The organism is Amycolatopsis sp. NPDC031561 (assembly GCF_055580625.1).
Genome location: NZ_JBVILA010000014.1, coordinates 171,221 through 226,094, shown reverse-complemented (window position 1 = coordinate 226,094; position 54,874 = coordinate 171,221). Strand labels below are relative to the sequence as shown.

The following is a 54,874-nucleotide window of genomic DNA, read 5'->3' as shown; positions in this document are numbered from 1 at the left end:
GTTGTCGCGCACAAGACGGTCGCCGTCGCCGCCGGGCTCGGCGCGATGGGGCTGCACCGCAACGTGATCCACCCGAAGTTCGGGAACTTCGTGCTGCTGGCGACGTTGCTGGTCGACGCCGAGGTGTCCACCTACGGCGAATCCCTCGACTACAACCCTTGCCTGGAGTGCAAGTTGTGCGTCGCGGCTTGCCCGATCGGGGCGATCTCGAAGACCGGCGAGTTCGACTTCCTCGCCTGCTCGACGCACAACTATCGCGAGTTCATGAGCGGCTTCACCGACTGGGCGCAGACCGTGGCCGACAGCGAAGACGCCGCCGACTTCCGGTCGAGGGTGACCGATTCCGAGAACGTGTCGATGTGGCAGAGCCTCGCGTTCAAGCCGAACTACAAGGCCGCCTACTGCATGGCCGTCTGCCCGGCGGGCGAAGACGTGCTCGGGCCTTACCTCGACGATCGCCGCGGCTTCCTCGGGACCGTGGTGAAACCGTTGCAGGACAAGGTGGAAACCCTGTACGTGCGCCAGGGTTCCGCGGCCAAGGCCTACGCCGAACGGCGGTTCCCGCACAAGCCGGTGAAGGAGGTCGACGGCGGCTACCCGGCACGGTAAGACCGGACCACGAGGCTGAATCCCCCGCTGTCACATCCGCGCTCCGCCATCCGTCAGGGTTACGACCGACCGTGGAGAAGGATGGGGACAGTGGACGAACACGACTGGCTGGCACGGCGTTTCGAGGGGCACCGGACGCACCTGAGGGCGGTGGCGTACCGGATGCTCGGTTCGCTGAGCGAGGCGGACGACGCGGTGCAGGAGTCCTGGCTACGGCTCAGCCGGGCGGGCAGCGAGGACGTGGACAACCTCGGCGGCTGGCTGACCACCGTCGTCGGCCGGATCTGCCTCGACATGCTGCGCTCGCGCAAGTCGCGGCACGAGGATCCGGTCGGCGCGCAGCTTCCCGACCCGATCATCGGCCGCGCGGGCGGGATCGATCCGGAACACCAGGTCCTGCTGGCGGATTCGGTCGGGCTGGCGCTCCTGGTCGTGCTCGACACACTGGACCCCGCCGAGCGGCTCGCGTTCGTCCTGCACGACATGTTCGCCCTGCCCTTCGACGAGATCGCGCCGATCGTGGGCCGGACTCCGGGCGCGACCAGGCAGCTCGCCAGCCGGGCCCGCCGCCGTCTGCAGGGCTCGCCGACGGTGCCGGACGCGGATCTGAACCGTCAGCGGGAAGTCGTCGACGCGTTCTTCGCCGCCGCCCGGGACGGCGACTTCGACGCGCTGGTGTCGGTGCTCGACCCGGACGTGGTGCTCCGCGCCGAGGGCGGCGCGGTACCGGCGGGAACCTCACGCTCCGTGCGAGGGGCGGCCCAGGTCGCGGGACAGGCGCTCATGTTCCGGAAGTTCGGCGCGGGCGGGGTGTCGCGGCCCGTGCTGGTCAACGGCGCGGCCGGGATGGTCGTCACCAAGGACGGCATGCCGCAGACGCTCTTCGCCTTCACCGTCGTGGACGGGAGGATCGCGGCGATCGAGATCCTCTCCGACCCGGACCGCCTCGCCACGCTCGACTTCGAGCCCCTCGGCTGAGGTGTCAGGAAAGGGGCTTTCAAGACGTTTTTCGTCCTGAAAGCCCCTTTCCTGACGTGCGCTCCCCGGGATCAGGAGGTCGGGAAGTTGTCCGCGGTGCGGATGCGGTCCCGGATCCAGACACCGGCGGGCTTCAGCGGAGCCGTGCCGGTGAACGAACTGCCAGAGCAGGTGCCCGGCTTGAACACCGCACCCGAACGGCTGTCGTCGGAGAAGTTCCAGTTGGTCCAGCTGATCTTCTTCGACGCCAGGAAGTCCAGGTACTTCTGGGAGTTGGTGAAGTCGTTCCCGCCGTCACCGCTGGCGGTCTGGGTGCCGAACTCGGTCACGAACAGCGGGATCTTGCTCGCGGCCCGGCTCAGCGCGTTGAAGTACTCGGTTTTGTGCGACGCCGCGTAGAAGTGGAACGTGTACATGAAGTTGCTAGCGCGCACCGGGTTGTTGATGATGTCGGTCTCGTCGCGGCCGTCGGAGATGCCGAGCGAGCCCCACCCGTGGGTGCCCACGAGCACGACGCCGTCGGAGTCCTGGGCGCGGATGACCGGGATCATCTGCTCCGCGTAGCTGCGGACGCGGTCCCAGCTGACGTTGTTGGGCTCGTTGGCGATGTCGTAGATGATGTTGGTCTTGTCCTTGTGCCGCTGGGCGATCTCGGTGAAGAACGTCTTCGCGCGGCTGAGGTTCGCGTTCGGGTCACCAGGGGTGAGCTGATGCCAGTCGACCAGGGCGTACAGACCCCGTTTGGTGGCTTCTTCGATGTACCCGTGCACCATGTCGGTGAACTTGCGCGGGTTGGTCTCGTAACCGCCTTCCTGGATGTACATCGAGATCCGGAGGACGTCGGCCTTCCAGTCGTTCGCCAGCGCGTCGAGCGAAGCGGTCTTCACGCATTGGCTGTACCACTGGATCCCGTGCGTGCTCATGCCACGGAGCTGGATCGGCTTGCCCGCGGAGTTGCACAGCTGGAGGCCGCAGACCTTCAGCTGTCCGTTGATCGCCGCCGGGCTTCCCGGCGGCAGCGCGGCGGCTGCCTGCGTTGCGGGTTCTGTCGCGGTCTCGTTCGCCATCGACGTGCTCGCGGTGGCGATCGGGGCCAGCAGTCCGGCGGCCAGTGCGGCCGTCACCCGGAGACGGATCTTGTCCCAACGCATTCGGCTTCTCCTCTCGCGTCGGCGGCACCGGCGTTGGTGCGCCGACGGTCAGGGCGGCGGGATTAAATAGGAAACTTTCCTTACTATTGGAAAGTAAAGGAGAGATTACCCACGGGCTCGACGGACGGTCAAGACTTGACCACCGACTGTTTCAACGACCTCGGGCATGCTCGGAGCGTGACGACCATCGTGGCCTTCCACGCGCACCCCGACGACGAAGCGCTCCTCACCGGCGGCACCCTCGCCCACGCGGCGGCGGACGGGCACCGCGTCGTCCTGGTGGTCGCCACCATCGGGATGAAGGGCGTCGACGAGTCGCGCCGGGCCGAACTCGACGCGAGCGCGAAGGTTCTCGGCGTCGCGCGGGTCGTGCACCTCGGCTACGCCGGAAGCGGCCACGGCGCGATCCTCTATCCGGACCCGCCGGGATGGGTCCGCTTCGTCCGCGCGAGCACCGACGAGGCGGCCGCGCGGCTCGTGGCGATCCTCCGGAAGGAGAAGGCGTCCGTGCTGCTGAGCTACGACCGCAATGGTGGCTACGGCCACCGCGACCACGTCAAGGTGCACGAGGTCGGCAAGCGGGCGGCCGAACTCGACGACGGTGTCCGGCTACTGGAAGCGACCATCCCGCGCGACGCCGTCGCACGCCTGGTGCGGATCGTGCGGCTGTCGCGGATCCCGTTCCGCTACGACGTCGACGCACTGCTCCGCGCCTACAGCGCCCGGTCCGAGATCACCCACACCTTCGACGTCCGGCGCTTCGCACGCCAGAAACAGGCGGCGATCGCCGCCCACTCTTCGCAGGTGAGGGGAAACGGCAGGCTGGCGCCCCTGATGCGCGTCGTGACCCGGCTTCCCGCGCCGCTCTTCGGTCTCGTGTTCAGCCGCGAGTGGTACATCGACGCGACGCCGCCCCGCTCACGACCCTGACCGGCGCACGCGGGCTCGATACGCGGCGGCCTTCACCCGGTTCTGGCAGGCCAGCCCACAGAACCGCTTGATCTGCGCCTGGCTCGCGTCGATGTACACCTGATCGCACCTCGGCGCCGAGCACAGCCCGACCCGATGCGGGATGTGCTCGCCGAACGCGGCGGCCACCGACACCGCCAGCCCGGCCGCCCATTGCTGGACGAGGTCGGCCTCGGGGCTGTGGAAATGCAGGTGCCACGACTTTTCGCCGTGGCGATGCAGGTACGGGAGGGCCTTGCTGTCGGCGAGCATTTGGTTGAGCAACCCGGCCGCTTGGTCGGGTTCGCCGCGCGAGAGCGACTCGATGATCTCCCGCAACCGCGACGCGAGATTTCGCAGCCGTTCCGCCGCCAGAAGGTCGACCCGGCCGTTCCCGGATCGCGCGTCGCCGAGCGCCTCGGTGGCGGCGCGAACGAGGTCGTGACCGCCGAGCGCGGGCTTCGGCCTGCCGTGTACATGTCCCCCGGTCAAGGCGTTGATCAGCGCGACCCCGGTTTCCAGGTGCATCGCGTGGTGCCCGTCCAGCCTCGTCCCGTCCGGCTCGTCAGCCATCGTGCCCCTCCCCCGGGCATCACTGGTTCGCAGGATGCCTTCGGTGACGCTACCAAAGGTGAGCTTCACCCCAAGGGCGTTGAAGTCTTTTGGAGCAACGGAATCCGACGAGGAGTGGAGCGTGAGTCCACTGTGGAGGGAGGCGGCGAGGCGTCGGTCACCACCGCGGCGGGCCCGCGTCCACGATCTTCTGCGAAAGCTCCAACGGATCGTGGTGCATCAGCGACTCCATCCACCACGTCATCCCGGCCTGTCCCAGCGCGGGCAGGTCGACCTTGATCGGCTCCTCCCACGCGGGGCTCGCGTTCCCCGCGACAGCGACGTCGAAGGGGCGGCCCGGTTCCAGCCCGGCCAGGCTGAGGGCGCGGTGGGTCTCGGCGATCTCCTCGGCGGTCGGCGTGTGGTCCTCCGGGTTCGGGAAGATCCCGTCGCACAACGCCGCTCGCCGGACGACGCGCGGATTGTCGGTCGAGCTCGCCACCCAGATCGGGATCGGGAACGGCTCGGGCGGGGACTCGGCCAGCGCGACCTGATAGTGCGCGCCGTCGTGGTCGAATCGCCTGCCGGACCAGATCGCGCGGATGACGTCGAGGCCTTCGTCGAACATCGCCGATCGGGTCAGCAGGTCGGTCTGCTCACCGAACCGGCTGAAGTCACCGGATTCGTCCGAACCGAGACCGGTGCCGAGGATGAGCCGCCCGCCGGAGAGCCGGCTGACCGTCGACGCGTGCCGCGCGACCACCCACGGGCGGCGCCGGGCGGGCGGCGTGATCATCGGCCCGAACAGCAGTCCGCTGGTCGCGTGCGCGATCGCGCCGAGCGTGGTCCACGGATCCGCGATGGGCATGGTGTCCGCGACCACGTGATCCCACAGGAAAAAGCCGTCCCAGCCCGCCGCCTCGGCGCGTACGGCGAGGTCGACGAGCACCGCCGGCTCACCGAACGGGCCGAAAGGCGGCAGATAGACGGCATGGCGGACCGTGCTGCCGGTCAAGTCGATCATCTCCCCAACGTCATCGTCGAAGTCCCCGGGACGGCCGCTTGTTTACGCCGTTCACTCACGTTAACGTCCGGAAGATGGCGGACACCGGTGAACGTTCGACGAAGTGGCCGGAGCATCGGAGAAGATTACGCCGGGTACTGGCCTCGGCGGTCGCCGTCTCACTATGCGCGACACTTTCGGCTGTGAACGCGTCCGCATCGCAGGATGACGACTGGTCCCGTGACTTCTACTGGGGCGTCGCGTCGTCGGGTTACCAGTCCGAAGGCAGTGCCTCGGACAGCAATTGGAAGCGGTTCGTGGACCGCTCCGCAGGCAAGGACGGCGTCGACGAGTACCGGGACTCGGTGGACTTCCGGCACCGCTACGCCGACGACATCCGCCTGGCGGCCGGGCTCGGCGTCAACACCTACCGCTTCGGCGTCGAGTGGGCTCGCGTCGAGCCCTCGCCCGGCCGGTGGGAGGAGAGCGAACTGGCCTTCTACGACGACGTGCTCCGGCAGGTCCGCGCCGCGGGCATGACGCCGATGATCACGCTCAACCATTGGGTCTACCCGGGCTGGGCACTGGACCAGGGCGGCTGGGCCGACACCCGGACAGCGGACGCGTGGCTGGAGTTCAGCCGGAAGATCGTCGAGCGCTACGCCGGGCAGGACGTCCTCTGGGTGACGTTCAACGAACCGCTGATCTTCCTCAAGAACGAGCAGAAGGTCGGCGCGCTGAGCCCGACGCGGTACTTCGCGGCGCAGTCCAACGTCGTCCAGGCGCACCGGCGGGCCTACGACCTGATCCACGAGATCGATCCTGCCTCGAAGGTCACCAGCAACCAGGCCTACATCACCGGGGTCAACGGGATGGCCGACTGGTTCTTCCTCGACCAGGTCAAGGACAAGCTCGACTTCATCGGCATCGACTATTACTACGGCCTCAGCATCGACAACTGGACGGTGTTCGCCGCCGCGAGCGACAAGTTCTGGGACGTGAAGCTCCAGCCGGAAGGCATCTATTACGCGCTGCGCAGCTATCACAACCGGTTCCCGCGCTTGCCGCTCTACATCGTCGAGAACGGCATGGCGACCGACAACGGCCGGCTCCGCGACGCGGACTACACCCGCGGCGACCACGTGCGCGACACCGTGTACTGGCTCCAGCGGGCGAAGGCCGACGGGATGAACCTCATCGGCTACAACTACTGGAGCCTCACCGACAACTACGAATGGGGCAGCTACCGTGCCCGGTTCGGACTGTACACAGTGGACGCGCTCACCGATCCCGCGCTGACCCGGCGCCCCACGGACGCCGTTCCCGCGTACCAGGCTCTGGTGACGGCGGGTGGCGTTCCGCGGAGCTACCGGCTCGAACGTGGACCCGGGACTTGTTCTCTCGTAGACGGGCTGAGCAGTTGCCTCAACCCGGCGAAGGTCGACGGGCCGCTCGCGCCCCTGAAGTGACCGTCCACATCAGACGGCCACCGGTTCGGGCGCGAGTTCGAGGCGCCTGCCCTCGAACGTCCGCCGCAGCCGCCGGTCGTGGGTGACGACCACGAGCGCGCCGGAGTAGTCCGCGAGCGCCTGTTCCATCTCTTCCACCAGATCGGGGGCGAGATGGTTGGTCGGCTCGTCGAGCAGCAGGAGGTCGGTTCTGGCCGTCACCAGTTTGGCCAGTTCCAGCCTGCGGCGCTGCCCGACGGACAGCTCCCTGACCGGTTTGCGCAGGTCCGGCGCCCGGAACAGGCCCAGTGACAGCAACCTCTCGGCCGCCTCCTCCTCGTCGTCGTCGCCGTCCCCGGCGAAGGCCGCGAGGGCGGTCCGGGCGTCGTCGCCGAGCCCGCCGTTCTGGTGCAGGAAACCGACTCGGCCCGCCCGCTCCGCCGACCCCGCCGACGGCGCCAGTTCACCAGCGAGCACCCGCATGAGGGTGGTCTTGCCCGCCCCGTTGGGACCGGTCACGAGCACCCGCTCCCCCGGCAGCACGCAGAGCGACGTCCGCGGCAGTCGGCCGTCCACCGACACACCGTCCGCCCTGACCACGTACCGATCGGCCTCCACCTCCCCCGCGTCGATCCGCCCGGTGAACCGGAGTGGCCGCGGCGGAGGCGGAACCGGGTCGGCCTCGAGCCGCTGGATCCGCTCCCGGGCCGACCGGATCCGGCTCATCGCGCCGTGCGCCCGGGAACGGGCCCGGAACGCACCGGCCCCGCTGAAGGCCGAGGGCGCCTTGCGCGGGATCGCCGAGAACCGGTCGATGTTGACGTCCGCCAGCCGTTCTTGACGGGCCATCTCCAGCTGCCAGACCTCGTACTCCCGGACCCACCGGGCCCGCGCCGCCGCCTTCGCCGCGAGGTAACCCGGGTAGCCGTCGCCGTGCCGGTGCACGGTCCGGCGATCGGCGTCGACCTCGAGGATCGTGGTGGTGACCCGGCTGAGGAACATCCGGTCGTGGGTGATCGCGACGAGCCTGCCGCGATGCCCGCGGAGGTGGTTCTCCAGCCAGGCGACGGCTTCGTCGTCGAGATCGTTGGTCGGCTCGTCCAGCAACAGCAGTTCGGGGGACGCGGCCAACGTCGCGGCGAGCGCCAGCCGGGACCGCTGCCCGCCGGACAGGCTGCCCAGCGCGCGACCACGGTCGAGACCAGGCTGCCCGAGCCCGTGCAAGGCGACCTCCACCCTGGCATCGGCCTCGTAGCCGCCACGGGCTTCGTACGCCGCGGTCAGGTCGCCGTAAACGTCCAGGTCTTCGGCGGTCTCGAGCGACTTCTCCGCCGCTCGCAACCGGGACTCCAGCTCCCGGATGTCGGCCAGCGCGAGGTCGATCGCGTCCCCGACCGTGGCGGTGCCGGGCAGCTCCAACGTCTGCGGGAGGTAGCCGACGCCTCCGGGCGCGGTGACGGTCACCGTGCCGTTGTCCGCCCGGTCGTGGCCGGCGATCAGCCTGAGCAAGGTGGATTTGCCCGAACCGTTGTCACCGATGACCCCGGCCTTTTCGCCCGGTTTGACGGTGAAGCCGACCTGGTCGAGCACGACGTGGTCGTCGAAACGTTTGGTGACACCGGAGAGCACGAGTTGTGTTCCGGAATTTCGATGCGGGGTACGCATAGGGGCGTCCTCCTGGATTCTCGGAAGTAAGAAGAGCACGCGGAAGGACGCGGCCCGGCGGAGCGAAGGCTCTACGCCAGGGCCGCGTCGAAGGCGAGAATCACAGGTAGAAGAAGAACCCCATGGTGTAGACGGTAGCCGGGGAATGCGGGCGGGCAAAACGAATTAAAAGTTGTGTACGGGTTCACAGAGTGGTCTGTGTCCCCATACCGCGACAAGGACGCCCCGGTGACCGAGAATCGACACCGGAGGTTTTCGCGGTCTGAGGGAATGGGGTTCCTCGTGCACGGGTCCAGCGGTCCGATCGCCCGGTTCCGGCGACGGCTCTTCCCCGGTCACAACTCGCTCGCCCGCGGCTCGGACCGCTTCGAAGCCCTCATCCTCAAACTCGTCATCCTCGCCGCGCTCCTCGCCATCCCCGTCGCGGCCGCCGTCGGCTCCGCCAACCACGGCAGGCAGGTGACCGCGGCCGCCGCCGAAGCGGCCGGACGACAGGCCACCACCGCGTACCTGCTGAAGGCCGCACCCGTCCGCGTCGTCGACAGCGAGAGCGTCGGAACCGAAGATTCCACCACCGAGGCGACCTGGACCGACTCGCGCGGCGCCCGCCACACCGGCGGGGTCCTCGCGACGCCGGGCACCCCCGCCGGATCACCCGTGCCGATCTGGACCGACGCCCGCGGCGAACTCACCGCCGCCCCGAGAAGCGCGTCCACGGCCGTGTTCGATTCGGTGCTCGTCGGCCTCTGGCTCTGGTTCGCGGTGATCGCCGCGCTCGTCCTGCTCCACCGGGTCGTCCGGCTGGTGCTGGACCGGCACCGCGCCGCGGCCTGGGAACGCGCCTGGGCGGTCTACCCGCGTTCCGGCTCCTGGCCCTGATTCCGGCGGCGAAGGCAAAGAGCCTCGGTTAGGGTGCCCTCCATGCTCATCATGATCTCGGCGGACATGGAGGGCGCCACCGGCGTCACCTGGACCGAGGACGTCATCCCCGGCACGGAACAGTGGCAGCGATTCCGGCGCTTGTTCACCGGCGACGTCAACGCCACCATCGCCGGCCTGTTCGACGCCGGTGCCACCGACGTGCTGGTCAACGAAGCGCACTCGTCCCAGCGGAACCTCCTACTCGAAGACCTCGACGGCCGGGCGCGAATGCTCACCGGCAGGCACAAGCCGCTCTCGATGATGCAGGGCATCGACACCGGCGTGGACGGTGTGGTGTTCCTCGGCTACCACGCCGGTGCCGGTTTCGACGGCGTCCTGTCCCATACGTACCTGGAGAATCAGATCACCGGCGTATGGCTCGACGACGTCCCCGCCAGCGAGGGCAGGCTCAACGCGGCGATGGCCGCCGAGTACGGCGTCCCGGTGCTGGTCGTCTCCGGCGACGACAAGGCCTGCGACGACGCCCAGGACTACGCGCCCGAAGCCGAGCTGGTCACGGTGAAGGAGTGCATCAGCCGCTACGCCGCGATCTGCCTCCCGCCCGCGAGGACCGCCGAGCTGCTGTCCTCGGCCGCGGCGGACGCGATGAACCGGGCGGGCCGGGTCGAACGGTTCACCACTCCCCACCGGATCGAGGTGGAGTTCGACGCGAGCCACCTCGCGCAGGCGGCGGCGGTGATCCCGACGGTGGAACAGATCGGCGTGCGACGGGTCGGTTTCGACGCGCCGGACATGACCGAAGCGATGAAGGCGTTCAAGATCGTCACAGCGATCGCGGCCGGGGCGGTGCAGGGTATCTATGGCTGAGATGGAAACGCAGGGCGAGCTTCCCGGCCAAGTTGCCGACACGGAACCCGCCCGGCCGCAGGCCCCGCTATCGCGGCGGCAGGGCGCCCTCGGCGATGACGCGGCCGGCGGCGAAAAGGTGCGCCCTGGCGACGTGATCGCGGATGCGGGTTCCCCAAACAACACTGAGATGGATGTCGTCGAAGTTTGTTCGCGATTGATCCGGTTCGACACCACGAACCGGGGCAACGGGGATTCCGAGGGCGAGCGCGAGGCGGCCGAGTACGTCGCGTCGCTGCTGTCCGGGCTCGGGATCGGCGCGAAGATCATCGAGTCGGCGCACCGGCGCGCGAATGTGATCGCACGCGTCCCGGGCACCGACCCGAGCTTGCCCGCGCTGCTGGTGCAGGGGCATCTCGACGTCGTCCCCGCCGACGCCGCCGACTGGTCGGTCGACCCGTTCTCCGGTGAGGTCCGCGACGGGTTCCTCTGGGGTCGCGGCGCGGTCGACATGAAGGACTTCATCGCGATGGTCCTCGCCGCCCTCGCCACCGGTTTCCGGCCTCGACGGGACATCGTCCTGGCGTTCGTGGCCGACGAGGAGGACAAGGGCGAGTACGGCGCGCACTGGCTCGCCGCGGAGCACCGGCACCTGTTCGACGACTGCGCGGCCGCGATCAGCGAGTCGGGGGCCTACAGCTACCACGTCCCCGCGGCCGACGGCCGGACCGTGCGGCTCTATCCGGTGGCGACGGCCGAACGCGGCACCGCGCATCTGCGGCTGACCGCCAAGGGCCGCGCTGGGCACGGATCGCGCCCCAACGACGAAAACGCGGTCACCCGGCTGATCACCGCGCTCGGCAAGATCGCCGCGCACCGCTGGCCGGTCCAGCTGACCCCGACGGTCCAAGCCTTCCTGGAACGTACCGGCGAAGCGCTCGGTGTCGCGGTCGATCTGTCCGATGTGGACGGGACGATCGCGCGGCTCGGACCCGCCGGGGCGCTGGTGGTGCCGACCGTCCGCAACAGCACGACACCGACCATGCTCGACGCCGGCTACAAGGTGAACGTGATCCCGAGTTCGGCCGAGGCCCAGGTGGACGTCCGCGTCCTTCCCGGTGCCGAGACGGAGCTGTTCGCCGAGATCGACGCGATGCTCGGCGAAGGCGTCACCCGCGAGTTCGTCGCGCACCAGCCGCCGGTCCAGGCTCCGGTGGAGTCGCCGTGGTTCGACGCGATGGCGGATGCGCTGCGCTCGGAGGATCCCGAAGCCGTGGTGGTCCCCTACTGCATGGGCGGCGGGACGGACGCGAAAGCGTTCAGCCCGCTCGGGATCGACTGCTACGGTTTCGCGCCGCTGTGGCTGCCGGAGGGCTTCCCCTATCGCGCGATGGCGCACGGCGTCGACGAACGCGTCCCGGTCGAGGGGCTGCGGTTCGGCACGCGGGTGCTGCGGCATTTCCTGGAGAACTGCTGACCGCCTCGTGAGTGGTAAGGACGGTTATTGAGGACCGTCCTTACCACTCACGAGGCAGTATCACTGGGCCCGGCGCCGGCACCCGAATCGTCTTCATCCGAATTTCATGAAGGCCGCTTAGCGTCGGCGGTGTGAGACCTCTGACTTCGCGCGCTCGGGCGGGCGTGCTCCTGATCGGCCTCGGCACGGTCCTTTCGGCGTGCCGAGGCGGGCTCTCGGTACCGCGTTCCGATTCCGCGCCCGAGGCGTCCACGTCGTACTCGGCTCCCTCGGTCGAGACCCGGACCCTGACCGTGACGCCCCCGGCGCCGGCTTCGTCTTCCGCACCCGGCCTCGAACCCGCCGCGATCGACCGGGTGTTCCAGGTCTACATGAACGGGCTGGCCAATCACGACATGACCGCGTTGCGCAGCGGCACCTGCCCGCGCCTGCGCGAGACGCTGCTCGGGTTCGAACTCCACGGGCACTACGTCGAGCGCTGGGAACTGCTGCCTTACTCCGTCCCAGCCGGACAAGAGTTCGTGACCGTGCAGGCCAAGGTCGCCCAACGAAGCGCACGGTCGGGCAGGCTGGCGGGCGACGTGGTCTACTCCTGGAACGTCGAGCGGAACGAGGACACGAACTACTACGTGTGCGGCTGGCTCGACTACCGCTGACCTGGGGAGACGGCCGGTGAACACAGTCGCGCGACTCGCACGGGACGAACGGGCGGATTTCGTGGCGTTCCTGCGAACGCTGACGCCCGCGCAGTGGGACGCGCCGACGTTGTGTTCGGAGTGGACGGTCCGGGAAGTGGTCGCCCATGTCGTCGACTACGACGCCCTGCGCCTCCGGGACCTGCTCGGCCAGGCCCTTCGAGCCGGTTTGCGGCTGAACCGGATGAACGCGCTCGGGGTCGCGCGCGAGCCCGGCCGGACACCGGACGAGCTGATCGCGAGGTTCGAGGAGCACCTCGAGCCGCGTGGCCTGACCTCCGCGTTCGGCGGACGGGTGGCGCTGCTCGACGGGCTCATCCACCATCAGGACATCCGGCGCCCGCTGGGTTTCCCTCGCGAGGTGCCGCCGGATCGGCTGCGTCACGCCTTGGCCTTCGCCCGCCACGCCCCGCCGGTCAAGGCAGGCCGTCGAGCACGCGGGCTCCGGCTCGTCGCCACGGACCTCGGCTGGTCGGCCGGGTCCGGGCCGGAAGTCCACGGCCGTGGTGAGGCACTCCTGCTGGCGATCGCGGGCCGGGCCGCCGCCCTCGGCGAGGTTTCCGGACCCGGCGCGGCGATCCTCGCGTCCAGGATGGACGGTCGCCACACTGCAGGATGAAGCCGGATCAGACCGCCACGGGAACGGCCACGGTGGCCATCCGGCGGCGGACGGCGTTGCCGAGCAGCAGCTGGCCGACGGCCGCGGCCAGGCACAAGGCCAGGCAGAACGTCCACAGCACCGGCGCGCCCAGCACCAGCAGCTGGGTTCCGCCGAGTGGGGCGACGAACGCCGCGAGGCCAGCCGCCGTGCCGTAAGCGCCGTTGTAGCGGCCTCGCAGATGAGGTGGGGCCAGTTCGGCCACGATCGCGACGCCCACCGACTGGATCACGATCTCTCCGAGCGTCCAGAACACCGCGCACGCCGCGTACACCAGTGTCGTCGACGCGAAGGCCGTGGCACCGAAACCCAGGCCCGTCAACAGGATCCCGCACGCGAGCACGCGCGAAGGGTCCCAACGGCCCAGCCGGTGACCCACCAGCGGCTGCACGACCACGATGACGACCCCGTTGACCGCCATCACCAGGCCGTACCCCGCCGGCGAAAGGCCGTCCTCTCTCATCGCCAGCGGCAGGGTGGCCAAGCTCTGCAGGAACACGAACGCGACCGCCAGCGAGATCAGCATCAACCCGACCATGACCCGGTCGCGCAGGACGACGGTGAAGCCACCCCGCTCCCGGGTCGGGCCGTCACCGCGCGTCTCCGGTACCGCCTTCCACACCAACAGGGCGAACAGCACGCACGTCGCCGCGTCCACCCAGAACAACGTCGTGAAGCCGGCGCGGGCCATCGTGCCGCCCAGCACCATCGCGATCGAGAAGCCGAGGTTGATCGCCCACAGCAGCAGCCCGAAAGCCCGCGTGCGGTCGGCGCCCGGCACCAGATCCGCCACGATCGACTGGGTCGCCGGGCGGAACACGTCGAGCGCCAGGCCGAGCAGCAGCGCGGCGACCGCGATCAGTTCGAGGCGCTCGACGTAACCCAGCACGAGCATGATCGCGCCGGTCGCGAGCATGCCGCCGGTCAGCGTCGCCCGCCGTCCGATGCGGTCGGCCAGCACGCCGCCGATCAGTTGCGAGAACACCTGCCCGATCCCGAGCAGTGCCAGCACGGTGCCCGCCGTCGCCACCGAAAGGCCGCGGTCGCTGGTCAGGTACAGCGCCAGGAACGGCAGCACCATCGTGCCGAGCCGGTTGACGAGCGTGCCCGTCCACAGCACCCAGAACGTTTTGGGCAGTCCGCCGAGCCGTGTCCGCAGGAACGCTTGTGCCGTCATGATTCCAGCTCGTAACAGCCCACACCGTCGAGGTACCGCAGCGTGCCGAGGTCACGCAGGACGTATTCCTCGAGCTCGTGCATGAACGTGACGACCACCGGGAACGTCGTGTCGTCGACGGTGCGGCGCAACGGCTTTCCCGGATGGGTCAGCACGAACATCTCGTGGAAGCTCTCCAGCCGCTCGATCTCCTCGAGCACCGTGTACCGGCGGAGCGTGCCTTCGACCGGTGAGAGCAGCGCGGACCAGGCGTAGTGCCGCTGGATCCGGTAGTCCTCGCCCCAGCGCTCGCGGAACCTCTCCGGCCGGAGCACCGCGTCGGCCATCCAGTCCAGCTGGGACTCGCCGATCGCGAGCCGTGCCAGATGCGGCAGGTCGCCGCCCGAAAGACGGGAACCCACCTCGATCAGCCGCGGTCCCTGTGGGGTCAGCTTGATCTCGACGTGCGCGGCCCCGTGCCGGATGCCCACCGCGTCGAGCACGGCGAACGCGTACTCCACCAGCTCGTCGTGGCCCGGCGCGCGACGCGGCACGATCTGACAGGCGCCGAGCAGGTCGGACACCCCGTTGATGGCGAACCGCGAACTCTTCCAGATGTCGCACACCTGGTGCAGTCCGTCCATGCTCACCGTGTTGACCATGTACTCGCTGCCGGCGAGATACTCCTGCGCCACGACGAAGTCGTTGTCCTCGGAGAACACGTTCTGGCGGCTGGTGATCGCGCGCAATGCCTCGACCGACCGCTCCGGGGTGTCGCAGAAGGCGACCCCGTCGCCACCGGCGCTGCGGTTCGGCTTGACCACGATCCGGCCACCGATTTCCCGGTGCCAGGCGGCGAGCTCCGCCTCATCGGCGGTCAGGAGCTGTCTCGCGCCATTGAGGCCGGCCGCGTCGACGGCCTCCCCCATGGCGAACTTGTCCCGCCGGGCCAAGGACAGGGCGGTGCCGTTCGACGGCACCCCCAGCGCCTCGCTGAGCATATCGGTGAACGCGACCGCGTATTCGCCGCCTGCCACGACCGCGACCGGCTCGTGCACGGACAGCGCGTCCAGCGTCTTCGTGAGATCACCGTCGTGGACGATGTTCTCGCGGTAGTTGCTCATGGTCGGCGAGGACGTCCGGTACTGCCCGGGCGCGTCGGGCGCGCTCTGCACCCGCACACATTCCGCGCCCAAGGCCAGAAATGTCGGCGCGATGTGCCGGGCGGTCTGCGGCAGCCCGTGATCGGCCGTTTCGTAGGTGTCCACGAGTACGACACAGGGCTTCGTCGACAAGTTTCACCTCTCAACAGGTGGAATCGAACACCGACGGTCCCATCCACCGTGATCAAACGGCATCTTCCCGCTTGCGCTCCCGTGCCCGCCTTCTTCCGTAGGGCGGTCCACGGCACGGCAGGAGAGGAAATCGCCTTTTGGAAGATGCGACGGTTTCCGCAACCTGTCCCGCCGCGCACCGAGAAGTGAAGTGAGGTCAGATGACGTCGACAGTCAACACGGAACCGTGGGAGAGAAATGCTGTAAAGCACGCCGACGAACGGTTGAACGGACCCCGGGATCCACAGTGGTGGTACACCGGGATCCGCCCGGAACCCGGCCGTTGCCCCGGTGTGGCCGAATCCGGCGAGATCAGGGCGCTGCCATTGCCCGACCTCTCCGTCTGCAGCCGCGAAGAGGTGCTGGACTACTTCGACAACGCCTGGACACTGCATGAGGTGATGTTCGCCGGACTGAAGGGCGCGGAGGCCTTCTACCGTCCGCCGGACCACAACCTGCGGCACCCGATGATCTTCTACTACGGCCACACGACTTCGCTGTACATCAACAAGCTGCGGGTTTCCGGGCTGCTGGACGCGCCGATCGACGCCTATCTCGAGCACATCCTGGAAATGGGTGTCGACGAGAACTCGTGGGACGACATGTCGAAGAACGAGATGGTGTGGCCGTCGGTTTCGGAGGTGAAGGACTACCGGGCCGAGGTGTACCGGACGGTCGTCGGCATCATCGAGACCACGCCGTTCGCCCCTGACCTCGGGCGGCCGGTGACGATGAACGACCAGGCGTGGGCCCTGCTGCTGTCCATCGAGCACGATCGCATCCACCTCGAGACCAGTTCGGTGCTGGTCCGCGAGATGCGGTCGCGCCTGGTCGAACGGCCCGCCGCGTGGCCGTCGCCGTCACCGCTGCGCCGCACCACCGAGTCCGGCAAACCCGAGCCGGGTTCCGTACCGGCCAACGGCACCGTCACCGTGCCCGGGCGCACGGCCCAGCTCGGCAAGCCGCTGTCCTTCCCGTCTTACGGCTGGGACAGCGCGTACGGCTCACGCCGCCAGGAACTGCCGGACTTCGAAGCGGCCCGCTGTCTCGTGAGCAACGGCGAGTTCCACGGATTCGTCGCCGACGGCGGCTACCGGCGGCCGGAGTTGTGGTCGGCGGAGGGCGAGGCTTGGCGCCGCTTCCGCAACACCAAGTGGCCGCGGTTCTGGATACCGACCGGCCCGACCGGGCTGCACGCGTTCCGGCTGCGCACGCTGTTCGACGAGATCGACATGCCGTGGGACTGGCCGGTGGTGGTGAACTACCACGAGGCCAAGGCGTTCGCCGCCTGGCGGTCCGAAAAGGAGGGCCGGGACTACCGGCTGCCGACCGAAGCGGAGTACTTCCTGTTGCGCGATCTGCCGGAACGTCCCGGCGTCGCGGACGACGTGGTCATGCGACTCGACGGCGCGCAGTTGCGTGAGGCAGGCGTCAACCTCGGCCTGGCTTGGGGTTCGGAAGGCCCTGTCGACCACTCACCGACGACCTCGCAGGGCTTGCACGACGCCGGCGGCAACCTGTGGACGTGGAGCGAAGACACCTTCAACCCACTCGAAGGCTTCACCCCGCATCCTTACTACGAGGACTTCTCGGTACCCAGTTACGGCGGGCAGCACCAGCTGATCCTCGGCGGGGCCTACATCAGCACCGGCGAACTCGGCAGCATCTGGGCGCGGCATTTCTACCGTCCGCATTTCCTGCAGCAGGCGGGGATCCGGCTGGTCGTGGCACCGGAATCCACTGTGGACAGTGAGGCCCGCGCCGAGCTCGACCGGGTGCTGCTCGGCCAGTACGGCGCCGCCGAACAGGCCTTCGGCCGGGCCGGGCACCCCCTGGCCGCGACCGCGGCGTATCCGGACCGGCTGACCGCGAGGTTCACCGAAGCCGCGACCGCGGCCGGCGTCGAGCTACGCCGGGTCGCGGATCTCGCCACCGCGGCGGGCGGGCTGGCGTTCTCCCTGGCCCGGCATCCGGTCGAGGTGGTCGGCCTGGACGACCGGCCGTCGTTCATCACCGCGGCCGACCGGCTCGCCGAAGGTACCGATGTCGGCTACCGGGTGCCGGGACGCGGGGAGCTGCACGCGCGGCGGCCGTCGCTCTCGGCGGGCGGCAGTGTCTCGTTCGTCCTCGCCGAGACCACCCGTCCACCCGCCGCTCTCGGCACTTTCGACGGCGTGGTCGTGGCGGACGCCTTCGACCGGCTCGGCGGCGCGGCGGGCTACCTGCGACCGCTCGTCGGTTCGGCGAACCTCCTGCGTGCCGGAGGACTGCTGCTCGTGGCGCTCCCGCGGGCATCGGCCGCCGAACTCGCGAACGTCCTCGGCGAGGCGTTCGAGCTGCTGTCGGAAGACACGGAGCCGAGCCTGACCAGGGTCGACGGCCGCCGGTACGAGATCACCGATCTGGAGGTCTCGATCTGGCGTAAGCGCTGACCCCGCCACAGGGCCGCATCAGGTGCTCCCGCATCTGGTGCGGCCCGACCTTCACCGCCCAACCGGCACGTGTCAGCTTCGCAGAGCGGTGGACAGCGCGCCGAAGGCGGCGTTCAACCGCTCACAGTGCGCGGTGACCACGGAGGCGAGATCGTCTCCGTCGAGGCGGCGCCGCACCGTCGCCACGGCGACGGTGCGGTACGCCGCGACGATCAGCGCGGCGACCAGCTCGCTGTCACCCGAGAACCGGGCGTCGTTCTCGAGCTCCTCGGCCAGCTCCGCCTCGATCTCGTGCTCGAACTCGCGCAGCCGTGCGATGAGCGCCCGCGAACCGGCGACGGTGCGCGCGAGCGGATCGCCCCCCTCGGCCAGTCCTGAGAGCGGATGTTGTTCCTCCGCGAGGGCGAGAGCCGTCCGGCGGAAGGCTTCGACGACACCCACGCCGTCCGGCCGCTCACGGATCGCGGCCCTGGCGATGCCGACGGCGTCGGGCAGCCTGTCGAGCGCGAGATCCTCTTTGCGATCGAAGTGCGCGAACACCGTCACCTTCGAGACACCGGCCGCGGCGGCGACCTCGGCGACGGTGACGTCGTCGAAATCGCGCTCCAGGAACAGCTCTGTCGCGACGGCGGCGATATGCGCCCGTGTCTTCGCCCCGCCCCTGTCTCCTCGCTTCGCCATGTGACAACCGTACCTTTACTCGTTAAGCTTACCAAGTAAACTTACCGAGTAAAGATTGGAGTGCTGTCATGCGTAACGATGTGATCGTCGTCGGAGCGGGGCCCACCGGCCTCTTCCTCGCGAGCGAGCTGGCCTTGCGGGGAGTGCGGGTGACCGTGCTGGAGCGGCTCGAAGAGCCCGATCAGACGATCAAGTCCGGTTCGATCAACGTCGCCAGCGCGGAGATCCTCGACCGGCGCGGCCTGCTTCCCGCCGCGGAAGAGGTGCAGCGCGGTCGCCTCGCCGCCTCCGGCGCCTTCACCACCGGACGCATGAACCAAACCGTGCGCGCGCTCGAGGACGCGGCCAACGAGAAGTCCCGCCGGTTCGCGGTCATCGGGCATTTCGCGGGACTCATGTTCCGGCACGACCTCGTCGACCAGGACGATCCGGTGCTGGCCGCGCACACCGCCGTGGCCAACGGCATCTGGGTGCCGCAGCACGATCTCGAACTGCTTCTCGGAGCACATTGCGCCCGGCTCGGCGTCGAGATCCGCCGCGGCGTCGAGGTGCGGGGGCTGCGTGGCACGGGCACGGACCTGGACGACGATGCCGACGTCGTCGTCGAGACCGGCGCCGGTGACTTCACGGCCGGATGGGTCGTGGCGGCCGACGGCGGCCGGAGCGTCATCCGCAGGAGACTCGGCGTCGATTTCGCGGGCACCGACCCGGAACTCGTCGGATATCAGGCGATCGCCGAGTTCGAGGACCCGAGCGAGTTGCGCCGCGGCTGGAATTGGACCCCTCGCGGCATCTACACCTACGGCCCGGTCCCCGGACGCATCCTCGTCGCCCGGTTCGCGCCGCAGCCGGAGGATCGCGACGCGCCCGTGACCGTCGAGGAACTGCAGAGCGCGGTGCGGGAGGTCAGCGGGGTCCCCGTGACGATCACCGGTCTGCACGGCCGGGCGACCCGATGGTCGGACAACGCCCGTCAGGCACGGACCTACCGTCGCGGCCGGGTGTTCCTCGCGGGCGACGCCGCCCACGTGCATTCCCCGTTCAGCGCGCAGGGTCTCAACCTCGGCCTCGGCGACGCGGTCAACCTCGGCTGGAAACTCGCCGCGACCATCCTGGGCACGGCTCCGGCGGGACTGCTCGACACCTACCACTCCGAACGGCATCCGATCGGCGCGTGGGTACTGGACTGGACGAGGGCTCAGGTCGCCCTCATGCGTGGCGACGAACGCACCGCACAGTTGCGGAAGGTGATCGACGACGATCTGTTCACCGTTCCGGGCGCGACGAACCACATGATCGCGCTGTCCTCCGGGATCCTGCAGCGGTACGACGTCGCCGAGGACGGCGAGGACCCGGTCGGCTCCATCACCGGTGACGCCGAGCTGAGCACCGGAGGCCGTCTCGCGGACCACGCCCACGACGGCCGTTTCGTTCTCGTCGACCGGTCCGCCGAGAGCCGGTACGCGGAAGCGGTCCGCGGCCTGGAGCACCGGATCGCCTACGTGGCGGATCCCGATGCTTCGCAGCCGAGCCTGTTCGTGCGTCCGGACGGGATCATCGCGTGGGCGGACAACGTCTCCGACGACAACGCGAGGAAGCTGCTCGACACCGCGATCGAGCGCTGGGCCGGCGTCTGACCACCCATGGATCCCGAGGGCGGCGGAGCCTCGCTCCTCCGCCCTCGTCCGGCCGGATCAGCAACGTCACACCGCCATGATCACCCTGTCGGGCAAGGTGTCCGTAGAATCCGGTGACGATGCGACGTTTCCGGTGGTGGTGGGGTGCTCTCGCGCTCACGTTCGTGGTGGTTCTCGTCGGGTTCATTGCCTTTGCCGGGTCGGAAAGCCGTCCGGGGCAGCCGTCCCCGCGCCAAGGCCCGCCGGGAACGGGGCCGCTGACGGTCGTCTCCATCGGCGACAGCACCGTTTCGGGCGAGGGCGCGGGCGACTACACGCTGACGACCAACGGGCAGGGCGGCAACTGGTGCCACCGCTCCCCCAAGGCCTTCGTCGAGCAGATCAAGATCCCCGATGTCACCGCGCGGGTGAACCTCGCGTGTTCGGGGGCGCCATCCGAGCAGATCGCCCTCGGCGAGGCCAAGCAGTGGACCGAACCGTCGCAGGCTCAGCAGCTCGCACAGCTGATCAAGGACCACCGGGTCGCCGCGGTGGTGATCGCGGTCGGCGCGAACGACGAGCCGAAGTTCTCCGCTCAGGTCAGCGAGTGCTTCAAGGCGTGGTTCTCTCCGCAGAGCCCGCCGTGCAGCGAGGCGCTTCGCGCCACCTGGAAGTCCAAAGTGGACGCCATGGTGCCGAAGGTGACCAACGCCGTCGCGGACGTCAAGAAGGTGCTGGCGCAGGCCGGCTACGTCCCGGCGGACTACCAGCTCGTGCTGATGTCGTACGCCTCGCCCGTCGGCCCGCAGATCCCGGAGGCACTGCGCAGCCTCAACGGTTGCCCGTTCCGTACCGAGGATCTGGAGTGGATGCGCCGCGACGGCGTCTCCGTCCTCTCCGACGGGCTCAAGCAGGCGTCGAGGGCGACCAGTTCGCGATTCCTCGACCTCTCCCGGGCCGGCGCCGGGCGCGAGGCGTGCAGCAGCGACCCGGCGAACGAGTGGTTCAGCAGGCTGACCCTGCAGCTGCGCGACCTCGGCCAGGTCGACCGCGCGAGCCACGCGCTGCAGGAGTCGTTCCACCCCAACGCGAACGGGCACGCGCAGATCGCGAACTGCCTCAACGAGTTCCTCGCCGCCCGCGGCGGGAACGCGTCGTGTCTCTCGGGAGCCGACGGCAAGCTGCACGCGGCGCCCGAGGTCATCGCCCGCTAGCACCGGATCACGCTGCCCTGCTCCTCGGCGCTCGGCCGGGTATCAGCCGCGGGCCTCGATCGACAGATCGCCGCTGTTGAACGCGCGGCCCCTGTCGCTGGCGAGCAGGTCGTGTGGGTAGCCGAGTTCGATCGCGCTGGCCTGGTCGAGGCGGGCCAGCTGGGCGGCGGTGAAGCCGACCTCCAGCGCGCCGAGATTGTCCTCCAGCTGCGCGGGGGTGCGCGCGCCGACGATCGGTGCCGTCACGCCCGGGTTCTGCAGGGTCCAAGCCAGTCCGACCTGGCCGGGTGGGCGGCCCATCTCCGTGGCGACCGCCTTCAGGACGTCCGCGATCGCGAGGTTGCGTTCGGTGACGTCGCCGTTGGCGATGTTGAAGCCCTTGCGGGTGCCGTCGGCGTCGACCTTCGCCGCGGTCAGGTCGTCACGGCTGTACTTGCCGGCGAGCACCCCGCCTGCCAGCGGTGAATACGGGATCACTCCCAGCCCCAGCTCGCGTGCCATGGGGATCAGGTCCCGCTCCGCGGTGCGCTGGACCAGGTTGTATTCGACCTGCAGCGCGACCAGCGGCGACCAGCCGCGCAGGTCGGCGATCGCCTGCATGCGCGACACCTGCCAGGCCGGGACGTTGGACATCGCCACGTACAGGACCTTGCCCTGGCGGACCAGGTCGTCCAGGCCGCGCAGGACCTCGTCGACCGACGTCGTGAAATCCCACACGTGCAGGTAGAGCAGATCGAGGTAGTCCGTGTTCAGCCGTCGCAGACTGGTTTCCACCGACGCGAACAAGGTCTTGCGGTGACTGCCCCCGGAATTGGGATCGCCCGGCCGGCTCAGCGTCGAGTATTTCGTTGCCAGCACGAGGCTTTCGCGGTTGTCGCGGGTGAATTCGCCCAGCAGGCGTTCGGAGCTGCCATTGGTGTAGGTGTTCGCGGTGTCGATGAAGTTGCCGCCGCGCTCGACGTAGCGGTCGAACAGCTTGCGCGCGTCGTCCTGCTCGGCGCCCCAGCCCCACTCGGTGCCGAAGGTCGCCGCGCCCAGCGCCAGCGGGGATACCCGCAGCCCGGAGCGGCCCAGCAGCCGGTAGGTGTCGAGGGTGAGCGACATCGTGTCCTCCTGTGCTCGTGATCGGTTGTCGAAGGCAAGTCTGCGACCACCGCGAGCCGGGGATAAGGGAGAGAAGATCCTGGGAACAGCAGTCCTACCCTCGCTGTTGCACCGGACATGACGACCCGCACCGTGGACACGACACAGGAGCTGGCCGCGTTCCTGCGCACCCGGCGCGAGCGCCTGGACCCGCACGATTTCGGCCTGCCGTCGCGTCGGCAGGCCCGGCGCACCCCGGGGTTACGCCGCGAAGAGGTCGCCGAACTGGCGGGCGTCAGCATCGACTACATCGTGCGGCTGGAACAGGCCCGCGGGCTGCGGCCCTCGGCGGACGTGGTGGAGGCGCTGGCGGGCGCTTTGCGCCTGGCCCCTGACGAACGCGCCTACCTTTTCGACCTGGCCCGGCAGCGCCCCCGCACCGCCGACAAGCTCGCCACCACCGCGGCGGCGCCACTGGCACGGCTGGTCGCCGACCTGTCGCCCCTGCCCGCCATGCTGCTGAACCACCGCTACGACATCCTGGCCTGGAACGGCGAAATAGCGAGGCTGCTCCTGGATTTCGACACCTTGCCACCGCCACAGCGCAATGCGATGTGGCTGTGCCTGATGCATCCGGGAATGCGTGAGTTCTACGTCGACCGCGAACGGGTCGTGCGGGAGGGCGTCGCCCACCTGCGCGCCGCGTGGGCCGCGCATCCGGAGGATCAGGCGTTGACCGACCTCATCGCCGAATTCACCACGGGCGACGAGGACTTCGCGCGCTGGTGGGCCGAGCGGGACGTCAAGGTCAGGGGCCGCGGACGCAAGGTGCTGCGGCATCCTGACGTCGGCACGATCGCGGTGGATTTCGAAACGCTCACGCCACTTCAAGACACGGACCAGCTGCTGGTGATCTACCGCGCCGCGGACGAGGAGAGCCAGTCGGCACTGGACCGGTTGCGCCCACGGTGATCCGGTACTAGAGATCCAGTGCCGCGCGCAAGGCGATGTCGATGCGCTCCTGGACCTCTTGGTCGATCTCCGCGATCTTCTCGTCGAACCACGGCCGGTACAGGCGCGTGAGGTTCAGCGTGGAGACCCAGTAGCGCGCGTCGACGGCGACCCCGAGGATGTCCTGCGGGTCGCGGTCGAGCAGTTCGGTGCCGAGCAGCCACGGCCGCTCGGATTCGTTCACCCCGTCCGAGGACAGCAGCACGACGGTGCGCTGCCGTGCCGGTTCGGTCGGGGGGTGGTACGTCCAGACTTCACCCCTGTGCACGCAGATCCTTCTCCGCGGCTGTCAGCTCGGCCTCGTCCGATTCGGCGGACGGTGCGACCGGAGCTCGCTGCGGGGTGTACCCGGTGCGGACGGCTTCCCTGCGGGCTGCCTTGGACAACCACGACGAAACCGAGATCCCGTGCGCTTTGGCCGCCCGTTCGGCGAACTCGAGCGCACCGCTGTCGAGTGAGAGTGTGACCTTACGTGTTGCCATACCTTTTATCGTACCAGCGCCGCGCAAGCCCACCCGGTCAGTGAGAAAGACCTGATGAGAGCGTCGGCGAGCGTCCCTCGAACGGAGTCGACAGCACCACCGTGGTCCGGGTCGAGACCTTCGCGGACTCGCGGATGCGGCGGAGCAGGTCCTCCAGGCCGAGCGGCGAAGCCACCCGGACCAGGAGGATGTACGACTCGTCCCCGGCGACCGAGTAGCAGGACTCGATCTCCTTGATGTGCTCGAGACGCTGCGGATAGTCGTCCGGCGCGGCCGGATCGTTCGGCGTCAGCGAGATCAGCGCGGTGAGCGGGAGGCCGATCTGCTCGCCGTCGAGCCGTGCGGTGTACCCGAGGATCACGCCGCGCTGTTCCAACCGCCGCACCCGTTGGTGCACCGCCGACACCGAGAGTCCGACCCGCTCGGCGAGGTCGGTGAAACTGCGCCGCCCGTCCGCGGCCAGTTCACCGACGATGGCCTGGTCCAGCGGCTCCAGAGAACCGGTCATGCGTCGAGCACGATCAGGTCGTGCGGACGCTGGTTGACCGACTCGACACCGTCCTCGGTGACCACGACGATGTCCTCGATGCGGGCGCCCCAGCGGCCCGGCTGGTAGATGCCGGGCTCGACGCTGAAGGCCATGCCCGGCTCGAGCGGCAGCGCGTTGCCCTTGATGATGTAGGGCTCCTCGTGCACGTCGAGGCCGATGCCGTGACCGGTGCGGTGGATGAAGAACTCGCCGTAGCCCGCGCCGTCGATGATGTCGCGCGCGGCGGCGTCGATCTGCTCGGCGGTCACGCCGGGGCGGACGGCCTCGACCGCGGCGCGCTGGGCCCGCTGCAGGACGGCGTACGTCTCGGCGACGTCGGCGTCGCGCGGCTCGCCGACCGCGTACGTGCGGGTGGAGTCGGAGTTGTAGCCCTCGGCGATCGGGCCGCCGATGTCGACCACGACGACGTCGCCGCGCTCGATGACCCGCTCGGAGACGTCGTGGTGCGGGCTGGCGCCGTTCGGGCCCGAGCCGACGATCACGAAGTCGGCGTGGGTGTGGCCCTCTTCGACGATCGCGGCGGTGATGTCCGCGCCGACCTCGGCCTCGGTACGGCCCGGCCGCAGCCACTCGTGGACCCGCGCGTGGACGCGGTCGATGGCGGCGCCCGCGTCGCGCAGCGCCTGGATCTCGGCCGCGTCCTTGCGCATCCGCAGTTCGCGCACGATCGGCCCGGCCAGCGTCTGGTCGGCGTCGCCGAGAGCGCCGCGGAAGGCGAGCACGTGCAGTGCCGGGGTGAAGTCGCTGACCGCGACCCGGCCGGGCTTGCCCAGCCTGTCGGCGACCAGTTCGTAGGCGTTGTCCCCGTCGACCCAGGTGACGACCTCGATGCCGAGTTCGTCCGCGGGGACGTCGGCGTAGCCGGGAGCTTCCAGCTTCGGCAGCACCAGCGCCGGGACGCCGTCGGCCGGGATCACCAGCGTGGTCAGCCGTTCGAAGGAGCCCCCGGCCTGGCCGATCAGGTAGCGCAGGTCCGAGCCGGGCGCGATCAGCAGGGCGTCGGTGTCCGCGGCGGCCGCGGCGGCACGGGCCCTGTCGAGGCGAGCGCGGAGGCTGGCGGTGTCGGGGGCGGGGTTGTGAAGGGAACGGCGCGACATGACGCCGAGCCTAGTCGGTCCGCACCCCTTGGTTCACCAGCCGGTCACCCCCGATCGGGGCGGGATCGTCGAGCCCGCGCCAAACCCGGAAGATCGCCGGGAAGGTTCCGGCGATCAGGTACAGGCCACCGAACACGGCGAGCGCGCCGACGAGCCCCACACCGTCCAGCAGCAGCCCGGCCGCCATCGAGCCGAGCGGCATCGCGGCGAGCACCCCGCCCACGAGAAGGCTGAGCACGCGGCCCCGGACCGCTTCCGGCACCCGTTCGTAGACCACCGGGAGCACGATCGGGTTGAGCGCGCCCGCGCCGATCCCGGCGACCGCCAGTCCGGCGAGCAGGACGGCCGGCGCCGGTTCCAGCGCGAGCAGGGCGAATCTCGGCGCGCCTTCGATCGCGACGGCGACCAGGATCGCCGAGCGGCGCGAGAACCGGTGCCCGATCCAGCCGTAGAGCGCCGAACCGACCAGCGCGCCCGCCGCGACGGCGGTGATCATCGCGCCGATGAGCGCGGTGCTGTGCAGGACTTGGTCGCCGTAGGCCGGGTACAGGACGCCGAGCAGGCCGAAGTCGAGGCTGTTGGTGAGCATCAGCATGCCGACGATCGCGCGCAGGACGGCGTCGCGTTTGACGTACCCCAGCCCTTCGCGCAGTTCCTTGAGGTAACCGCCCGACGGTGGTCTCGGCGGACCGGCCGCGGCGGGGATCAGGGCGAACACCAGCGCGGCGGACAGCAGGAGCGCGCCGGCGTCGACGAACAGCACCGGGATCGGCCCGATCAGGGCGATGAGCGCGCCCGCCGCGGGGCCGCCGACCATCCGGCCGGTGCGCATCGCCGCTTCGACGGCGCTCGCGGCGCGGCTCGTGCGGATCCCGCCCGCTTCGGCGACTCCGGCGAGCAGTACCTGTTTCGCCGTGTCGGCGGGACCGCGGGACACGCCCATCACGAACGACAGCGCGATCAGCCCCGGCAGGCCGAGTCCCGTGGTGTTCATGGCGAGCGGGATCAGCAGCACCGTGACGGTGGTCAGCAGATCGGCGCCGACGCTGGCCCGTCGCGTGCCGACCCGGTCGACGATCGGCCCGCCCAGCAGCGCGGCGACCATCAGGCCCAGCACCTCGGCCGTGGTGACGAGACCGGTCTTGGTGCCGCTGCCGGTGCTCTGCAGGACGAACCAGGGAATCGCGAGCAGTGTCATCATCACCCCGGCCGAGGAGATCCCCGAAGCCGCGACCAGGGCCCCCAGTGGCAGCCTGCTCATGGGTGTTCCGGCCGCGATCGTCTGGGGAAGGCCGCCCAGTGCACGCGGACCTGGGTGTCGCCATCCTTCTCCGGACGGCGATAGCGGTCGATCACCTCGAGGATCTCGTCGCTCAGCGCGGCCGCCTCGTCGGGAGTCAGCGGGAGTGGCGAGTCGTGGAAGCTGACCTTGTCGATCCACTCGTCGGCCCAGTCCCGCACTTCGGCGACGAACTGCGCCTCGGCGGCGTGGCGCCGCTCGATCATCGTGTGGGCGTACGCGTTGAAAGGACCGGCGAGGTCCGGGTCGTCGATGAAGTCCGCGGCGCGCATCTGGTCGCCTTCGTGCACGGCCTTCCACCACCGGTCACGCCTGCTGCCGCGTTCGGCGTCGTCGGTGATCAAGCCACATTCGGCCAGCTGGCGCAGATGCCAGCTCGTGGTCCCGGAACTCTCCCCCACCCGCTTCGCCAGTCCAGACGCCGTGGCCGGGCCGTCCTCGCGCAGCAGCTCCAGGATCCTGACCCGCAGCGGATGCGACAACGCTCGCAGAAGGCGGCCGTCGATCCGCGCGAGATACCTCTCGCTCTTCCCCATGGCTCGCAGCCTATAACCGCAGAGAACTCTTTGCAAAGAGTTCTCTGCGGTTGACTTCCCGCCACGAGCCGATTCTGGAGTTTGACCTCAACCTAAGTTCAGGTTTTACGGTCTTGGCATGACAACGAACTCGCCCTATCAGCTCGCCGTCGTGATCAGCAGCGTCCGCGAGGGCCGCTTCGCTCCCGTGGTCGCGAACTGGTTCCTCGATCGCGCCAAACAGCGCGACGACCTGGCCCTGACCGTCATCGACCTCGCCGAAACCCCCGAAGGCCTCTCCTCCGGTGTCGCCACCGCGGACGCCGTCGTCGTGATCGTCCCCGAGTACAACCACAGCTATCCCGGCCCGTTCAAGAGCGCGCTCGACGCCACCGGCCCCGAATGGCACGGAAAGCCGGTCGCTTTCGTCTCCTACGGCGGGATCTCCGGCGGCCTGCGCGCGGTCGAGCACCTCCGCCCGGTCTTCGCCGAACTCCACGCCATGACGATCCGCGAAACCGTGAGCTTTCCCTACGCCTGGAACAACTTCGGATCCGACGGCGAGCACTTGGACGCCGACGGAGCCGATCTCGCGGCGACCACGCTGCTGAACCAGCTGAACTGGTGGGCCACCGCGCTGCGGACCGCGCGGCAGGTCCGGCCCTACGCCGCCTGATCGGTGTCCGTGGAGGACTCGGCTGGGGGTCGGGTCCTTCACGGACATTCGGGCCGGAACATGGCAGGCTGTCCGCGTGACCGGACCTCTCGCCCTCCTTGATTCCGCGAGCCTCTACTTCCGCTCGTTCTACGCACTGCCCGAGTCGATGACCGCCCCGGACGGGACGCCGGTCAACGCCGTGCGCGGGTTCACCGACACCGTCGCGCGGATCCTCGTCGACCGGCGGCCCTCCCGGCTCGTGGCCTGCCTGGACGCGGATTGGCGGCCGAAGTTCCGCACCGATCTGCTGCCCAGCTACAAGGCGCACCGCGTGGCCGAAGAGGTCCCGGAAGGCGGCGACGTCGAAGAAGTCCCGGACACGCTCACGCCGCAGGTTCCGATCATCCTGGAACTCCTGGAGGCCTTCGGGCTCGCGACGGCCGAAGCGGCCGGGTACGAGGCCGACGACGTCATCGGCGCGCTCGCGATCCGCGAGAAGAAGTCGCCGGTCGAGGTCATCACCGGTGACCGCGACCTGTTCCAGCTGGTGCGCCACGAGCCGACGCCCACGGTCGTCATCTACGTCGGCAAGGGCTGGAACAAGGCCGAGATCCTCGGCCCGGACGAACTCGCCGAGAAGTACGGCATCCCGGCCGCGAACGCCGGCCCCGGATACGCCGACATGGCCGCGCTGCGGGGAGACCCGTCGGACGGGCTGCCCGGTGTGGCCGGGATCGGCGAGAAGACCGCGGCGAAGCTGATCACCCAGTTCGGTTCCCTGCAGGAGCTGATCGAGGCGTCCAACGCGGGCGATTCGCGCGTACCGCTCAAAACGCGGCTGCGGCTGACCGACGCCGCCGACTACCTCGCGGTCGCGCCGACCGTCGTCCGGGTCGCGGCCGACGCGCCGGTCGAGCAGTCCCGCCCGGACACCGTCCCGTCCGAGCCCGCCGACCCGGACAAGGTCGCGGAACTGGCGGAGCGCTGGAACCTCGGCCGTTCGGTGGAGCGTCTGCTGGCCGCGCTCCCCAAGCCGTGAGCAACACCGAGACCGACCCCGCCGAACTGCTGTGCCGGGACCGGCCGGGCGAGGGTGTCACCGTGCTGACCCCGCGTGAGGTCCCGCTCGGCGGGCCGCGCGCGATCCGGGTCCGCCGGACCCTTCCGCAGCGGCAGCGCTCCCTGATCGGTGCGTGGTGTTTCGCCGACCACTACGGACCGCAGGACGTGTCGGAGTCCGGCGGGATGGACGTCGCGCCGCATCCGCACACCGGGTTGCAGACCGCGAGCTGGCTGTTCAGCGGCGAGATCGAGCACCGCGACAGCATCGGCACGCGGGCCGTGGTCCGGCCGGGCGAACTCAACCTGATGACCGCCGGGCACGGTATCGCGCACTCCGAAGTGTCGACAGTGTCCACATCGGACACCGCGACGCTGCACGGTGTTCAGCTGTGGATCGCGCTGCCGGACGAACACCGCGATACCGCGCGGGACTTCCGGCACTACGCGCCGCCGCTGCTCGGGCTGCCCGGTGCCACCGCCCGGGTCTTCCTCGGCAGCCTCGCCGGGACCACGTCACCGGTTCCGGCGTTCACTCCCCTGCTGGGCGCGGAACTCACCGTCGAGCCCGGCGCGACCCTGTCCCTCGACGTCGACCCCGCCTTCGAACACGGTGTCCTGCAGGACGTCGGCTCGGTCACCGTCGCCGGAACCGCGCTGGGCACCGGGGAACTCGCCTACCTCGCACCGGGCGCGCAGCGGCTGGAGCTGGCAAACCACGGCGACGTACCGGCCAGGGTGCTTCTACTCGGCGGGACCCCGTTCACCGAAGAACTCGTCATGTGGTGGAACTTCGTGGGCCGCAGCCACGAGGAGATCGCCGAGTACCGCGAAGCTTGGCAGGCACAGGCGGACCGCTACGGCCGCGTCGAGGGCTATCAGGGCACCACGGCGTGGTTGCCCGCACCCGCGTTGCCGCAGGTGCGGATCAAACCGCGTCGCAATCCGGCTTAGAAGAAGGTCCCGCACCACGGGGCGCGGGCGGTGTGGAACAGCGCGTCGGCGCGGGCGGCCGCCGCCTCGTCCAGCACCTCGACGCGGCCGGACAGTGCCAGGTCGGTGAAGAGGCCGTGGCCGAGGTACAGCGACGACAAGGTGCTGACGTCCAGCCGCAGCTCCGCCTCCTTGGTGGTGCGTTCCACGCCGTCCGGTCCGACGACGTAGCGGCCGTTGTTGTCCGGAAGCTGCTTGTCGAACACTTCCAGGACCACGGGTTCGGCGGTGCCGTAGGTGCGCGCCCGCAGCGCCGCGAGCACGTCGACCAGCCGCACCCACAGGTCGTCGATGACCTCGGTGGTGTTCACCGCACGCGGGTCGGTGAGGAGTTCGGCGATGGGCTCGTCCATCGGGCGGCCTCGTCCGGCGACGGCCGAGACCAGGTCGATCGACAGCAGGAAGCGCCACAGTCCCGCCCAGGCCTGTGGTGTCGCGGCATGGAGTGCACGAACCTCGATGATCGCCCCGCGTTCCGGCGCCTGCCGGTCTCGCGCGTCGATGGTCTGGTAGGCGACGAAACCGTCGTCCCCGTCCGGTCCACTGTGGATGGCGACGCGATAGCCGTCGTTCCCGGTTACGAGCCGGTCGAAGAAGCCCGGCCACCACTGCGCGGGCCGGGAGGCGAACCCGGGACGCGTTCCCTGGAACCGGTTGTACAGCGCGGGAACCCGCTCGACGGCGTCGTCCGGGGTGGCGAACCTGACCAGGCCCTCCCGCCCCACGCCGTCGCGGACCTGGGCACGGGGACGTTCGATGTACACGCCTTTGCAGAAGGTGGCGGCGCCGTAACCGAAACGGCCGTAGATCACGCCTTCCGAGGCGTGCAGCGCGGCCAGCGGGACGCCGCGCGCGGCGAGGTCTTCCAGCTGTGCGGCCATCATCGTGGTGAGGATCCCGCGGCGCGTCCAGTCTGCGCGGACGCCAACGCCGTCGACGGCCGCGGTGGCGAGCTTCTGTCCACCTGGGACGGTGAGTTCGATCTCGAAGGAACTGGTGATCCCCACCGGTGTGCCGTCGTCGTCGAACGCGGCGAACTTCCCCGCGGCCGGCCAGCTCGGGGCCATCTTGGCCCAGGCTTCGTCCGAGATCGGCTTGGCGTGCAAGGCCTCTTCGAGAACTTGGAGGCAGGCTCGCTGTTCGCCCTCGGCCACGGCACGCACATGGAATTCGCTCATGACCGGAGATCCTGCCGTCCGGCCGCGGCGAACCCAACCGGTTTTCAGGCGGGCGCGCCGACCTCGTAGCGGCCGTCCTCACCGGTGACGGTGATCGTGACGGTCTTGCCCTCCCCGCCGACCTGGACGGTGCAGCTGAACGTACTGCCGTCGGTGACCTTCTGGTTGGACGGGCAGATCACGTCCCCGACGCCCTGGAGCTGGTACGTCTCGGTGAGGACCTTCTTCACGTCCGCTTGCATGGTCCTCGGGTCGAAGACCCTGCCCGGGGCGCTGGAGGGACCGACCGACGTCCCGCCGGTGGCGGGCGCGCTCGACGACGCGCTCGTCGACGGCGGGACCGTGACGGTCTTCGTCGCCGGCGCGGGTACCGGGGTGTCCGAACATCCCGCCAGCACCGCGAAAGCGGCACAGCACAGACCGACCGTCGCGACGGCTCGCCTGCTCAAGCTTCTCCACCCCCGGAATGTGATCTTCCAACGTCAGAAGAAGGTACCGCACCAGGGGTTCACTCGCGTGCCGAACAGCAGGTCCGCCCGTTCCAAGGCGAGCTCGCCGGTGGCGCGGACCCGTCCGGCGAAGGCGAGATCAGCCGCGCGCCAGCCGCCGAGGTACAGCATCGACAAGGTGTCGGCGTCCATGGCGAGATCAGCCGGGTCGGTGGTGCGGGCGGCGCCGTCCTCGGACAGGCGGTACCGGCCGGAGTTGTGGTCCAGGAAGCGATCGGTGACCTCGATGACGACGGGTTCGCCCCGGTACGTCCGGGCGGCGAGCATCGTGGCGACGTCGACCAGCCGGAGCCAGCCCTCGTCCTGGGTCTTCTGCACGGTCACGTGCCGCGGGTCCGCGAACAGCAGCTCGACGGGTTCGTCGAGCGGCCGTTTCTCGGCGGTGATGCGGTCGACCAGGTCCACGGACAGCAGGTAGCGCCACAGCCCGGCGAACGCGTCCGGGCCCGCGTGGTGGAAGGACTGGATCTTCAGCAGCGCCGGGGCGTCGAATCTGGCCCTCTCGACGGTGTACGTGACGTAGCCGTCGACCCCGTCCGCGCCTCGGTGCACGGCGGTGGTGACGGGAGTGGTCGCACGGCGCACTTCCCGCTCGTAGCCCGGCCACAGATTCGGGCTCCGCGCGATCATCCCTGGCCGGGTGCGCGGGAGAGCGTCGAAGAGCGACGGCCACTGCTCGATGGTGCTTTCCAGCCCCAGCAAGGAGATCTGCCCGCCTGCCGGGACCTCGGGACGGAACCGCGCGCGATGCCTGTCGACCTCGATCGACTTGCCCCGCGCGGCGACGCCATAACCGAACCTGCCGTAGATGGCTCCTTCGGACGCGTGAAGCATCGCCGCGGGGACGCCGCGGGCGGCGAAATCCTCGAACTGAGCGCGCATCAGACCGGTCAGCACACCACGCCGGATGCGGTCGGCACGGACACCGACGAGACTGACCGCGGCCAGCGGCGTGGTGCCGCCGCCGGGCAGCGTCACTTCCGAATCGAAGGACCGGACGGTACCGATCAGCTCCGGGTCGAACGCGCCGAAACCGCGGTCCGGTTGAATCGACGGGGAGATGGCCGACCATTCCTCGTCGGTCATCTCCTTGGCGTGCAAGGCGCGCCTGAACACGTCCGTCGCGGCCCGATCCTCGTCGGACCGCAACAGCCGCACTGAAAAGTCGCTCATGGGACGATCATGCAGGATCGACCGCCCCCGGCGCCCGCCGTTTACTTGGTGACGGCGGGTGGGGAGACCTCGTAGTTGCCGGTGTCACCCTTCACGGTGATCGGCACCTCCTGCGGCTTGCCCTCGATCGTGGCGGTGCAGGTGAACTTCACCCCGTCCTTGACCTCCTGGCCGGAGGGGCAGGTGACCGCGCTGATCTCCTTGATCCCGTAGGTCTCGGTGAGCAGCTTCTGCACGTCGGTCTGCATCTGCGTGTTGTTGAAGACCTGGGTGTTGAACCAGCCCGGCGTGACGAACCCGAGGACACCGACCGCGGCGATGATCACCACGAGCGCGCCGATCCCGATGAACAGGCCCTTCTTGGACTTCGGCTTGTCCTGCGCCTCGCCCTGGGTGCCCGCGAACTGGCCCTGGCCGTAGTCGTACTGGCCCTGCTGCTGCGGCTGCCCGTACTGCGGCTGCTGCTGCGGGCCGCTCTGCGGGTAGCCGGGCTGCTGCTGGGGTCCGCTCTGTGGATAACCAGGCTGTTGCTGGGGTCCGCTCTGCGGGTAGCCCGGCTGCTGGCCGTACTGCGGGGGCTGCTGACCCCACTGCGGCTGTTGCTGCTGCGTCTGGGAGGGGTCGTAACCGGGCTGCTGCTGGGGATACCCCGGCTGCTGCTGCGACGGGTCGTAGGGAGCGGGCTGCTGGCCCCACTGGGGCTGTTGCTGCTGCGTCTGCGACGGGTCGTACTGCGGCTGCTGACCCCACTGCGGCTGCTGCTGGGGACCGCTCGGCGGTTGAGTGCCGCCCGGCTGTTCCCCGTAGCCCGGCTGCTGCCCCCATTGGGGCTGCTGCTGCGGGTCGTTGCCGCCATACGGCGTGCTCATCGTTTCGCCTCCGCCTGTTCCGCCATCGTCACCGGCCGTGCTACATGGCCGTCGTGGGCGATCCAACCACAGGTGGGCGCCCCTGCCCACTGTTCCCGGGTGGTGTCGGGCCAACTCGCCGCGACCGTGCTCACACCGGTGGCGGCATCGAATCCGCCGGTCAGCCCAACACCTCCCGGCAGCCGGACGCACCGTGGCGTGCCCCAGCGCGCGCTATGAAAGGCCCGTTGCTTGCAAATTTTGCAAGTAACGGGCCTTTCATGGCACTTATTGAGGGGAACGGCAAAGGGTGGCGCGGGGTCGGTCGGTCGTGGAGGCATTCTGCTGGCCGTGAAGGCCTCCTTGCCTACCCTGAGGGTAGTGAAGGCGTCCTTCACAACCCGCCGCTGCGATCCCCGGTGACACCGGTACAGCTGTGACACCACTGCCCGGTCCCCAAGTCCGTGAAGGCCTCCTTGAGGGACCCAGGGTCCCTCAAGGAGGCCTTCACGGACACGCCATCCGACACACCACGTTCGCCCTTCGGTCCAAGAGGCGACCGAATCGAACCCGGGATCAGGCCCCGCCCGCCGCCACGACACCCCTCCGCAAAGCCTTCACCGCGTCCGAAGCCGCCGCACCCACCGGATCGGCCCGCCCGAGGACGTCGCGGATCTGGTCCAACAGGTCGATGACCTGCCGCGACCACCGCACGAAGTCGCCGGCGGACAGCTCCTGCCCGTTCGCCTCGGCGGCGGTGAGGACCTTCTCCAGCGATTCGCCGCGCGCCCAGCGGTAGATGGGCCAGGCGAAGCCGGCGTCGGGCTCGCGGGTGCGGTCCAGCTTGTGCCGCCGCTCGTCCTCGGTGAGCTCCATCCACAGGCGCGTGGTCGCTTGCCAGGCGTCGAGTACCTTGCCCGCGGGCAGACGCGGCTCCCCCGCGGTGTCACGGCGGGCCTCGAAGACCAGCGTCGAAACGACGGCCGCGAGTTCGGCGGGCGCCAGGCCCTTCCAGACGTCTTGCCGGATGCATTCGGCGGCGAGCAGGTCGGACTCGCTGTAGAGACGGGTGAGCTGTTTGCCGTGTTCGGTGACGCGGTCCTCACCGTTCCCCTCGGATTCGGGGCCGAGGTAACCGCGCTCGCCGAGCAGCCGCAGGATGCGGTCGAAGGCACGTGCGAGCGAGTGCGTGGTCGCGGCGACCTTGCGTTCCAGTTGCTCGGTCTCCGCCGAGAGACGCTGGTACCGCTCGACCCAGCGCAGGTTCGCCTCACGTTCGGCCAGACCATGGCACGGGTGGGCGCGCAACGCGCGGCGCAGCGCGGCCAGCTCACCGTCCTCATTCGCCCCGGCGCGGCGCTTTTGCCTACCGGGCAACGAGATTCCCGCGTTCCGGAGAGTCGCGGCGATGTCCCGACGGGTCTTGGGTGACCGCAGCTCGATGTGCTTCGGCAGCTTGATGTTCCCCAGCGCCTCGACGGGCGACGGGAAGTCGGCGACCGAGAGCGGTCCGGACCAGCGGTCCTCGGTGACCACGATGGGCCGCGGCTCGCGGATCGGATCGAGCCCCGGGTCGACGACGACCGCCAGCCCCGCTCGCCTGCCCGCGGGGACGGCGATGACGTCGCCCTTGCGGAGCTTTTCCAGCGACTCGGCCGTGCCCGCGCGGCGCGCGGAGGTGTTCTGCCGCGAGAGCGCCTTCTCCCGGGCCGAGATCTTCGCGCGCAGCTCGACGTACTCGAACATCGCGTCGAAATCGCCCGTGATGGCGGACGTGTAGCCCCGCAGGGCCTCCTTGTTCCGCTCGATCCGCCGCGCCGTCCCGACCACCGACCGGTCGGCCTGGAACTGCGCGAACGACAGCTCCAGCAGGTCACGGGCCGCATCGGCGCCGACCTGGGCGACCAGGTTCACCGCCATGTTGTAGCCGGGCCGGAACGATGAGCGCAGCGGATACGTCCGTGTCGACGCGAGCCCGCCGACCTGCTTCGGGTCGATCCCCGGCTGCCAGGCGACGACGGCGTGCCCTTCGACGTCGATCCCGCGCCGCCCGGCACGCCCGGTGAGCTGCGTGTACTCCCCCGGTGTCAGGTCGACGTGCGCCTCGCCGTTGTACTTCACCAGTCGTTCCAGGACGACGGTGCGCGCGGGCATGTTGATGCCGAGCGCGAGCGTCTCGGTGGCGAAGACGACCTTCACGAGGCCTTGGACGAACAGCTCCTCGACGGTCTCCTTGAACGCCGGGAGCAGCCCGGCGTGATGCCCGGCGATGCCGCGCTCGAGCGCCTCACGCCACTCCCAGAAACCGAGGACGCCGAGGTCGCCTTCGGGCAGGTCCTTGGTGCGTTCGGCGACGATCCGGCGAACCTTCTCGACCTCTTCGGGACCGTTGAGCCGCAACCCGGACCGGACGCACTGACCGACGGCGGCGTCGCAGCCGGCGCGGGAGAAGATGAACACGATGGCGGGGAGCAGACCGGCGCTGTCCAGTCTCTCGACCGTGTCCGTGCGGGACGGCGGCCGGAACCGCGGCATCCGTGACGGCGCCCCGCGCCGCCCCCTCGGCCCGCGCATCCCGGCCGGGGCGAAACCGCGGCCGACCTCTTCGGTGCGGCGCAGCAGGCTGGGGTTGATCCGCAGTTCGGCGCCCGGCGCGTGTTCCTCCTGGCCCGCGAACAGGTCCATCATCCGGTTCCCGACCAGCATGTGCTGCCACAGCGGCACGGGACGGTGCTCGTCGACGACCACCGAGGTGTCGCCGCGGACCTCGACGAGCCACTCGCCGAACTCCTCGGCGTTGCTCACCGTGGCCGACAGGCCGACGACCCGGACGTGCTCCGGCAGATGGAGGATGACCTCCTCCCAGACCGCGCCGCGGAACCGGTCGGCGAGGTAGTGGACCTCGTCCATCACCACGTAGGCGAGCTCGCCGATGGTCGACGACTTGGCGTAGAGCATGTTGCGCAGGACCTCGGTGGTCATGACCACGACCTGCGCGTTGCCGTTGATCGAGGTGTCACCGGTCAGCAGGCCGACGGCGTCGGCGCCGTAGCGCCCGACGAGATCGGCGAACTTCTGGTTCGACAACGCCTTGATGGGTGTCGTGTAGAAGCATTTGCGGCCTTCGGCGAGGGCGAGGTGCACCGCGAACTCGCCGACCACGGTCTTCCCGGCGCCGGTGGGCGCGCAGACGAGCACACCGTGACCGTCTTCGAGCGCCTCGCAGCCGCGGATCTGGAAGTCGTCGAACTCGAACGACGATTCCGCGGCGAACCGGGTCAGCTGGGGATACCGAGCGCGGCGCTGGGAGGCTGCGTACGCCTCGGCCGGGGTCTGAGAAGGGCTGTTGACCACTTCGCCAGGGTTCCATACCCCACCGACAGTTCGCACTCGGTGTGACGATCCCGGGAACGGCGGCCACCCCTTTCGCATCCAAGGGCCGGATTCGGGATCGAGAGGGGACGCCATGGAGCTCGCTTGTCCGCGGTGCGCGCAGGTCGACCAGGTGCAGAGCGTGCCGGCGGTGTTCCAGGCCGGGCAGACCACCTACCGCGTGCAGGGGTCGATGACGGCCATCCCCGCTGGTGACGGCGTGGTCTACACCGCGACGGCGCATCGCGGCGTGTCGGTGACCGCGACCGCGGCGGCGCTCAACCCGTATCCCGTGGTCCGCGGCGGCGGATGCTTCCTGACGCTGGCGCTGCTCTTGCTGATCCCCGCGTTCGTGTTCGTCTCGTTCGCCAACGACGTGCTCGCCGAGAACCCCGCGCCGACCGCGGGCGGCCGTGCCGGGGCTGCGATCGGGGCGTGGATCTTCCCGTTCGGGGCGTTCGCGCTGGTGGCGCTGTTCGCCGTGCTGTTCGTGCTCCGGCTGCGGCGCAACGCGCGGATCCGGCGAGGTATCCCGGACGCGCTGGAGTACTGGCGGCAGGCGTGGTTCTGCCACCGGTGCGGTGGCGTGTTCTTCCCGCGCGGCGACCTGATGCCTGCCGCGGAGTTCCGGGGCCGGGTGTGGCGCGCGGGTGGCTACGCCGGGCTCAAGCCAGGACGGTGAGCGCGCCGGGGACGCAGGAGATGTCGATCGGGAGCCTGCCCAGCGGCTCGCCGTCGGCGTAGACGGGCAGATCGCTGCCAGCGAGGTAAATCCCGCTCGCTTTGAGAGTCCGGACCGCCGGATGCGCGATGTGCTCGCCGGAGCGGACGCCGGGCAGCATGCGGAGGAGATCCCGCCTGGTCGCGTTGCCCACGACGGTGACGTCGAACCGGCCGTCCTCCGGATCCGCTCCCGGGCAGATCCGCATGCCGCCGCCGTAGAACGGGGTGTTGCCGACGGCGATCATGGTGGCGTCGAGTTCAAGTGTCTCGACGTCGGTGCGGAGCACGACCGGCCGGGGCCGGAACGCGGCGAGTTCGGCCAGGATCGCGACGTCGTAGCGGCGCGGTCCGCGAGGCCAGGACAGTCTGTTCGCGCGTTCGGTGACCAGGGCGTCGAAGCCGGAGCAGAGGACGGTGGCGAACCAGGCGCCACCGGCCCGGCCGAGGTCGATCCTGCGTCGCTTCCCCTCCGCGATCTGCCTGGCGGCGAGATCGACGGCCGCGTGCGGGTTCTCCGGGATGCCGAGCGCCCTGGCGAAGTCGTTGCCGGTGCCGGCGGGGACGAGACCGAGGGCGACGCCGGATTCCGCGCAGAACTGGACTCCTTGGTGCGCCGCGCCGTCGCCGCCGAGGACGACGAGGACGTCCAGCCCGGCCGCGCGGGAGTCGGTCATCAGCGCGCGGGATTCCTCGACGGTGTGGGCGACGAGGACGTCGAGCCGGTCCACGGCGGGCCGCAGCCGCGCCGCGACCGACTCCATCAAACGTCCTGCGGCTCCGTTACCGGAAGCGGGGTGGACGGCCAGTGCCGCGTGCATCCCCGGGATCAGGTGACGTCGTCGGTGCTGGTCCGCTTGCCACCGGTCGCGGCGGAAGGCTCGTCGTCGATCTTGCTCGGCGTGTAGTCGAACGGCGCGGCCTCGTCGTCGTCGAGCTTGTCCCAGCCCTCGGTGCCGCGTTCCTTGTCGAGCCTGCGGTCGTGGAAGCGCGCGATCTGGATGGACAGCTCCAGGAGCACCACCAGCGCGCCCGCCAGTGCGAGCATCGAGAAGGGGTCGGAGCCGGGCGTGGCGAACGCGGCGAAGACGAACACGACCATGATCAGGCCGCGACGCCACTTCTTCAGCATCTGGTACTTCAGGACGCCGACGCGGTTCAGCATCACCACGAGCAGCGGGAGTTCGAAGCTGACGCCGAAGATCACCAGCAGCGACAGGATGAACGAAACGTACTTGTCCGCGGTGAGCGCGGTGATGAACTGGTCTCCACCGAAGTTCATCAGCAGTGCGAGAGCGTGCGGGACGAGGAGGTACGCCAGCACGGCGCCCGCGGCGAACAGTGCCGACGCGAAGGCGACGAAGGTGAGCGCGTACTTGCGCTCCTTCGAGTAGAGGCCGGGCGCGATGAACGCCCAGATCTGATAGAGCCACACCGGTGAAAGCAGGACCGCGCCGCCCGCGAGACCGACCTTCAACTGCGTCATGAACGCTTCGAAGGGCACGGTCTGCAGAAGCTTGCACTCGCCTTCGCTCCCGCCGAACCGGCGGTCCGCGGGAATGGCGCAGTAAGGATCGACCAGCAGCTTGCCCAGCGATGGAACAGGGCCCAGCGTCGTCTGGAACCAGATGAAGCCGAAGATTCCGCCGACGACGAGAGCGAGCAGCGCGAAGCCCAGACGGCGCCGGAACTCGTAGATGTGCTCGATGAGCGTCATCGTGCCGTCGGGGTTGCCGCGACGGCTGCGCTTGCGCCGCTTCGACCCGCGGCGTTCCTCACCGGAGGCGGAATCCGCCACTGAACAGTCCGTTCTCGTCAGGGTCCACCATGAGCGCGCCGTGACTTCGGCGCGCTCATCCGCGAACAGGCTCCGCTGGGCTTGCTGAGACCGTGCCGGCTAACCGATCAGCTGGCGTTCTTCTGCGCCTGCTCAGCCGGTGCGGGCGTGGGGGCCTGCTGCTTCTTGAGTTCGTCGAGCTGACGCTGGAGGTCGGCGACCTGCTTGTCCTGCGCCGTCGAGGCGGCGGGCGCGGGCGTGGTGGCCTGCGGCAGCTGCTTGGTCTCGACCTCCTCGGTCTCGGCGGCCTTGTCCTTGTCCCCGGCCATGTCCTTGGTCTCGGCCTTGAAGATCTTCATGGACTTGCCGATGGACCGCGCGGCGTCCGGAAGCCTCTTGGCGCCGAACAGCAGAACAACGACGAGCACCAGGATGATGATGTGCCACGGCTGCAGCGCGTTCATCGTTTGCGGCCTCCTTCTCGAGTCTCTGTGTGAGATGTTACCGGTCTTCGAGCCCACGTCGTTGCGCGATCGCCACGCGGAGCGCGGCCGATCGGGCGCGGAGCAGCCCTGTCCGTTTTCGGGTGTTCGTAGCCACCATGCTCATCGTATGGGTGAGCACGCGCAAGACTCTGCGTAATTTGATTAGCAGAACAAAGAGCACGATGAGCCCGGCGGCGGCGAGCACGATGCTCGGCAGGTACGACACGGCGTCACCCTACTGCTCGTAGGTTGACGTTAGGTGACGAGCCCGCGCCAGCGCGTCGGCCGCTCGTCGACGAACCGCCTCCGCGAGCGTGGCGGGGCTTTCGACCTGCGCGTCCCCACCGAGACCGAGGATCAGCCGGACCATCCACGATTCGTCCGCGTACCGCATCCGGATCCGCAGGCGCCCGCCGTCGAGCTCGGCGAGTTCCTCGCAGGGGTAGTACTCGGCTACCCAGCGTGTGTCCGGGTCGAGCACGAGAACGGCTTCCTGCTGATCGGGACGCGGCCGGAAGACGCCGTCGGAAATGTCGGTCGGCCGGGCGTGCGCGGGCGGGACGGCGGGTTCGTCGAGCACGGTGAGCTCGTCGATGCGGTCGAGCCGGAACAGGCGGACGTCCTCGGCGCGGCGGCACCATGCTTCGAGGTAGCCGACAGCCTGGACGATGAGCAGCCGCATCGGGTCGACGGTGCGTTCGGTGATCTCGTCCTTCGACGCGGTGTAGTACCGGATCCGCAACGCCCGCTTCGCCGTGAGAGCGGCCCGGACGGCTTCGCGGGTGCCGGCGGTCTTCTTGCCTTCGCGGACTCCCCCACCGACGACGATCCCGGACGGCTGGGCCTGCCCCGCGGCGACCTCGATCTTCGCGATGGCACGGCGGACGGCGTCGGCGTCGAGCACGCCGGGCGTCTCGGCCAGTGCCCGCAGCGCGACGAGCATCGCCGTCGCCTCGCCGCCGGTGAGCCGCAGCGGGCGGTTCATGCCTGCGTCGTGCGTGACGACGATCGTGTCGCCCTCGAAGGAGAGGTCGATCAGGTCGCCGGGGCCGTAGCCCGGCAGCCCGCACATCCAGAGCAGCTCGAGATCCTTGCGCAGCTGTTTGGGCGTGACGTCGAAGTCGTGGGCGGCGTCGGTGATCTTGATACCCGGCCGGGCGAGCAGGTACGGCACGAGCGCGAGCAGGCGCGGCATCCGTCCGGTGGCGCTCATCGGGCACCGCCCGCATGCGCGATGGCCTCGAGACGGCTGAAAACCGACTTCGCGAGGACCTCGGGCTCGAGGACCAGGACGTCCGGGCCGTGGGCGGTGAGCCAGTCCGCGGCGGATTCGGGGTAGTACAGCTCGATCTCCACGAGGTCGCCTTCTTCTCCCCCGGCGTCGCTGCGGCCGACCACCCGGCCGCGACGGCGGACACCGGCGGCACGGCCATCGGCGACCCAGACGCTCGCCGTGGTCGGCGCGGACGGGTCCTCACTGCTGCTGGCCGAAACCATCCGCAGCAGGTTGACCCCTTCCGGGCGCTCGACGACGCCGCATTCGCCGAAGGCCGCGACCTTCCCGGTCACCCGCGAGAGACGGAAACACCGGGACGCGCCACGGTCCCTGTCGTGCCCGACGACGTACCAACGGCCTCGCCAGGACACCACGCCCCACGGTTCGAGGGTGCGGATCTTGCGTTCGGCCGAACCGCTGCGCCGGTACTCGAAGCGCACCGCCTGCCCGGCCTGGACGGCGGCGAGCAGCGGGCCGAACGCCGGTTCGGCCCGGACACGGGGCTCGACGACGGTCGGCGCGTGGTCGTCGACTTCGACCCCGGCGGCGCGGAGCTTCACCAGCGCGCCCTGTGCTTCTCCGGTCAGTTCCGGTGAATCCCAGAGGCGGACGGCGAGACCGACCGCGGTCGCTTCGTCGGGCGCGAGGTCGATTTCGCCGAGTTCGTAGTCGCGGCGAGCGATGCGGTAGCCGTCGATCGCGTCGAACGCGGAGTTGCGCCCGGTCTCCAGCGGGATGCCGAGTTCGCGCAGTTCGGTCTTGTCGCGCTCGAACATGCGGAAGTAGGCCTCGTCGCTGGCCGCGTCGGCATACCCGGGCACGATGCCCCGGATCCGCTCGGCGGTGAGGTACTGCCGGGTGGACAGGAGGGCCAGAACCAGGTTGACCAATCGTTCGGCGCGTGCGGTGGACACCCGGTTACCCTAGCCCGCGCCGTCCGACCCGATGGTGAGAGCCGCCGATCGCGCGTCATAACGATCCCTGGCGCTCTCCACTTCGTCGAACCTCGTCTCGGCCCAGTCCTTGATCCCGGCCACGAGCCGCAGGAGACTCCGGCCGAGTTCGGTCAGTTCGTAGTCCACGCGAACCGGCACACACGGCGTGACGGTGCGGGTCAGCAGACCGTCCCGTTCCAGGGTCCGCAGCGTCTGCGTGAGCATCTTCTGGCTGACACCGGCGATCCGCCGGGAGAGGTCGCTGTAGCGCTGGGGGCCGTCGCCGAGGGCGACGAGGACGAGACTGACCCATTTGCCCGAGACCTCGTCGAGCAGCTTCCGGGCCGGGCAGGCCGCGAGGTAGGCGTCGTAGGCCCGTTTCTCCTCGTCCCGCCGTTCCTGTGCCGTGCGCGTGACCACGGTCGCCGTACCTCCGCGTGGGTTGGGCACCTCGAGGTGCGTACTTCCCGATGGAGAGTAACTCCCCCTACGTTCGCGGTGAACGACCCCTTGGAGGAGAACGATGCGTGCTGTGGTGGTCCGCCGGTTCGGCGGTCCGGAAGTCCTGGAACTCGCCGAGATCCCGGTGCCGGTACCGGGTTTCGGTCAGGTGCGGGTGAAGGTGGCCGCGGCCGCGGTGAACCCGGTCGACGCCGCGACCCGGTCGGGTTTCCTGACCGAGGCGGGGATCATCCCGCCGCGCGAGGTGCTCGGCATCGGCTGGGACGTGGCGGGGACGGTCGACGCGGTGGGCGACGGTGTCACCGGGTTCGCCGAGGGTGAAGCCGTGATCGGCCTGCGGGACCGGCCGTCGGCCGCGCTCGGCACGTACGCCGAGTTCGTCGTCCTCGACGCGGCCGCGATCGCCGCCGCCCCGCGGACGGTGTCCACTGTGGAGGCCGCGACGTTGCCGCTGAACGGTCTCACCGCGGTACAGGCACTCGATCTGCTCGATCTGCCGCCGGGAGCGACGGTCCTGGTGACCGGCGCGGCGGGCGCTGTCGGCGGCTACGCGGTCACGTTGGCCAAGGCGCGCGGTTTCCGGGTGGTCGCGGTCGCCGGTTCCGCCGACGAAGCAGTGGTTCGCGGCTTCGGGGCCGAGGTCTTCGTGCCTCGCGGCGACTTCCTCGCCGACCGTGTGCGGGCCGAGATCCCTGGTGGCGTCGATGCTGCGCTCGACACCGCACTGCTCGGACTCGAAGCCCTGGACGCCGTGACGAACCGTGGGCGGTTCGTGGTGTTCGCGGCCGGAGCGGCGCCCATCCCCTTGCGCGGCATCAAGGTCGAGCACGTCTGGATCCGCGCGGACGGCGCCGCGCTGGCCGGACTCGCGACTCAGGTCGACGACGGCGTGCTCGCCCTGCGTGTCGCGGAGACCTTGCCCTTGCACGAGGCGGCGAAGGCACACGAGCGCCTCGCGGCGGGTGGCCTCCGCGGGCGGCTGGTCCTGATCGAAGAATAAGTTGACGCTTAATTAAGCCCAAGGTTATCTTCTCCTCATGGACGGCGAAGAGACCCGGCTCGAACTCCGGCGCGAGTACCCGGACCCGATCGAAGACGTCTGGTCGGCGCTCACCGAGTCCGAGCGAACGGCCCGCTGGATCGGCACGTGGACCGGCGAGGCCGGGGTCGGCAACACGATCATGCTGCTGATGACCGCGGAAGAGGGCTCCGAACCGGGCCCCGCCGTCATCCGCGAGTGCGATCCACCGAAACGACTGGTGGTCGACCTCGGCGTGACCGATCAGCCCGCGTGGCGGGTGGAACTGACCCTGAGCCCGCGAGGCGACGGCACAGTGCTCGACTTCGTGCACCACCTGCCCAAGACCGATTGGGACACCTCGGACATCCTCAAGGGCTGGCACTTCTACCTCGACCGGCTCGGCGCCTCCCTCGCCGGCGAACCGGTGCCCGAGTGGGACACCTACGCGCCGCCTAGTTTGGAGTCATGAACGATCGAGTACTGCTGATCACCGGCGCCTCCCGCGGCCTCGGCGAAGCCACCGCACGCCGGGCCGCGGCGGCCGGGTTCCGGCTGGCGCTGCTCTCCCGCGACCGCGAGGCACTGCTCCCCCTCGTCACCGAGTTCGGCGAGGATTGCGCCCTCGCGCTCGCGGTGGACGTCACCGACTGGGAGTCGCTGTCCTCCGCCGTGGAGACGGTGAAGGAGACCTTCGGCCGCCTGGACGCGGTGTTCGCCAACGCGGGGCAGAGCGTCGTGGTCTCGTTCTTCGGCGACGGCGGCGCGGACCCCGAACAGTGGCGGGACATGGTGCTGACCAACGTCTACGGCACCGCCCTCACCGCGCGGGCGACCCTGCCGTCGCTGGCGGAATCGAAGGGGCACCTCGTGCTCACCGGTTCGGTCGCCGGGCGCTACCACCGGCCGGGGAACCTCTATTCGGCGACGAAATGGGCGGTGACCGGGCTCGCCGGGTCCATTCGCGAGGAGGCCATCGGCACCGGCGTCCGGGTCACCGTGGTCCAGCCGGGGCTGGTCGACACCTCGATGATCCCCGAGGACTCGAAGTCCAAGCCGAAACTGGAACCCGACGACATCGCGAGGGCGGTGCTCTACGCGCTGGAGCAACCGCCCTCGGTCGACGTCAACGAGATCGTGGTCCGCCCGACCGGCCAGCTCCGCTAGCGCGGCAGCAGCGCTTCGGCCAGCCGCCGCCAGTACGGCATCGCCGACTCGCCGGGTGCGATCCCGACGACCTGGATCCCGACGTGGTCGGCGCCGGCGTCGAGGTGGCCGTGAAGCTTCGCGACGACGGTGTCGAGGTCGCCCCAGAACACGAGATCGTCGACGAGCCGATCGCTGCCGCGGCCGCCGTCGATGTCGGCCTCGGTGTAGCCGAGGCGGAGATACTTGGCGACGTTGTACTGCGACGTGAGGTACGGGTGCAGGTGCGCACGGGCGATCTCGCGCGCCTTGCCCGGGTCGGTCTCGAACAGGACCGCGTGCTCGACGCCGAGGAAGGCCTTGTCCCCCAGCACTTCCCTCGCCTGGGCGGTATGCGGCACCGTCACGTGATAGGTGTGCGCGCCCTCGGAACGGTCTCGGGCCAGTTCGAGCATCTTCGGCCCGTACGCGGCCAGCAGCCGCCGGATCGGAGCCGCGGGCAGCGGGTTCGCGCTGGTGACGGTGTCGAGTTCGTCGAGGTAGCCGCCCATCGCCTCCAGCGGTTTGACGCCGGGACGCGCACCGCCGAAGCCGAGCCCCAGGACATGCCGGCCAGGGAAGGCGTCGGCGAACAAGAGCGCCGCGCCGTGCGTCCAGCGCGCGCCACGGGAATCGATGCGCGCGATCCCGTTGACGACGGAGATCCGCTCGGTGGACGCCAGCAGGAATCCGGCGTGGGTCAACGCTTCCCGGCCGTCCCGTTCCGGGATCCAGATCGCGGGCCAGCCGAGTTCTTCCAGTTCCCGTACCGAATCCCGCAGCAGGCTCGCGGGCTGATCCTCGAAGTCGAACGTCCAGATCCCGAAACGCCCCAGTTCCATCTGTCTCTCCTCAAGTCGAGTACAACATATCGCAGTATCGCAGATTCTCGATATGTTATTCCCGAGGAGGCTCAGATGGAGCGTCCGAGCAGGTCGACGAGCTGGGCGATCCGCTGTTCGTCACGCCGGTAGTGCGTCCACTTCCCCACCCTGGTGGACCGGACGAGCCCGGCGCGCTGCAGCAACGCCATGTACGCCGACACCGTCGACTGCGCGAGCCCGAGCTTCTCCTGGAGGTGACTGACGCAGACGCCGACCTCGTTCTGGTCGGCGATCGCCTTCTCCGGCGAAAAATGCCGGTCCGGTTCGCGCAGCCAGCCGAGCACCTGGAGCCGGACCGGGTTGGCGAGCGCCTTCAGCACCTCGACCAGGTGCTCGGTGGTGTCTTGGGCGGGTTCGGCATGTGCGGTCATGGTCCTTCGAGCTTAACCGGCGGTGAGCCGGGCTGCCCGGCCCTTCGCCCCGCTCGCCCAGCACGCGCCGCGGGCGCAGTCGACCGAGTCCAGCGATCCGGTGTCGAACGACTGCCAGTGCCGTCCGCCGTCCGGGCTCAGATCGCTCCCGCCGGGGCCGACGGCGATGACCGTGTTCCCCAGCCAGGCCAGACCGGAGCGGTAGCCGACCGGGGCCTCCGGCGGTGTCCGCCAGGTGCGTCCCTTGTCCGCGCTGAGCGCGACCGCGGGACCGGGTGCGTTCGGCGCCGCGTAGTCGCCGCCGATGGCCACGCCGTGCCGCGGATCCCGGAACGTCACCGAGAAGACCCCGGCGGAGGCACCGCTGGGCAACGGCGTGTCGGCGGCTTCCCAGGTCCTCCCGCCGTCGCCGGAATGCAGGACCCGCGCGCGTGCCCCGCCGCCCGTCGCGATCCAAGCGTCGCGGGGACCCGACGTCGTGACGCACTGTCCGCTGGCGGCGAACCCGAACTCGCCTTCCAGCGCGGGAACCATGCCCTCGGCGGGCACGGGCTTCCAACTGCGGCCGCCGTCCGAAGTGGACTGCAACCGGAACTTCCCGTCCACCGGGTCACTCATCGCGAGGCCGCGACGGTGGTCGAAGAACGCGATGCAGTCGTAGAAGGCGGCGGGGTCACTGTTCTGGAAGGACAGTCGCCAGCTCTTGCCGCCGTTGTCGGTGCGGTAGATCCGGGACGCGTCACCGGGCCCGATGGACAGGGCGACCGCGTGATCGGCGTCGAAGGCCTCGATGTCACGGAAGTCGAGCGCTTCGGTTCCGGGCGGGGCGACGGGCTTCCAGGTGCGGCCACGGTCGGTGGTGCGCAGGACGGTGCCCTTGCTGCCGCTGACCCAGGCCGTGCGGGAGTCCACCGCGGAGAGCCCGCGCAACTGCGAGTCCGTGCCGGTCGGGGTCTCCGTCCACGCGGGGTCGGGGCATTCCGGCGCGGCGTGCGCGACGCCGGTGAACGCCAGCGGGACGACCGCTCCCAGCAGGACCAGCAACGCACGGCGCATCGGCGCACCTCTCCCTCGGTCGAAGAATCGCGCGGGTCACCCTAGCCTGGCCGACGGCGGCCTGGCGAGACCCGCGTCAGCCGGACTCCCGGGCAAGATGCTTCTGGACCTTCTCGACGGTCGGGAAGAGCAAGCGGTGGGCGACGACGAGGTTGACGATGGTCAGGATCGTGGCGAGCACCGGCAAGAGTGTGTACATCACGATGCCGGGCGTGAATTCTATTCGATCTTTCGCATCGTATCGACCGGAACCGGCAACCCCCGAGACATAAAAAATCAAGAAAATCGCCAACGCGAATATCGCTCCGACACACAAACCCGCTTCGACTCCTCGCAGGAGGATGGCGCCTTTCGTCTCCACATAGCCGGTTCTCACGAGCGACCGTGACGTCATCATCGCGATACCCGACAACAGCAGCGCAGCTGCGGCGAAAGTCGCCATTCCCATCGTGACGACATTGGCACCATCACTCGATGTCGGTAGAATTCGCCCCTCTATTTGTATCACTGCCACGAGAACCAAACCGACAACGCTCGTCCCACCACCGAGACTGATGGCGATTTCCCGGACGTTGCCGATCATACCCGGCGGCAGCCACCGATAGGGCTCCGTTGGCCACACGGTCGGGTACGTCACGACTGCCGTTTCCAGTCCGTCGAATGCGACATCGATTCGGTGTTGGTCCTGGGCCAGGTGTTCCCCAGCGCAGTGACCTTGTCCAGAATCGCGGCCTGTTCCGCACCGATGCTGTTGGTAAGCGAATCAACCGCGCTGATGGTGGTGAAGATCGAAGCGATACCCGCGCCGATCACTCCGATCAAAATGACGACCGCGGCCGGAATTCCGACCACGGAGATGGCACTGACAACGGCTGCGGCGGTAGCGATGGCCAGCCCCGCGAGGGTTCCGTATATCTGGATCCAAAAGCTCTCGAGGCCGTTGGCGAGGTTGACGAGCGAGTTCCGGATCTGCAATCCCAGATCCTTGAGCGAGTTCAGCCCCGCGACTTGAGCCGGCACTGTGGCCTTGTAAGTCTCGGCAGCCTTGCCACTCCATTCGATGTTCGTCTTGAGCTTGTCCAGGGACACCGAACCGGCGATCTCGCCGATGCTGTTGCCGATCCGCTCCGACCACTCGGCGGCTACTTGCTCGTTCATGACCCGGCGGACGGGTTCGATCAGGTCCGAGAGGACGTCCGGCACCCAGCTCATCACGCTGTTCACCTGGTCGAACAACTCACGGATCTTGTCTTCGATCTCACGAAGCTTTTCCATCGACTCATCGATGACCGGATTCGCTCCAGCGGTCGTCATGGTGGATTCCCCTCGAGTGAGTCGTCAGCCGCGGCCGGCGCGATCGATGTCGAGCACGTGCTGGTCTTCGTCGTGCGCATACCGGTCGGCGGCCGCGCGCAAGCTGGAAGACAGCGCGTGAAAGTTGCTCCCGGCCTGGTCGATCATGTCCTGGATGAGGGCGCGGGCCTGGTTGTATTGCTTGTCGAGCCCTTTCGCCGTCGCGTAGGACATGACCTCACGTTGGCGTCAGGCCCAACGGATCGATCGCCGCCCGAGGAGGGGCGAGATCGTCCGCGGCCGCATCCCACAGATCCGCGTCGGAACGAAGCGCGTCCAGCGCCAGCGCGATGTCGTAAGCGTCCGCCATTACCGCTGCTCCCTGCTGATCGACGGTTCGAGGCCGACGCGGCGCGCCATCCGGTGCGGGTCGAAGAGCAGCCCCATGAGCTCGGCGATCGCGGGACCTTGCGGACCATCGGCGAGGCCCGGCGGAGCACTCGCCCTGCGAAGCTGACGGAGCACGTCGAGGATTTCGCTCTCGATCTCGCCTGTCCGCACCTGCGCCACCCACGACGGATCGATCTCCATGGCGACGATCTGCCCGTTGGTCACCTCGCCGCGGACATGGCCGCCGCCACTCTCAACAGTGATGGGGCGGTTGACGACCGTGGCGGCGCGCTGGGTGAACTGCGCCAGCTCGGCGGTCGCGGCGTCCACCAGGCGAAGCATGTCTTGAGTACCGAGAGGCGACTCATCAGCGGCGGACGCGGGTGTCGCACCGAAGGTCGGCATGGCAGGCGGATTGCGGGCGACATCGTCCACCTGCCGGCCCAAAGCGGCGATGGTGGCGGCGTTCGCCGCCGCCGTCACGGCACTGTGAAGGCCGCGCGGATCTACCGACTGTTTCCACTCTCGCGCGAGGACCACTGAGAGGACGTCGGCGTCCGGTGACACGACCACGGTGACGGCACCGTCTTGATCCTGCCCGCTGATCCGGTCCTCCTCCGGAACCGGCTCAGTGGATGACGACCGCGGTGGATCGTCGTCCTGTTCCAGCTCGTCCTCGAAGGCCCATCGCTCGTCGTCCATCCTCGCCCTCCCCGGCTCAGAACCAACAGCGATCAACACAGTACTCGGAGTGATGTTCGCGTATCAGCCGGTTCTGAGCCGGGTGTCGATCAGAGCGAGGAGATGAGCCTTTCGACCCGTTCGTCCACGGAGCGGAACGGGTCCTTGCACAGCACTGTCCGCTGAGCCTGGTCGTTCAGCTTGAGGTGCACCCAGTCCACGGTGAAGTCACGTCCGGCGGCCTGCGCGGCGGCGATGAAGTCACCGCGCAGCTTCGCCCGCGTGGTCTGCGGCGGGGTGTCCTTGGCCAGTTCGATCTCGCCGTCGTCGGTGACCCGGCGCACGAGGCCCTTGCGCTGCAGCAGGTCGAAGATGCCGCGACCGCGCCGGATGTCGTGGTAGGCCAGGTCGAGCTGCGCGATCCGCGGGCTCGACAGGTCGAGGTCGTGCTTGGCGCGGTAGCGCTCGACCAGCCGGTGCTTGATCGCCCAGTCGATCTCGGTGTCGATCTTGCTGAAGTCCTGCTGCTCCACCGCCTCCAGCGCCCGGCCCCACAGCTCGACGACACGCTCGGACTGCGGCGAGGAGCCGGTCTCCTTGACGTGCTGGACGGCACGGGCGTGGTACTCCCGCTGGATGTCCAGCGCGGACGCCTCGCGACCGCCGGCGAGCCGCACCTGGCGGCGGCCGGTGAGGTCGTGGCTGATCTCGCGGATCGCCCTTATCGGGTTGTCCAGCGTGAAGTCGCGGAACTGGACGCCCGCCTCGATCATCTCCAGCACCAGGTTCGCCGATCCGACCTTGAGCAGGGTGGTCGGTTCGGCCATGTTCGAGTCGCCGACGATCACGTGCAGGCGCCGATACCGCTCGGCGTCGGCGTGCGGCTCGTCGCGGGTGTTGATGATCGGACGAGAACGCGTCGTCGCGCTCGAGACGCCTTCCCAGATGTGTTCCGCTCGCTGGGACAGGCAGTACACCGCCCCGCGGGGCGTCTGCAGCACCTTGCCCGCGCCGCAGATCAGCTGCCGGGTCACGAGGAACGGCAGCAGTACGTCGGCGATCCGGGAGAACTCTCCCGCACGGGTCACGAGGTAGTTCTCGTGGCAGCCGTAGGAGTTGCCCGCCGAGTCGGTGTTGTTCTTGAACAGGAAGATGTCGCCGCCGATGCCCTCGTCCGCCAGCCGCCGCTCGGCGTCGACCAGGAGATCCTCGAGGATCCGCTCGCCCGCCTTGTCATGCGTGACCAGCTGCACGAGGTCGTCGCATTCGGCCGTGGCGTATTCCGGATGGGAGCCCACGTCGAGGTAGAGCCGCGAGCCGTTCGACAGGAAGACGTTCGACGAACGTCCCCAGGACACGACACGCCGAAACAGGTAACGCGCCACTTCGTCCGGAGAGAGCCTGCGTTGCCCGTGAAAGGTGCACGTGACCCCGAACTCGGTCTCGATGCCAAAGATCCGCCGCTGCATCCCACCAGAGTAGGCGGTGAGACCCCACTGATGATGCGCCGTTCGGGCTGCGACACGCGGTAGGTACGTTGCATTCGGTGAAAGGTGTGCGGGACGTCCCGATCGGGTATCACGCACATGACATCCCGGCCCGGAAGTGGGGAACTCGTGTTAAAGCAGCTCAAACGCCCTTTCCGCAAGGTCGGGCGGACCGACCGACGGTTGATGGCGCAGAGCGCGGCGCTGCCGAGGACCAGGGCCGACGAGGTGATCACCTCGCTCTCCAAAAGTGCGGACAAATCCAAGCTCTGGTGGTGTGTCGCGGTCCTGCTCGCGGCGAAGAAGGGCCCGACACGCCGGGGCGCGCTCCGCGGCGTGGCCGCCATCGCCGGGGCGAGCGCCGCGGCGAACCTGATCGGCAAGCCGCTGTTCCCTCGTCGTCGTCCCGCGGCCGAGGAGGTGCCCATGCACCGGCGCCTCGTCCGGCGGCCGACCTCGTCGTCGTTCCCCTCCGGGCATTCGGCGTCCGCGGCGGCCTTCGTCACGGCCGTCGCGATGGAATCACCCAAGGCAGGCGCGGCCCTCGTGCCGCTGGCCGCCGCCGTGGCCTATTCCCGGGTCCACACCGGCGTCCACTGGCCCAGTGACGTCGGCGTGGGCATCGGCATCGGCGTCGGCGCCGGGCTGCTCACGCGCCACTGGTGGCCGTTGAACCCCGACGTCCCCGGCCGCACCGCGCACACCGCCGAAGCGCCCGAAATGCGCGACGGTGAGGACATGCTCGTCCTGGTCAACCCGCACTCCGGGGTCGACGGCCAGGACCCGACCGAGGAAGCCCGCTTCGCCTGGCCCAAGGCCACCATCCTGTACCCGGACTCGAAGCGGGACCTCCGCGATCAGCTCTGCGACGAGATCGCCGCCCGCGACAACACCGTGCGCGCGCTCGGTGTGGCCGGTGGGGACGGGACGGTCGCCGCGGTGGCCGCCGTCGCGGCCGACCACGACCTGCCGCTCGCGCTCATCCCGGCGGGCACCCTCAATCACTTCGCGCGTGACGTCGGCATGCGCTCGATGCCCGACGCGGACGCCGCCACCGAAGCGGGGAACGCCGTCGGCGTCGACCTCGGCGAGGTGGAGATCAACGACGACGACGATCACCGCTACTTCGTCAACACGGCCAGCCTCGGCGGCTACCCGGAGATGGTGCGGGTCAGGGAGAAGCTCCAGAAGCGGCATCCCAAGTGGCCGTCCGCGGCCATCGCGCTCGCCCGCACCCTCCGGCGCGCGAAACCGCTGGAAGTGACGCTCAACGGCAAGAGCACGAGCATCTGGCTGCTGTTCGTCGGCAACGGCACCTACGCGCCGAAGGGGCTCGCGCCCTCGCACCGCCCGGCACTCGACACCGGCCTTCTCGACGTGCGCTACCTGCGAGCCGACCTGCCCTACTCGCGGGCCCGGTTCATCCTCGCCACGATCACGAACAGCCTCAACGCCAGTCACGTGTACCAGGAACTCGACGTCCCGGAACTGCACGTCCGGCTGCTCAACGGCAACCGCCGGGTGGCCACCGACGGCGAGGTCGGCCCGCTCGGCAACGACTTCCGCTTCCGGTCGCGGCCCAGCGCGCTGACCATCTACCGGAACTAGGCTTCGAGCAGCGCGCTGCCCAGCGGCGTCAGCGAGTGCAGCACGGCGTTGCGGTCGCGTTCGGTGGTGATCAGCCCCGCGCGCCGCAGCACCGTGGCGTGCTTGCTGACCGCCGACGGCGTCACTCCCAGCCTGGCGGCCAGTTCCGACGTGCTGCACCCGACCACCAGGACCGCCAGCGCCGCGGCCCTGGTCGGCCCGAGCAGGTCGGCCAGGGCGGTGTCCGGCGACCTCCGCACGTCACGGCCGTAACCGGTCGAGGGAGCCGCCTGCCGCACCGACGGATACAGCAGCCGGACCGGCGACTCCCCCTCCGCCGGGACGACCACCGGGCAGACCGCGAAGTAGGTCGGCGAGATCACCAGCCCGGCGCCACCCGCGCCGCAGGAATCGACGATCCCGTCTCCGACCTCCAGCACCGGAGACGACCACCGCACCAGCGGACGCAGACTCGTCAGCACCGCGTCCACGCCGTCGTGCAGCAGCAGTTGTGCCCGCATCCCACGATCCGCGTCGACCTGCGCCCGTGCCGATTCCCACCCCGGAGCCAGCGACAGGTCGAAGTAGTCCTGCATCGCCTGGACGAGCTTCGGCAGCCCCGCGGTGTCACCGTCCGGCAATGCCGCCGCCCAGGCGGGCAGCTCCCGATTCACCGGGGCGTCCCGCAAGGCCGACTTCAAGCACACCGAGCCCGTCCGGGCGACCGCCGCGAGCCCCGCCTCCAAACCGCTTTCGTCGGCGTCCGGAACGAGGAACGGCGGGATCGGCGCGTACGGGCGGCACAGCCACAGCAGCACCGATGCCGACTCCGCCAGCCCGTGCCGGACCCGGTGCCGCCACCGGTTGAACAACGCCGAGCCGGCATCGCGCCGCTGAAGGATTTGCACACTGGATACGAGTTCGGCCAAGGGATCGGCCTCGGGCGCGAGCCGGACGCGCGTCAGGTCCTGCAACGTCAGCACGATACGCACGGATGCCTCGCCTAGCTCGAAGTCGTCGCCGTGTGATCGCGAGCCGCGCCGTTCCGTTACATCGCTGAACTGCCTCTTTGCCGCTGCCGGAAATCTCCTCGACGGCCGTGGTCCAGACCTGAATGATGTTCACAGAAGGTCCGCTTCTCGGGGGTTTACGCGGAGCCTTCCACGAGGGGAAATCACCGACAGGCCCGAAGGCCGCGTTTCGACGCGGCCTGACGTCTCCTGCCGTTCCCCTTCGGCTCACTGGGAGAAAACGCTTTCCACAAAGGGGAAAATGATGAAAATGAAGCGTCTGGCCGGCCTCATCGCCGCCGCCGCCGGTGTCCTGACCCTGGCCACCGCGCCCGCCGCCACCGCGGCCCCGCAGCCCACCGGCGACGGGTTCAAGACGGTCACCGTGCACGGCATCAAGCTCATCCCGGTCAAGCGCACCTCGACCGGCGCGCGCACGCAGGCGGCCGGCGTCGCCGACGCGGACATGTTCCTCATCCCGTCCGGGCTGGACGCGAACAAGTGCTGGGACGCCGACCTGGGCACCATCAACCGCAACGGCACCAAGATGCAGGTCTGGGACTGCAACTTCGACGCGGACCAGCAGGCGTTCTACATCACCGACAACCCCGAGGGATACACCCGCTTCCAGAACGTGGCCAGCGGCCGCTACCTGGACGCGGACCTCAACACCATCAACCAGAACGGCACCATCGTCCAGCTGTGGGACTACATCCCCGGTGCCAAGAACCAGTGGTGGGGCGGAGCCGTCAACCCCGAGGGTTACGTCCGGTTCCAGAACCCGAGCAGCGGCCGCTACCTGACCGCGGAGGGCAACTCGGCCTCCAACGGCACGCGGCTCCAGCTGTGGAGCTTCCTCGCCGGTGGCCGCAGCCAGTGGTGGGGCACCGGCCCCGCCTGAGGCCGTGAACGGTCCGGTTCGCTCCTGACCGGCGGTGGGGGGGGGGGGGGGGGGGGGGGGGGGGGGGAGGAGGGGAGAAAAAAAAAAAAAAACCCCCCCCCCTCCCCCCCCCCCCCCCCCCCCCCCCCCCCCCCCCCCACCCCCCCCCCCCCTCTCCCCCCCCCCCCCCCCCCCCCCCCACCC

General features: G+C 69.3%; 58 protein-coding genes (1 of these 58 only partly in view). 22 read left to right on the top strand and 36 right to left on the bottom strand.

The genetic code is table 11. The annotated features are described in order from the left end of the window. Window positions 1–609, top strand: partial view of a 4Fe-4S binding protein gene (locus ACZ5IK_RS26280; protein ID WP_465490094.1) — the 3' portion only. Its footprint begins 426 nt before the window's first position; the window shows 609 of its 1,035 coding nt (coding positions 427–1,035); its start codon lies off the left edge, out of view; its stop codon occupies window positions 607–609. A 90-nt stretch (window positions 610–699) separates the two neighbouring features. Then, window positions 700–1,587: a sigma-70 family RNA polymerase sigma factor gene (locus ACZ5IK_RS26275; protein ID WP_465490093.1), complete on the top strand. Its 888-nt coding sequence runs from the start codon at window positions 700–702 to the stop codon at window positions 1,585–1,587. A 71-nt stretch (window positions 1,588–1,658) separates the two neighbouring features. Here ACZ5IK_RS26275 and ACZ5IK_RS26270 read toward each other — a convergent pair whose 3' ends face one another. Beyond that, window positions 1,659–2,738 carry a glycoside hydrolase family 5 protein gene (locus ACZ5IK_RS26270; protein ID WP_465490092.1) on the bottom strand — a complete coding sequence of 360 codons (1,080 nt, stop codon included), beginning with the start codon at window positions 2,736–2,738 and terminating at the stop codon, window positions 1,659–1,661. Between the two features lie 177 nt (window positions 2,739–2,915). On the opposite strand from ACZ5IK_RS26270, the gene ACZ5IK_RS26265 reads away from it, so the two are divergent. Beyond that, complete coding sequence (locus ACZ5IK_RS26265) at window positions 2,916–3,668, top strand: PIG-L deacetylase family protein (RefSeq protein WP_465490091.1); 753 nt, start codon at window positions 2,916–2,918, stop codon at window positions 3,666–3,668. Here ACZ5IK_RS26265 and ACZ5IK_RS26260 read toward each other — a convergent pair. Both ACZ5IK_RS26260 and ACZ5IK_RS26255 read right to left on the bottom strand, forming a co-directional pair. Next, window positions 3,657–4,259 (bottom strand): CGNR zinc finger domain-containing protein, encoded by a 603-nt coding sequence (locus ACZ5IK_RS26260; protein ID WP_465490090.1) that lies wholly within the window; start codon window positions 4,257–4,259, stop codon window positions 3,657–3,659. The two genes, ACZ5IK_RS26265 and ACZ5IK_RS26260, sit on opposite strands and share 12 nt — an antisense overlap. Window positions 4,260–4,416: 157 nt before the next feature. Beyond that, on the bottom strand, window positions 4,417–5,262 hold the full coding sequence (locus ACZ5IK_RS26255) for an LLM class flavin-dependent oxidoreductase (RefSeq protein ID WP_465490089.1): 846 nt from the start codon (window positions 5,260–5,262) through the stop codon (window positions 4,417–4,419). 182 nt (window positions 5,263–5,444) lie between these two features. Between ACZ5IK_RS26255 and ACZ5IK_RS26250 the strand changes: the two genes are divergently transcribed. Beyond that, on the top strand, window positions 5,445–6,710 hold the full coding sequence (locus tag ACZ5IK_RS26250) for a family 1 glycosylhydrolase (protein WP_465490088.1): 1,266 nt from the start codon (window positions 5,445–5,447) through the stop codon (window positions 6,708–6,710). Between the two features lie 9 nt (window positions 6,711–6,719). On the opposite strand, the gene abc-f is transcribed toward ACZ5IK_RS26250, so the two are convergent. After that, on the bottom strand, window positions 6,720–8,354 hold the full coding sequence (gene abc-f / locus ACZ5IK_RS26245) for a ribosomal protection-like ABC-F family protein (protein ID WP_465490087.1): 1,635 nt from the start codon (window positions 8,352–8,354) through the stop codon (window positions 6,720–6,722). Between the two features lie 228 nt (window positions 8,355–8,582). On the opposite strand from abc-f, the gene ACZ5IK_RS26240 reads away from it, so the two are divergent. The 5 genes from ACZ5IK_RS26240 (at window position 8,583) to ACZ5IK_RS26220 (ending at window position 12,873) form a co-directional block, all read left to right on the top strand. Further along, entirely contained in the window at window positions 8,583–9,233 is a 651-nt protein-coding gene (locus ACZ5IK_RS26240) for an Rv1733c family protein (RefSeq protein WP_465490086.1), read from the top strand. Between the two features lie 42 nt (window positions 9,234–9,275). Beyond that, entirely contained in the window at window positions 9,276–10,103 is an 828-nt protein-coding gene (locus tag ACZ5IK_RS26235) for a M55 family metallopeptidase (RefSeq protein ID WP_465490085.1), read from the top strand. Continuing rightward, window positions 10,096–11,559 carry a M20/M25/M40 family metallo-hydrolase gene (locus ACZ5IK_RS26230; protein WP_465490084.1) on the top strand — a complete coding sequence of 488 codons (1,464 nt, stop codon included), beginning with the start codon at window positions 10,096–10,098 and terminating at the stop codon, window positions 11,557–11,559. Before ACZ5IK_RS26235 ends, ACZ5IK_RS26230 begins: the two co-directional genes overlap by 8 nt. A 131-nt stretch (window positions 11,560–11,690) precedes the next feature. Then, a complete protein-coding gene (locus ACZ5IK_RS26225) occupies window positions 11,691–12,215 on the top strand; it encodes a hypothetical protein (protein WP_465490083.1) in 525 nt (174 codons plus the stop codon). 16 nt (window positions 12,216–12,231) lie between these two features. After that, window positions 12,232–12,873, top strand: coding sequence for a maleylpyruvate isomerase family mycothiol-dependent enzyme (locus ACZ5IK_RS26220; RefSeq protein ID WP_465490082.1), 642 nt, complete (start codon window positions 12,232–12,234; stop codon window positions 12,871–12,873). A 7-nt stretch (window positions 12,874–12,880) separates the two neighbouring features. Here ACZ5IK_RS26220 and ACZ5IK_RS26215 read toward each other — a convergent pair whose 3' ends face one another. Together ACZ5IK_RS26215 and ACZ5IK_RS26210 are read right to left on the bottom strand one after the other, a co-directional pair. Beyond that, window positions 12,881–14,089, bottom strand: coding sequence for an MDR family MFS transporter (locus ACZ5IK_RS26215; protein ID WP_465490081.1), 1,209 nt, complete (start codon window positions 14,087–14,089; stop codon window positions 12,881–12,883). Further along, window positions 14,086–15,363 carry an ATP-grasp domain-containing protein gene (locus ACZ5IK_RS26210; RefSeq protein ID WP_465490080.1) on the bottom strand — a complete coding sequence of 426 codons (1,278 nt, stop codon included), beginning with the start codon at window positions 15,361–15,363 and terminating at the stop codon, window positions 14,086–14,088. Before ACZ5IK_RS26210 ends, ACZ5IK_RS26215 begins: the two co-directional genes overlap by 4 nt. Before the next feature lie 200 nt (window positions 15,364–15,563). Between ACZ5IK_RS26210 and ovoA the strand changes: the two genes are divergently transcribed. Beyond that, window positions 15,564–17,834, top strand: coding sequence for a 5-histidylcysteine sulfoxide synthase (ovoA, locus tag ACZ5IK_RS26205; protein WP_465490079.1), 2,271 nt, complete (start codon window positions 15,564–15,566; stop codon window positions 17,832–17,834). Between the two features lie 72 nt (window positions 17,835–17,906). Here the strand turns inward: ovoA and ACZ5IK_RS26200 are convergent, their stop codons facing one another. Continuing rightward, a complete protein-coding gene (locus ACZ5IK_RS26200; protein ID WP_465490078.1) occupies window positions 17,907–18,515 on the bottom strand; it encodes a TetR family transcriptional regulator in 609 nt (202 codons plus the stop codon). A 68-nt stretch (window positions 18,516–18,583) separates the two neighbouring features. Between ACZ5IK_RS26200 and ACZ5IK_RS26195 the strand changes: the two genes are divergently transcribed. Further along, window positions 18,584–20,152 carry an FAD-dependent oxidoreductase gene (locus ACZ5IK_RS26195; protein ID WP_465490077.1) on the top strand — a complete coding sequence of 523 codons (1,569 nt, stop codon included), beginning with the start codon at window positions 18,584–18,586 and terminating at the stop codon, window positions 20,150–20,152. Between the two features lie 119 nt (window positions 20,153–20,271). Beyond that, a complete protein-coding gene (locus ACZ5IK_RS26190) occupies window positions 20,272–21,345 on the top strand; it encodes a GDSL-type esterase/lipase family protein (protein WP_465490076.1) in 1,074 nt (357 codons plus the stop codon). 42 nt (window positions 21,346–21,387) lie between these two features. Here the strand turns inward: ACZ5IK_RS26190 and ACZ5IK_RS26185 are convergent, their stop codons facing one another. Further along, the gene (locus tag ACZ5IK_RS26185; protein WP_465490075.1) at window positions 21,388–22,449 is read right to left on the bottom strand and encodes an aldo/keto reductase; all 1,062 of its coding nucleotides are present in this window, start codon (window positions 22,447–22,449) and stop codon (window positions 21,388–21,390) included. 117 nt (window positions 22,450–22,566) lie between these two features. On the opposite strand from ACZ5IK_RS26185, the gene ACZ5IK_RS26180 reads away from it, so the two are divergent. Further along, window positions 22,567–23,400: a helix-turn-helix transcriptional regulator gene (locus ACZ5IK_RS26180; protein WP_465490074.1), complete on the top strand. Its 834-nt coding sequence runs from the start codon at window positions 22,567–22,569 to the stop codon at window positions 23,398–23,400. A 7-nt stretch (window positions 23,401–23,407) separates the two neighbouring features. On the opposite strand, the gene ACZ5IK_RS26175 is transcribed toward ACZ5IK_RS26180, so the two are convergent. Genes ACZ5IK_RS26175 through ACZ5IK_RS26150 form a run of 6 tightly spaced genes read right to left on the bottom strand, consistent with a single transcriptional unit; the run spans window position 23,408 to window position 27,404 of the window. Beyond that, complete coding sequence (locus ACZ5IK_RS26175; protein WP_005150941.1) at window positions 23,408–23,707, bottom strand: hypothetical protein; 300 nt, start codon at window positions 23,705–23,707, stop codon at window positions 23,408–23,410. Beyond that, window positions 23,694–23,921 (bottom strand): hypothetical protein, encoded by a 228-nt coding sequence (locus tag ACZ5IK_RS26170; RefSeq protein ID WP_076166772.1) that lies wholly within the window; start codon window positions 23,919–23,921, stop codon window positions 23,694–23,696. Before ACZ5IK_RS26170 ends, ACZ5IK_RS26175 begins: the two co-directional genes overlap by 14 nt. A gap of 37 nt (window positions 23,922–23,958) precedes the next feature. Further along, window positions 23,959–24,429, bottom strand: coding sequence for an Lrp/AsnC family transcriptional regulator (locus ACZ5IK_RS26165; protein WP_101607711.1), 471 nt, complete (start codon window positions 24,427–24,429; stop codon window positions 23,959–23,961). Then, complete coding sequence (locus tag ACZ5IK_RS26160) at window positions 24,426–25,568, bottom strand: M24 family metallopeptidase (RefSeq protein WP_101607710.1); 1,143 nt, start codon at window positions 25,566–25,568, stop codon at window positions 24,426–24,428. Before ACZ5IK_RS26160 ends, ACZ5IK_RS26165 begins: the two co-directional genes overlap by 4 nt. A 10-nt stretch (window positions 25,569–25,578) precedes the next feature. Beyond that, entirely contained in the window at window positions 25,579–26,829 is a 1,251-nt protein-coding gene (locus tag ACZ5IK_RS26155) for an MFS transporter (RefSeq protein ID WP_465490073.1), read from the bottom strand. After that, window positions 26,826–27,404 carry an ArsR/SmtB family transcription factor gene (locus ACZ5IK_RS26150; RefSeq protein WP_465490072.1) on the bottom strand — a complete coding sequence of 193 codons (579 nt, stop codon included), beginning with the start codon at window positions 27,402–27,404 and terminating at the stop codon, window positions 26,826–26,828. Before ACZ5IK_RS26150 ends, ACZ5IK_RS26155 begins: the two co-directional genes overlap by 4 nt. Before the next feature lie 118 nt (window positions 27,405–27,522). Between ACZ5IK_RS26150 and ACZ5IK_RS26145 the strand changes: the two genes are divergently transcribed. The 3 genes from ACZ5IK_RS26145 to ACZ5IK_RS26135 all read left to right on the top strand — a co-directional run bounded on the left by ACZ5IK_RS26145 (window position 27,523) and on the right by ACZ5IK_RS26135 (window position 30,054). Next, window positions 27,523–28,059 carry an NADPH-dependent FMN reductase gene (locus tag ACZ5IK_RS26145; RefSeq protein WP_465490071.1) on the top strand — a complete coding sequence of 179 codons (537 nt, stop codon included), beginning with the start codon at window positions 27,523–27,525 and terminating at the stop codon, window positions 28,057–28,059. 76 nt (window positions 28,060–28,135) lie between these two features. Further along, on the top strand, window positions 28,136–29,080 hold the full coding sequence (locus tag ACZ5IK_RS26140) for a 5'-3' exonuclease (protein WP_101607706.1): 945 nt from the start codon (window positions 28,136–28,138) through the stop codon (window positions 29,078–29,080). Continuing rightward, complete coding sequence (locus ACZ5IK_RS26135; protein ID WP_465490070.1) at window positions 29,077–30,054, top strand: pirin family protein; 978 nt, start codon at window positions 29,077–29,079, stop codon at window positions 30,052–30,054. Before ACZ5IK_RS26140 ends, ACZ5IK_RS26135 begins: the two co-directional genes overlap by 4 nt. Here ACZ5IK_RS26135 and ACZ5IK_RS26130 read toward each other — a convergent pair. The 5 genes from ACZ5IK_RS26130 to ACZ5IK_RS26110 form a co-directional block, all read right to left on the bottom strand. Beyond that, on the bottom strand, window positions 30,051–31,271 hold the full coding sequence (locus tag ACZ5IK_RS26130) for a GNAT family N-acetyltransferase (protein ID WP_465490069.1): 1,221 nt from the start codon (window positions 31,269–31,271) through the stop codon (window positions 30,051–30,053). The two genes, ACZ5IK_RS26135 and ACZ5IK_RS26130, sit on opposite strands and share 4 nt — an antisense overlap. Window positions 31,272–31,315: 44 nt before the next feature. After that, a complete protein-coding gene (locus ACZ5IK_RS26125; protein WP_465490068.1) occupies window positions 31,316–31,720 on the bottom strand; it encodes a DUF4333 domain-containing protein in 405 nt (134 codons plus the stop codon). Window positions 31,721–31,753: 33 nt separating this feature from the next. Beyond that, window positions 31,754–32,953 (bottom strand): GNAT family N-acetyltransferase, encoded by a 1,200-nt coding sequence (locus tag ACZ5IK_RS26120; RefSeq protein ID WP_465490067.1) that lies wholly within the window; start codon window positions 32,951–32,953, stop codon window positions 31,754–31,756. Between the two features lie 41 nt (window positions 32,954–32,994). Next, the gene (locus ACZ5IK_RS26115; RefSeq protein ID WP_465490066.1) at window positions 32,995–33,822 is read right to left on the bottom strand and encodes a DUF4333 domain-containing protein; all 828 of its coding nucleotides are present in this window, start codon (window positions 33,820–33,822) and stop codon (window positions 32,995–32,997) included. Between the two features lie 555 nt (window positions 33,823–34,377). After that, window positions 34,378–37,155 (bottom strand): DEAD/DEAH box helicase, encoded by a 2,778-nt coding sequence (locus tag ACZ5IK_RS26110; protein ID WP_465490065.1) that lies wholly within the window; start codon window positions 37,153–37,155, stop codon window positions 34,378–34,380. Window positions 37,156–37,267: 112 nt separating this feature from the next. On the opposite strand from ACZ5IK_RS26110, the gene ACZ5IK_RS26105 reads away from it, so the two are divergent. Continuing rightward, window positions 37,268–37,855, top strand: coding sequence for a hypothetical protein (locus ACZ5IK_RS26105; RefSeq protein ID WP_465490064.1), 588 nt, complete (start codon window positions 37,268–37,270; stop codon window positions 37,853–37,855). Here ACZ5IK_RS26105 and ACZ5IK_RS26100 read toward each other — a convergent pair. The 7 genes from ACZ5IK_RS26100 to ACZ5IK_RS26070 form a co-directional block, all read right to left on the bottom strand. Continuing rightward, window positions 37,839–38,714 (bottom strand): diacylglycerol/lipid kinase family protein, encoded by an 876-nt coding sequence (locus tag ACZ5IK_RS26100; RefSeq protein WP_465490063.1) that lies wholly within the window; start codon window positions 38,712–38,714, stop codon window positions 37,839–37,841. The genes ACZ5IK_RS26105 and ACZ5IK_RS26100 overlap by 17 nt on opposite strands. A gap of 8 nt (window positions 38,715–38,722) precedes the next feature. After that, the gene (tatC, locus tag ACZ5IK_RS26095; protein ID WP_465490062.1) at window positions 38,723–39,691 is read right to left on the bottom strand and encodes a twin-arginine translocase subunit TatC; all 969 of its coding nucleotides are present in this window, start codon (window positions 39,689–39,691) and stop codon (window positions 38,723–38,725) included. Between the two features lie 107 nt (window positions 39,692–39,798). Further along, window positions 39,799–40,134, bottom strand: a complete 336-nt coding sequence (gene tatA, locus ACZ5IK_RS26090) for a Sec-independent protein translocase subunit TatA (protein WP_101607697.1) — start codon at window positions 40,132–40,134, stop codon at window positions 39,799–39,801. 37 nt (window positions 40,135–40,171) lie between these two features. After that, entirely contained in the window at window positions 40,172–40,381 is a 210-nt protein-coding gene (locus ACZ5IK_RS26085; RefSeq protein ID WP_465490061.1) for a bacteriophage holin, read from the bottom strand. A gap of 9 nt (window positions 40,382–40,390) precedes the next feature. Continuing rightward, window positions 40,391–41,368, bottom strand: a complete 978-nt coding sequence (locus ACZ5IK_RS26080; RefSeq protein WP_465490060.1) for a helix-turn-helix transcriptional regulator — start codon at window positions 41,366–41,368, stop codon at window positions 40,391–40,393. Next, on the bottom strand, window positions 41,365–42,345 hold the full coding sequence (locus tag ACZ5IK_RS26075; protein WP_410598906.1) for a helix-turn-helix transcriptional regulator: 981 nt from the start codon (window positions 42,343–42,345) through the stop codon (window positions 41,365–41,367). Before ACZ5IK_RS26075 ends, ACZ5IK_RS26080 begins: the two co-directional genes overlap by 4 nt. Before the next feature lie 9 nt (window positions 42,346–42,354). Further along, on the bottom strand, window positions 42,355–42,786 hold the full coding sequence (locus tag ACZ5IK_RS26070; protein WP_465490098.1) for a winged helix-turn-helix transcriptional regulator: 432 nt from the start codon (window positions 42,784–42,786) through the stop codon (window positions 42,355–42,357). 103 nt (window positions 42,787–42,889) lie between these two features. On the opposite strand from ACZ5IK_RS26070, the gene ACZ5IK_RS26065 reads away from it, so the two are divergent. Genes ACZ5IK_RS26065 through ACZ5IK_RS26055 form a run of 3 tightly spaced genes read left to right on the top strand, consistent with a single transcriptional unit; the run spans window position 42,890 to window position 45,013 of the window. Continuing rightward, complete coding sequence (locus ACZ5IK_RS26065) at window positions 42,890–43,828, top strand: NADP-dependent oxidoreductase (protein WP_465490059.1); 939 nt, start codon at window positions 42,890–42,892, stop codon at window positions 43,826–43,828. 37 nt (window positions 43,829–43,865) lie between these two features. After that, window positions 43,866–44,318, top strand: a complete 453-nt coding sequence (locus ACZ5IK_RS26060) for an SRPBCC family protein (protein ID WP_465490058.1) — start codon at window positions 43,866–43,868, stop codon at window positions 44,316–44,318. Further along, complete coding sequence (locus tag ACZ5IK_RS26055) at window positions 44,315–45,013, top strand: SDR family oxidoreductase (protein WP_465490057.1); 699 nt, start codon at window positions 44,315–44,317, stop codon at window positions 45,011–45,013. Before ACZ5IK_RS26060 ends, ACZ5IK_RS26055 begins: the two co-directional genes overlap by 4 nt. Here ACZ5IK_RS26055 and ACZ5IK_RS26050 read toward each other — a convergent pair. The 9 genes from ACZ5IK_RS26050 to pafA form a co-directional block, all read right to left on the bottom strand. Next, the gene (locus tag ACZ5IK_RS26050; RefSeq protein ID WP_465490056.1) at window positions 45,010–45,873 is read right to left on the bottom strand and encodes a TIGR03620 family F420-dependent LLM class oxidoreductase; all 864 of its coding nucleotides are present in this window, start codon (window positions 45,871–45,873) and stop codon (window positions 45,010–45,012) included. The genes ACZ5IK_RS26055 and ACZ5IK_RS26050 overlap by 4 nt on opposite strands. A gap of 71 nt (window positions 45,874–45,944) precedes the next feature. Continuing rightward, complete coding sequence (locus tag ACZ5IK_RS26045; RefSeq protein ID WP_465490055.1) at window positions 45,945–46,286, bottom strand: ArsR/SmtB family transcription factor; 342 nt, start codon at window positions 46,284–46,286, stop codon at window positions 45,945–45,947. 12 nt (window positions 46,287–46,298) lie between these two features. Next, window positions 46,299–47,342 carry a WD40/YVTN/BNR-like repeat-containing protein gene (locus tag ACZ5IK_RS26040; RefSeq protein WP_465490054.1) on the bottom strand — a complete coding sequence of 348 codons (1,044 nt, stop codon included), beginning with the start codon at window positions 47,340–47,342 and terminating at the stop codon, window positions 46,299–46,301. 76 nt (window positions 47,343–47,418) lie between these two features. After that, window positions 47,419–47,925: a hypothetical protein gene (locus ACZ5IK_RS26035; RefSeq protein WP_465490053.1), complete on the bottom strand. Its 507-nt coding sequence runs from the start codon at window positions 47,923–47,925 to the stop codon at window positions 47,419–47,421. 50 nt (window positions 47,926–47,975) lie between these two features. After that, the gene (locus ACZ5IK_RS26030; RefSeq protein ID WP_465490052.1) at window positions 47,976–48,656 is read right to left on the bottom strand and encodes a hypothetical protein; all 681 of its coding nucleotides are present in this window, start codon (window positions 48,654–48,656) and stop codon (window positions 47,976–47,978) included. A gap of 24 nt (window positions 48,657–48,680) precedes the next feature. After that, the gene (locus tag ACZ5IK_RS26025; protein ID WP_465490051.1) at window positions 48,681–48,869 is read right to left on the bottom strand and encodes a hypothetical protein; all 189 of its coding nucleotides are present in this window, start codon (window positions 48,867–48,869) and stop codon (window positions 48,681–48,683) included. A 4-nt stretch (window positions 48,870–48,873) separates the two neighbouring features. After that, entirely contained in the window at window positions 48,874–49,005 is a 132-nt protein-coding gene (locus ACZ5IK_RS26020; RefSeq protein ID WP_465490050.1) for a hypothetical protein, read from the bottom strand. Beyond that, the gene (locus ACZ5IK_RS26015; RefSeq protein ID WP_465490049.1) at window positions 49,005–49,727 is read right to left on the bottom strand and encodes a hypothetical protein; all 723 of its coding nucleotides are present in this window, start codon (window positions 49,725–49,727) and stop codon (window positions 49,005–49,007) included. Before ACZ5IK_RS26015 ends, ACZ5IK_RS26020 begins: the two co-directional genes overlap by 1 nt. A gap of 89 nt (window positions 49,728–49,816) precedes the next feature. Next, window positions 49,817–51,175 carry a Pup--protein ligase gene (gene pafA / locus ACZ5IK_RS26010; RefSeq protein WP_101607686.1) on the bottom strand — a complete coding sequence of 453 codons (1,359 nt, stop codon included), beginning with the start codon at window positions 51,173–51,175 and terminating at the stop codon, window positions 49,817–49,819. A 204-nt stretch (window positions 51,176–51,379) separates the two neighbouring features. On the opposite strand from pafA, the gene ACZ5IK_RS26005 reads away from it, so the two are divergent. Beyond that, window positions 51,380–52,801 (top strand): phosphatase PAP2 family protein, encoded by a 1,422-nt coding sequence (locus tag ACZ5IK_RS26005; RefSeq protein WP_465490048.1) that lies wholly within the window; start codon window positions 51,380–51,382, stop codon window positions 52,799–52,801. Here the strand turns inward: ACZ5IK_RS26005 and ACZ5IK_RS26000 are convergent. Continuing rightward, a complete protein-coding gene (locus tag ACZ5IK_RS26000; protein WP_465490047.1) occupies window positions 52,798–53,772 on the bottom strand; it encodes an ArsR/SmtB family transcription factor in 975 nt (324 codons plus the stop codon). The genes ACZ5IK_RS26005 and ACZ5IK_RS26000 overlap by 4 nt on opposite strands. A gap of 280 nt (window positions 53,773–54,052) precedes the next feature. On the opposite strand from ACZ5IK_RS26000, the gene ACZ5IK_RS25995 reads away from it, so the two are divergent. Then, on the top strand, window positions 54,053–54,691 hold the full coding sequence (locus ACZ5IK_RS25995; RefSeq protein ID WP_465490046.1) for an RICIN domain-containing protein: 639 nt from the start codon (window positions 54,053–54,055) through the stop codon (window positions 54,689–54,691). Window positions 54,692–54,874: the final 183 nt, after the last annotated feature.

Bases quoted from the DNA above. Each gene is read 5' to 3' on its own strand.
- ACZ5IK_RS26270 (WP_465490092.1), bottom strand. From the start codon at position 2,738: ATGCGTTGGGACAAGATCCGTCTCCGGGTGACGGCCGCACTGGCCGCC.
- ACZ5IK_RS26260 (WP_465490090.1), bottom strand. From the start codon at position 4,259: ATGGCTGACGAGCCGGACGGGACGAGGCTGGACGGGCACCACGCGATG.
- ACZ5IK_RS26255 (WP_465490089.1), bottom strand. From the start codon at position 5,262: ATGATCGACTTGACCGGCAGCACGGTCCGCCATGCCGTCTATCTGCCG.
- abc-f (WP_465490087.1), bottom strand. From the start codon at position 8,354: ATGCGTACCCCGCATCGAAATTCCGGAACACAACTCGTGCTCTCCGGT.
- ACZ5IK_RS26235 (WP_465490085.1), top strand. From the start codon at position 9,276: ATGCTCATCATGATCTCGGCGGACATGGAGGGCGCCACCGGCGTCACC.
- ACZ5IK_RS26230 (WP_465490084.1), top strand. From the start codon at position 10,096: ATGGCTGAGATGGAAACGCAGGGCGAGCTTCCCGGCCAAGTTGCCGAC.
- ACZ5IK_RS26215 (WP_465490081.1), bottom strand. From the start codon at position 14,089: ATGACGGCACAAGCGTTCCTGCGGACACGGCTCGGCGGACTGCCCAAA.
- ovoA (WP_465490079.1), top strand. From the start codon at position 15,564: ATGACGTCGACAGTCAACACGGAACCGTGGGAGAGAAATGCTGTAAAG.
- ACZ5IK_RS26200 (WP_465490078.1), bottom strand. From the start codon at position 18,515: ATGGCGAAGCGAGGAGACAGGGGCGGGGCGAAGACACGGGCGCATATC.
- ACZ5IK_RS26195 (WP_465490077.1), top strand. From the start codon at position 18,584: ATGCGTAACGATGTGATCGTCGTCGGAGCGGGGCCCACCGGCCTCTTC.
- ACZ5IK_RS26190 (WP_465490076.1), top strand. From the start codon at position 20,272: ATGCGACGTTTCCGGTGGTGGTGGGGTGCTCTCGCGCTCACGTTCGTG.
- ACZ5IK_RS26185 (WP_465490075.1), bottom strand. From the start codon at position 22,449: ATGTCGCTCACCCTCGACACCTACCGGCTGCTGGGCCGCTCCGGGCTG.
- ACZ5IK_RS26180 (WP_465490074.1), top strand. From the start codon at position 22,567: ATGACGACCCGCACCGTGGACACGACACAGGAGCTGGCCGCGTTCCTG.
- ACZ5IK_RS26170 (WP_076166772.1), bottom strand. From the start codon at position 23,921: ATGGCAACACGTAAGGTCACACTCTCACTCGACAGCGGTGCGCTCGAG.
- ACZ5IK_RS26165 (WP_101607711.1), bottom strand. From the start codon at position 24,429: ATGACCGGTTCTCTGGAGCCGCTGGACCAGGCCATCGTCGGTGAACTG.
- ACZ5IK_RS26160 (WP_101607710.1), bottom strand. From the start codon at position 25,568: ATGTCGCGCCGTTCCCTTCACAACCCCGCCCCCGACACCGCCAGCCTC.
- ACZ5IK_RS26155 (WP_465490073.1), bottom strand. From the start codon at position 26,829: ATGAGCAGGCTGCCACTGGGGGCCCTGGTCGCGGCTTCGGGGATCTCC.
- ACZ5IK_RS26150 (WP_465490072.1), bottom strand. From the start codon at position 27,404: ATGGGGAAGAGCGAGAGGTATCTCGCGCGGATCGACGGCCGCCTTCTG.
- ACZ5IK_RS26145 (WP_465490071.1), top strand. From the start codon at position 27,523: ATGACAACGAACTCGCCCTATCAGCTCGCCGTCGTGATCAGCAGCGTC.
- ACZ5IK_RS26130 (WP_465490069.1), bottom strand. From the start codon at position 31,271: ATGAGCGAATTCCATGTGCGTGCCGTGGCCGAGGGCGAACAGCGAGCC.
- ACZ5IK_RS26120 (WP_465490067.1), bottom strand. From the start codon at position 32,953: ATGAGCGACTTTTCAGTGCGGCTGTTGCGGTCCGACGAGGATCGGGCC.
- ACZ5IK_RS26115 (WP_465490066.1), bottom strand. From the start codon at position 33,822: ATGAGCACGCCGTATGGCGGCAACGACCCGCAGCAGCAGCCCCAATGG.
- ACZ5IK_RS26105 (WP_465490064.1), top strand. From the start codon at position 37,268: ATGGAGCTCGCTTGTCCGCGGTGCGCGCAGGTCGACCAGGTGCAGAGC.
- ACZ5IK_RS26100 (WP_465490063.1), bottom strand. From the start codon at position 38,714: ATGCACGCGGCACTGGCCGTCCACCCCGCTTCCGGTAACGGAGCCGCA.
- tatA (WP_101607697.1), bottom strand. From the start codon at position 40,134: ATGAACGCGCTGCAGCCGTGGCACATCATCATCCTGGTGCTCGTCGTT.
- ACZ5IK_RS26080 (WP_465490060.1), bottom strand. From the start codon at position 41,368: ATGAGCGCCACCGGACGGATGCCGCGCCTGCTCGCGCTCGTGCCGTAC.
- ACZ5IK_RS26065 (WP_465490059.1), top strand. From the start codon at position 42,890: ATGCGTGCTGTGGTGGTCCGCCGGTTCGGCGGTCCGGAAGTCCTGGAA.
- ACZ5IK_RS26060 (WP_465490058.1), top strand. From the start codon at position 43,866: ATGGACGGCGAAGAGACCCGGCTCGAACTCCGGCGCGAGTACCCGGAC.
- ACZ5IK_RS26055 (WP_465490057.1), top strand. From the start codon at position 44,315: ATGAACGATCGAGTACTGCTGATCACCGGCGCCTCCCGCGGCCTCGGC.
- ACZ5IK_RS26050 (WP_465490056.1), bottom strand. From the start codon at position 45,873: ATGGAACTGGGGCGTTTCGGGATCTGGACGTTCGACTTCGAGGATCAG.
- ACZ5IK_RS26045 (WP_465490055.1), bottom strand. From the start codon at position 46,286: ATGACCGCACATGCCGAACCCGCCCAAGACACCACCGAGCACCTGGTC.
- ACZ5IK_RS26040 (WP_465490054.1), bottom strand. From the start codon at position 47,342: ATGCGCCGTGCGTTGCTGGTCCTGCTGGGAGCGGTCGTCCCGCTGGCG.
- ACZ5IK_RS26035 (WP_465490053.1), bottom strand. From the start codon at position 47,925: ATGATCGGCAACGTCCGGGAAATCGCCATCAGTCTCGGTGGTGGGACG.
- ACZ5IK_RS26030 (WP_465490052.1), bottom strand. From the start codon at position 48,656: ATGACGACCGCTGGAGCGAATCCGGTCATCGATGAGTCGATGGAAAAG.
- ACZ5IK_RS26025 (WP_465490051.1), bottom strand. From the start codon at position 48,869: ATGTCCTACGCGACGGCGAAAGGGCTCGACAAGCAATACAACCAGGCC.
- ACZ5IK_RS26020 (WP_465490050.1), bottom strand. From the start codon at position 49,005: ATGGCGGACGCTTACGACATCGCGCTGGCGCTGGACGCGCTTCGTTCC.
- ACZ5IK_RS26015 (WP_465490049.1), bottom strand. From the start codon at position 49,727: ATGGACGACGAGCGATGGGCCTTCGAGGACGAGCTGGAACAGGACGAC.
- pafA (WP_101607686.1), bottom strand. From the start codon at position 51,175: ATGCAGCGGCGGATCTTTGGCATCGAGACCGAGTTCGGGGTCACGTGC.
- ACZ5IK_RS26005 (WP_465490048.1), top strand. From the start codon at position 51,380: ATGGCGCAGAGCGCGGCGCTGCCGAGGACCAGGGCCGACGAGGTGATC.
- ACZ5IK_RS25995 (WP_465490046.1), top strand. From the start codon at position 54,053: ATGATGAAAATGAAGCGTCTGGCCGGCCTCATCGCCGCCGCCGCCGGT.